The 56225-nt window shown below is 72.0% G+C and carries 53 protein-coding genes and 1 tRNA gene (1 of these 54 running past the window's edge); 25 read left to right on the forward strand and 29 right to left on the reverse strand.

Features of this window, described 5'->3' with window-relative positions:
- Positions 1 to 114: 114 nt before the first annotated feature.
- From ACZ56V_RS25410 to ACZ56V_RS25430, 5 genes are all read right to left on the reverse strand, one after another.
- Positions 115 to 1116 (reverse strand): TerC/Alx family metal homeostasis membrane protein, encoded by a 1002-nt coding sequence (locus tag ACZ56V_RS25410; protein WP_398912593.1) that lies wholly within the window; start codon positions 1114 to 1116, stop codon positions 115 to 117.
- A gap of 261 nt (positions 1117 to 1377) precedes the next feature.
- Complete coding sequence (locus tag ACZ56V_RS25415) at positions 1378 to 3384, reverse strand: TerD family protein (protein ID WP_468945443.1); 2007 nt, start codon at positions 3382 to 3384, stop codon at positions 1378 to 1380.
- 135 nt (positions 3385 to 3519) lie between these two features.
- Complete coding sequence (locus ACZ56V_RS25420) at positions 3520 to 4098, reverse strand: TerD family protein (RefSeq protein WP_104634914.1); 579 nt, start codon at positions 4096 to 4098, stop codon at positions 3520 to 3522.
- A gap of 142 nt (positions 4099 to 4240) precedes the next feature.
- Entirely contained in the window at positions 4241 to 6379 is a 2139-nt protein-coding gene (gene uvrB, locus ACZ56V_RS25425; RefSeq protein WP_398912597.1) for an excinuclease ABC subunit UvrB, read from the reverse strand.
- Between the two features lie 40 nt (positions 6380 to 6419).
- Positions 6420 to 7298, reverse strand: coding sequence for an MHYT domain-containing protein (locus ACZ56V_RS25430; protein WP_398912599.1), 879 nt, complete (start codon positions 7296 to 7298; stop codon positions 6420 to 6422).
- 290 nt (positions 7299 to 7588) lie between these two features.
- On the opposite strand from ACZ56V_RS25430, the gene ACZ56V_RS25435 reads away from it, so the two are divergent.
- Both ACZ56V_RS25435 and ACZ56V_RS25440 read left to right on the forward strand, forming a co-directional pair.
- A complete protein-coding gene (locus tag ACZ56V_RS25435; RefSeq protein WP_468945447.1) occupies positions 7589 to 8458 on the forward strand; it encodes a glycerophosphodiester phosphodiesterase in 870 nt (289 codons plus the stop codon).
- 36 nt (positions 8459 to 8494) lie between these two features.
- Complete coding sequence (locus tag ACZ56V_RS25440) at positions 8495 to 9049, forward strand: methylated-DNA--[protein]-cysteine S-methyltransferase (protein ID WP_468945450.1); 555 nt, start codon at positions 8495 to 8497, stop codon at positions 9047 to 9049.
- Positions 9050 to 9069: 20 nt separating this feature from the next.
- Here ACZ56V_RS25440 and ACZ56V_RS25445 read toward each other — a convergent pair whose 3' ends face one another.
- The gene (locus ACZ56V_RS25445; RefSeq protein ID WP_467382947.1) at positions 9070 to 9498 is read right to left on the reverse strand and encodes a VOC family protein; all 429 of its coding nucleotides are present in this window, start codon (positions 9496 to 9498) and stop codon (positions 9070 to 9072) included.
- Positions 9499 to 9637: 139 nt separating this feature from the next.
- Between ACZ56V_RS25445 and ACZ56V_RS25450 the strand changes: the two genes are divergently transcribed.
- Together ACZ56V_RS25450 and ACZ56V_RS25455 are read left to right on the forward strand one after the other, a co-directional pair.
- Positions 9638 to 10543 (forward strand): pseudouridine-5'-phosphate glycosidase, encoded by a 906-nt coding sequence (locus ACZ56V_RS25450; RefSeq protein ID WP_398912605.1) that lies wholly within the window; start codon positions 9638 to 9640, stop codon positions 10541 to 10543.
- The gene (locus ACZ56V_RS25455) at positions 10540 to 11475 is read left to right on the forward strand and encodes a carbohydrate kinase family protein (protein ID WP_468945453.1); all 936 of its coding nucleotides are present in this window, start codon (positions 10540 to 10542) and stop codon (positions 11473 to 11475) included. Before ACZ56V_RS25450 ends, ACZ56V_RS25455 begins: the two co-directional genes overlap by 4 nt.
- A 6-nt stretch (positions 11476 to 11481) precedes the next feature.
- Here ACZ56V_RS25455 and ACZ56V_RS25460 read toward each other — a convergent pair whose 3' ends face one another.
- The gene (locus ACZ56V_RS25460) at positions 11482 to 12276 is read right to left on the reverse strand and encodes a methyltransferase domain-containing protein (protein ID WP_468945455.1); all 795 of its coding nucleotides are present in this window, start codon (positions 12274 to 12276) and stop codon (positions 11482 to 11484) included.
- 244 nt (positions 12277 to 12520) lie between these two features.
- Between ACZ56V_RS25460 and ACZ56V_RS25465 the strand changes: the two genes are divergently transcribed.
- Entirely contained in the window at positions 12521 to 13648 is a 1128-nt protein-coding gene (locus ACZ56V_RS25465; RefSeq protein WP_467382951.1) for a magnesium and cobalt transport protein CorA, read from the forward strand.
- Positions 13649 to 13670: 22 nt separating this feature from the next.
- Here the strand turns inward: ACZ56V_RS25465 and ACZ56V_RS25470 are convergent, their stop codons facing one another.
- Positions 13671 to 14303, reverse strand: coding sequence for a nucleoside/nucleotide kinase family protein (locus ACZ56V_RS25470; protein ID WP_468945458.1), 633 nt, complete (start codon positions 14301 to 14303; stop codon positions 13671 to 13673).
- A gap of 243 nt (positions 14304 to 14546) precedes the next feature.
- On the opposite strand from ACZ56V_RS25470, the gene ACZ56V_RS25475 reads away from it, so the two are divergent.
- Both ACZ56V_RS25475 and ACZ56V_RS25480 read left to right on the forward strand, forming a co-directional pair.
- The gene (locus ACZ56V_RS25475) at positions 14547 to 15026 is read left to right on the forward strand and encodes an anthrone oxygenase family protein (RefSeq protein ID WP_468945460.1); all 480 of its coding nucleotides are present in this window, start codon (positions 14547 to 14549) and stop codon (positions 15024 to 15026) included.
- Positions 15027 to 15207: 181 nt separating this feature from the next.
- Complete coding sequence (locus tag ACZ56V_RS25480) at positions 15208 to 16698, forward strand: glutamate synthase subunit beta (RefSeq protein WP_468945463.1); 1491 nt, start codon at positions 15208 to 15210, stop codon at positions 16696 to 16698.
- Positions 16699 to 16724: 26 nt separating this feature from the next.
- Here the strand turns inward: ACZ56V_RS25480 and ACZ56V_RS25485 are convergent, their stop codons facing one another.
- The 3 genes from ACZ56V_RS25485 to ACZ56V_RS25495 all read right to left on the reverse strand — a co-directional run bounded on the left by ACZ56V_RS25485 (position 16725) and on the right by ACZ56V_RS25495 (position 18760).
- Positions 16725 to 17531, reverse strand: a complete 807-nt coding sequence (locus tag ACZ56V_RS25485; protein WP_468945465.1) for an SAM-dependent methyltransferase — start codon at positions 17529 to 17531, stop codon at positions 16725 to 16727.
- Positions 17532 to 17623: 92 nt separating this feature from the next.
- Entirely contained in the window at positions 17624 to 17899 is a 276-nt protein-coding gene (locus tag ACZ56V_RS25490; protein ID WP_104634900.1) for a DUF397 domain-containing protein, read from the reverse strand.
- Positions 17900 to 18760, reverse strand: a complete 861-nt coding sequence (locus ACZ56V_RS25495) for a helix-turn-helix domain-containing protein (protein ID WP_356362879.1) — start codon at positions 18758 to 18760, stop codon at positions 17900 to 17902.
- Positions 18761 to 19027: 267 nt separating this feature from the next.
- Between ACZ56V_RS25495 and ACZ56V_RS25500 the strand changes: the two genes are divergently transcribed.
- On the forward strand, positions 19028 to 19687 hold the full coding sequence (locus ACZ56V_RS25500) for an ATP-binding protein (RefSeq protein ID WP_398912620.1): 660 nt from the start codon (positions 19028 to 19030) through the stop codon (positions 19685 to 19687).
- The gene (locus ACZ56V_RS25505) at positions 19678 to 20118 is read left to right on the forward strand and encodes a hypothetical protein (RefSeq protein WP_398912622.1); all 441 of its coding nucleotides are present in this window, start codon (positions 19678 to 19680) and stop codon (positions 20116 to 20118) included. Before ACZ56V_RS25500 ends, ACZ56V_RS25505 begins: the two co-directional genes overlap by 10 nt.
- Before the next feature lie 33 nt (positions 20119 to 20151).
- Here ACZ56V_RS25505 and ACZ56V_RS25510 read toward each other — a convergent pair whose 3' ends face one another.
- The 5 genes from ACZ56V_RS25510 to ACZ56V_RS25530 all read right to left on the reverse strand — a co-directional run bounded on the left by ACZ56V_RS25510 (position 20152) and on the right by ACZ56V_RS25530 (position 25515).
- A complete protein-coding gene (locus tag ACZ56V_RS25510) occupies positions 20152 to 20337 on the reverse strand; it encodes a hypothetical protein (protein ID WP_356362885.1) in 186 nt (61 codons plus the stop codon).
- 155 nt (positions 20338 to 20492) lie between these two features.
- Positions 20493 to 21182 carry a DUF899 domain-containing protein gene (locus tag ACZ56V_RS25515; RefSeq protein ID WP_398912625.1) on the reverse strand — a complete coding sequence of 230 codons (690 nt, stop codon included), beginning with the start codon at positions 21180 to 21182 and terminating at the stop codon, positions 20493 to 20495.
- Between the two features lie 161 nt (positions 21183 to 21343).
- Positions 21344 to 22702 (reverse strand): amidohydrolase, encoded by a 1359-nt coding sequence (locus ACZ56V_RS25520; protein ID WP_468945470.1) that lies wholly within the window; start codon positions 22700 to 22702, stop codon positions 21344 to 21346.
- Positions 22702 to 24558 carry an FUSC family protein gene (locus ACZ56V_RS25525; RefSeq protein ID WP_468945473.1) on the reverse strand — a complete coding sequence of 619 codons (1857 nt, stop codon included), beginning with the start codon at positions 24556 to 24558 and terminating at the stop codon, positions 22702 to 22704. The genes ACZ56V_RS25520 and ACZ56V_RS25525 overlap by 1 nt, the downstream gene beginning before the upstream one ends.
- A gap of 174 nt (positions 24559 to 24732) precedes the next feature.
- Positions 24733 to 25515, reverse strand: a complete 783-nt coding sequence (locus ACZ56V_RS25530) for a nucleotidyltransferase family protein (RefSeq protein WP_468945476.1) — start codon at positions 25513 to 25515, stop codon at positions 24733 to 24735.
- 149 nt (positions 25516 to 25664) lie between these two features.
- Between ACZ56V_RS25530 and ACZ56V_RS25535 the strand changes: the two genes are divergently transcribed.
- Both ACZ56V_RS25535 and ACZ56V_RS25540 read left to right on the forward strand, forming a co-directional pair.
- On the forward strand, positions 25665 to 26078 hold the full coding sequence (locus ACZ56V_RS25535; RefSeq protein ID WP_467382965.1) for a RidA family protein: 414 nt from the start codon (positions 25665 to 25667) through the stop codon (positions 26076 to 26078).
- Positions 26075 to 26566: a GNAT family N-acetyltransferase gene (locus ACZ56V_RS25540; protein WP_468945479.1), complete on the forward strand. Its 492-nt coding sequence runs from the start codon at positions 26075 to 26077 to the stop codon at positions 26564 to 26566. Before ACZ56V_RS25535 ends, ACZ56V_RS25540 begins: the two co-directional genes overlap by 4 nt.
- A 10-nt stretch (positions 26567 to 26576) precedes the next feature.
- On the opposite strand, the gene pip is transcribed toward ACZ56V_RS25540, so the two are convergent.
- Positions 26577 to 27548 (reverse strand): prolyl aminopeptidase, encoded by a 972-nt coding sequence (gene pip / locus ACZ56V_RS25545; protein WP_468945669.1) that lies wholly within the window; start codon positions 27546 to 27548, stop codon positions 26577 to 26579.
- A gap of 55 nt (positions 27549 to 27603) precedes the next feature.
- Positions 27604 to 28317 (reverse strand): uracil-DNA glycosylase, encoded by a 714-nt coding sequence (locus ACZ56V_RS25550; protein ID WP_468945481.1) that lies wholly within the window; start codon positions 28315 to 28317, stop codon positions 27604 to 27606.
- 106 nt (positions 28318 to 28423) lie between these two features.
- Between ACZ56V_RS25550 and ACZ56V_RS25555 the strand changes: the two genes are divergently transcribed.
- Positions 28424 to 28963 carry an RNA-binding S4 domain-containing protein gene (locus tag ACZ56V_RS25555; protein ID WP_398912636.1) on the forward strand — a complete coding sequence of 180 codons (540 nt, stop codon included), beginning with the start codon at positions 28424 to 28426 and terminating at the stop codon, positions 28961 to 28963.
- A gap of 34 nt (positions 28964 to 28997) precedes the next feature.
- Here ACZ56V_RS25555 and ACZ56V_RS25560 read toward each other — a convergent pair whose 3' ends face one another.
- Together ACZ56V_RS25560 and ACZ56V_RS25565 are read right to left on the reverse strand one after the other, a co-directional pair.
- Positions 28998 to 29435, reverse strand: a complete 438-nt coding sequence (locus ACZ56V_RS25560; RefSeq protein WP_468945484.1) for a DoxX family protein — start codon at positions 29433 to 29435, stop codon at positions 28998 to 29000.
- 91 nt (positions 29436 to 29526) lie between these two features.
- Entirely contained in the window at positions 29527 to 30258 is a 732-nt protein-coding gene (locus ACZ56V_RS25565) for a class I SAM-dependent methyltransferase (RefSeq protein ID WP_468945487.1), read from the reverse strand.
- A 173-nt stretch (positions 30259 to 30431) separates the two neighbouring features.
- On the opposite strand from ACZ56V_RS25565, the gene ACZ56V_RS25570 reads away from it, so the two are divergent.
- Positions 30432 to 30689 (forward strand): DUF6343 family protein, encoded by a 258-nt coding sequence (locus tag ACZ56V_RS25570; protein ID WP_356362908.1) that lies wholly within the window; start codon positions 30432 to 30434, stop codon positions 30687 to 30689.
- A gap of 3 nt (positions 30690 to 30692) precedes the next feature.
- Here ACZ56V_RS25570 and ACZ56V_RS25575 read toward each other — a convergent pair whose 3' ends face one another.
- The 4 genes from ACZ56V_RS25575 to rpsA all read right to left on the reverse strand — a co-directional run bounded on the left by ACZ56V_RS25575 (position 30693) and on the right by rpsA (position 34363).
- Complete coding sequence (locus ACZ56V_RS25575; protein WP_076973850.1) at positions 30693 to 31073, reverse strand: tetratricopeptide repeat protein; 381 nt, start codon at positions 31071 to 31073, stop codon at positions 30693 to 30695.
- 49 nt (positions 31074 to 31122) lie between these two features.
- Positions 31123 to 31725: a dephospho-CoA kinase gene (coaE, locus tag ACZ56V_RS25580; RefSeq protein WP_467382976.1), complete on the reverse strand. Its 603-nt coding sequence runs from the start codon at positions 31723 to 31725 to the stop codon at positions 31123 to 31125.
- Positions 31726 to 31757: 32 nt separating this feature from the next.
- Entirely contained in the window at positions 31758 to 32696 is a 939-nt protein-coding gene (locus ACZ56V_RS25585) for a PAC2 family protein (RefSeq protein WP_356362913.1), read from the reverse strand.
- A 158-nt stretch (positions 32697 to 32854) separates the two neighbouring features.
- The gene (rpsA, locus tag ACZ56V_RS25590) at positions 32855 to 34363 is read right to left on the reverse strand and encodes a 30S ribosomal protein S1 (protein ID WP_059299143.1); all 1509 of its coding nucleotides are present in this window, start codon (positions 34361 to 34363) and stop codon (positions 32855 to 32857) included.
- 375 nt (positions 34364 to 34738) lie between these two features.
- Between rpsA and ACZ56V_RS25595 the strand changes: the two genes are divergently transcribed.
- The gene (locus ACZ56V_RS25595; protein WP_198601800.1) at positions 34739 to 35572 is read left to right on the forward strand and encodes a class I SAM-dependent methyltransferase; all 834 of its coding nucleotides are present in this window, start codon (positions 34739 to 34741) and stop codon (positions 35570 to 35572) included.
- Between the two features lie 65 nt (positions 35573 to 35637).
- Complete coding sequence (gene hrpB / locus ACZ56V_RS25600) at positions 35638 to 38223, forward strand: ATP-dependent helicase HrpB (protein WP_468945493.1); 2586 nt, start codon at positions 35638 to 35640, stop codon at positions 38221 to 38223.
- A 39-nt stretch (positions 38224 to 38262) separates the two neighbouring features.
- Here the strand turns inward: hrpB and ACZ56V_RS25605 are convergent, their stop codons facing one another.
- The 3 genes from ACZ56V_RS25605 to polA all read right to left on the reverse strand — a co-directional run bounded on the left by ACZ56V_RS25605 (position 38263) and on the right by polA (position 43590).
- Positions 38263 to 40032, reverse strand: a complete 1770-nt coding sequence (locus tag ACZ56V_RS25605) for a lytic transglycosylase domain-containing protein (RefSeq protein WP_468945495.1) — start codon at positions 40030 to 40032, stop codon at positions 38263 to 38265.
- A gap of 258 nt (positions 40033 to 40290) precedes the next feature.
- Entirely contained in the window at positions 40291 to 40659 is a 369-nt protein-coding gene (locus ACZ56V_RS25610) for a hypothetical protein (RefSeq protein WP_467382983.1), read from the reverse strand.
- A 207-nt stretch (positions 40660 to 40866) separates the two neighbouring features.
- Positions 40867 to 43590, reverse strand: a complete 2724-nt coding sequence (polA, locus tag ACZ56V_RS25615; protein ID WP_467382985.1) for a DNA polymerase I — start codon at positions 43588 to 43590, stop codon at positions 40867 to 40869.
- A gap of 269 nt (positions 43591 to 43859) precedes the next feature.
- On the opposite strand from polA, the gene ACZ56V_RS25620 reads away from it, so the two are divergent.
- The 9 genes from ACZ56V_RS25620 to ACZ56V_RS25660 all read left to right on the forward strand — a co-directional run bounded on the left by ACZ56V_RS25620 (position 43860) and on the right by ACZ56V_RS25660 (position 53905).
- Positions 43860 to 46139, forward strand: a complete 2280-nt coding sequence (locus ACZ56V_RS25620; RefSeq protein WP_398912655.1) for an FdhF/YdeP family oxidoreductase — start codon at positions 43860 to 43862, stop codon at positions 46137 to 46139.
- A 90-nt stretch (positions 46140 to 46229) separates the two neighbouring features.
- Positions 46230 to 46709: a PaaI family thioesterase gene (locus tag ACZ56V_RS25625; RefSeq protein WP_468945499.1), complete on the forward strand. Its 480-nt coding sequence runs from the start codon at positions 46230 to 46232 to the stop codon at positions 46707 to 46709.
- Positions 46710 to 46812: 103 nt separating this feature from the next.
- Positions 46813 to 47253, forward strand: a complete 441-nt coding sequence (locus ACZ56V_RS25630) for a hypothetical protein (protein ID WP_468945502.1) — start codon at positions 46813 to 46815, stop codon at positions 47251 to 47253.
- Positions 47250 to 47852, forward strand: coding sequence for a Tat pathway signal sequence domain protein (locus ACZ56V_RS25635; protein WP_398912887.1), 603 nt, complete (start codon positions 47250 to 47252; stop codon positions 47850 to 47852). The genes ACZ56V_RS25630 and ACZ56V_RS25635 overlap by 4 nt, the downstream gene beginning before the upstream one ends.
- 287 nt (positions 47853 to 48139) lie before the next feature.
- Positions 48140 to 49375, forward strand: coding sequence for a branched-chain amino acid ABC transporter substrate-binding protein (locus tag ACZ56V_RS25640; RefSeq protein WP_468945504.1), 1236 nt, complete (start codon positions 48140 to 48142; stop codon positions 49373 to 49375).
- 123 nt (positions 49376 to 49498) lie between these two features.
- The gene (locus ACZ56V_RS25645; protein WP_030185939.1) at positions 49499 to 50431 is read left to right on the forward strand and encodes a branched-chain amino acid ABC transporter permease; all 933 of its coding nucleotides are present in this window, start codon (positions 49499 to 49501) and stop codon (positions 50429 to 50431) included.
- A gap of 5 nt (positions 50432 to 50436) precedes the next feature.
- Positions 50437 to 52263 carry a branched-chain amino acid ABC transporter permease gene (locus ACZ56V_RS25650; protein WP_398912661.1) on the forward strand — a complete coding sequence of 609 codons (1827 nt, stop codon included), beginning with the start codon at positions 50437 to 50439 and terminating at the stop codon, positions 52261 to 52263.
- A gap of 5 nt (positions 52264 to 52268) precedes the next feature.
- A complete protein-coding gene (locus ACZ56V_RS25655) occupies positions 52269 to 53192 on the forward strand; it encodes an ABC transporter ATP-binding protein (protein WP_398912663.1) in 924 nt (307 codons plus the stop codon).
- Entirely contained in the window at positions 53189 to 53905 is a 717-nt protein-coding gene (locus ACZ56V_RS25660) for an ABC transporter ATP-binding protein (protein WP_109031890.1), read from the forward strand. Before ACZ56V_RS25655 ends, ACZ56V_RS25660 begins: the two co-directional genes overlap by 4 nt.
- Positions 53906 to 53984: 79 nt before the next feature.
- On the opposite strand, the gene ACZ56V_RS25665 is transcribed toward ACZ56V_RS25660, so the two are convergent.
- Entirely contained in the window at positions 53985 to 54641 is a 657-nt protein-coding gene (locus ACZ56V_RS25665) for an ANTAR domain-containing response regulator (protein ID WP_104635570.1), read from the reverse strand.
- 101 nt (positions 54642 to 54742) lie between these two features.
- On the opposite strand from ACZ56V_RS25665, the gene ACZ56V_RS25670 reads away from it, so the two are divergent.
- Positions 54743 to 54816: transfer RNA gene (locus tag ACZ56V_RS25670), tRNA-Leu, on the forward strand.
- A gap of 50 nt (positions 54817 to 54866) precedes the next feature.
- On the opposite strand, the gene pyk is transcribed toward ACZ56V_RS25670, so the two are convergent.
- A protein-coding gene (gene pyk / locus ACZ56V_RS25675; RefSeq protein WP_356362939.1) for a pyruvate kinase crosses the window boundary here: on the reverse strand, positions 54867 to 56225 show its 3' portion. The gene runs 72 nt beyond the window's last position; 1359 of the gene's 1431 nt are visible here — the last part of the coding sequence; its start codon lies off the right edge, out of view; its stop codon occupies positions 54867 to 54869.

Consider the following 56225-nt stretch of genomic DNA (forward strand, 5'->3'; position numbering starts at 1 on the left):
CCCCCTAGGGGAGGATGTTCGCATCCGACAGAAAAAACTCAAAAAGAACCAAGGAAGGGGGGGGGCCGCCTCCCCCCTCTTCCACCCCCCCCCCCCCCCCGGGCCCGGGTGGGATCAGGCCTCGACGCTGTCCTTCGACGCCTCGCCGCTCCCGGCGGCCGCCGCTTCCGCCTCGGCCTGCTTCTTCGAGGCACGGAGGCTGGTGATCGTGGTGACGATCAGGACGGAGCAGATCACGCCGAGGGAGACCGGGATGCTGATCTCCGGGACGTGGACGCCGGACTCGTGCAGGGCGTGCAGCACCAGCTTGACGCCGATGAAGCCCAGGATCACGGACAGGCCGTAGGACAGGTGGACCAGCTTCTTCAGCAGACCGCCGATGAGGAAGTACAGCTGTCGCAGGCCCATCAGGGCGAACGCGTTGGCCGTGAACACGATGTACGGGTCCTGCGTCAGACCGAAGATCGCCGGGATGGAGTCGAGCGCGAAGAGCACATCGGTGGTGCCGATGGCGAGCATCACGACCAGCATCGGGGTCATGATCCGCTTGCCGTTCTCCTCGATCCACAGCTTGGTGCCGTGGTATCGGTCGGCGACCCCGAAGCGTCGCTCGGCGGCCTTGAGGAGCTTGTTCTCCTCGAACTCCTCGTCCTCCTCGTCGGCCCGGGCCTCCTGGATGAGCTTCCAGGCGGTGTAGATGAGGAAGGCACCGAAGATGTAGAAGACCCAGGCGAAGCTGGCGAGGATCGCGGCGCCCGCGGCGATGAAGATGGCCCTCAGGACCAGGGCTATGAGGACACCGATGAGCAGAACCCGCTGCTGGTACTGCGAGGGCACCGCGAACTTCGCCATGATCAGGACGAAGACGAAGAGGTTGTCCACGCTCAGCGACTTCTCGGTGATGAAGCCCGCGAAGAACTCGCCCGCGGGTTCACCGCCCCCGAAGAGGAGCAGGCCGAGCCCGAAGAGGCCCGCCAAGGCGATCCAGACGCCGGTCCAGATACCGGCTTCCTTGATCGATACGTCGTGCGGTTTGCGGCCGATGAAGAAATCGACCGCGATAAGGGCGGCAAGGCCCACGATGGTCAGGACCCACAGGGTCACCGAAACTTCCACTACGCCTCCGGCAGTACGTCACACGGCAGATGTCAGCGTCGTCGCTGCCGGAGGTCTCTTCCACCCAGGAGTCCGGGACGCGCGATGCGCCCGGAACCACGGGCCGACGCCCCGGGATCTGGCCTGATCCGTATTGACGGGTACGCCGCACAGACAGGGAGTACTCCCCTCCGTACGGACGACAGTACCCCAATACCCAAGGGAAGGTAAAGAGATTTGCAAATAAAGCTCAAAAGGCCAGTTCGGAAGTGGTCACCGGTCTCATGAGCGGCGGGCGGCGGCGACCTGGGCGAGCACCTGCTGGAGCACCTGGCTGCCAGATGGCACGAGCGGGGGCTCGTACGTCCAGGCATGCCCGACCCACGGGTCGGCGAGGTGGTCGTCGGCCACCGGCGTCAGCCGCAGCAGCGAGCGCCACAGCGGGTCGAGCAGCGGTCCGAACCCGGCGGACTCCTCGCGGTCGGCGACCATCATCAGGTGCACGCCGACGGCCGGCCCCTCGTCGGCGAGGTAGCGCAGCTGGTTGACGGCCCGGTCGTCGAAGCCGTGGGGGAAGTCGTTGACGACCAGCAGCTGCTGCGAGGTGTCGAGGCCGGGCGGGAGCGCGTCCGGAGCACCTCCGCGCAACGCCATCTGGACCAGGTCGACGCGCTGGGTGAGACGGGCCAGCACGTCCGCCGCCCCCGCGGCGCCCTGGGCGGGCGGCGCGGCGAGCACCCCGCTCCGCACCAGCGGCGCCAGGGCCTGGGCCCCGGATCCGGCCGGGTCGATGACGTGCACGGTGAACTCGCCCGCCGGGTAGACGGCGAGCAGCCGGGCCGCGTGGGCGACGGCGGTCTCCAGGCCCAGGCGCCGCATCTCGTGGGAGTCGGCGAACGAACCGTCGAGCGAGGCGGAGCGCCCGCTGTCGATCCACAGACCGCGCTCGAGCGGCAGCCGGATCAGCATCGGGATGCGTATGCGGTCGGCCTCCGGCAGATGGAGATCGCCCAGCCGCAGGGCCATCGGGATCTCCATGGGGACGCGGTAGGCGTGCCAGACGGGGTTGTCCCAGCGTGCGAAGGCCGCCGGCAGGGCGGGCTCGACGACCTCGGCCTCGGCGACGAGCTGGGCGACGTCCCGGTCCAGGACCTCCCGGGCCTGGGACACCAGCTCGCCGTGCCGGGAGCGCGCCGCCTCCCGGGCGGCGTCGCCCTGCCCGCCGATCCGGCTGCGGGGATCGGACAGCACCTGGTCGAGTTCCTTCTCCATGCGGGATTCGGCGAAGTCGACGGCGCTGCGGTAGGCGGCCGTGGTGCGGGCCAGGTCCTCGAACATGCCCCACACCTGGTTGTACAGCCGTTCCTCCATGGACCAGCCGGTGGCGTCACCCGCGACGGGCCGGGCCGGCTGACCGGGTTCGGCCGGGGGCGCGGCCGGCGGGGGCGGGGGCGGCGCCGCGTTCTGCCGGCGCGGGTGGCTGTAGTCGATCGGGCCGCCTGCGCCGGGCGCGGACGGCCGGCCGGTGGTGGCGGGCTCCCCCGGCCCGCCCGGGTACGGCTGCGGTGCCCCGGTCCGTCCCGGCGCCCCGGGTGTCTGCGGGCCGGGAGCGGAAGCGCCCTGGGGGTCGTACGGAGACGCCGGCGGAACGGGAGCACCGGGGCCGGTCCGCGGCGCGGTGCCGTGATCCGGGTGGTGTGCCGGGGCGGCGGCCGGAGGGGCCGGTATGGAACGGGCCAGCCCGCTCGCCACCGCCTCATGGATGCTCGCCGCGAGCTGGTGGGCCTGGGACAGCTTCTGGTCGGCGAGTAGCTCGGCGAGCCCGCCCGCGTAGCCCTGGCCGACGGCCCGGACCTTCCAGGCGCCCTGGCGCCGGTAGAGCTCCAGGGCGACGAGGGCGGTCTCGGCCTCCAGGCCGGCGATGGTGTAGCTGGCGACCTCGTCGCCGTCGAGGTCGGTGACGGCGACGAAGGGGGCGGCGACGGCCCCGAACCGGGCCGGGCCGCTCCCGCCGACGGGCAGGGCGAGCAGCACACTGACGCGGTGCACCGCGTCGGGCACGGCGTCCAGATCCACCGCGAGGCGGTGGTCGGCGGCGGCCTGCCGGGAGACCTCGAGGCCCGGCAGGGTGGGCGCGCCCGGGTGGACCACCCGTTCGACGCCGTGAATGGTGCCGTTCTCGTCGCCGAGCGTGGCCCCGGCCACGACCGGCGTGCCGGCCGAGATCCGGATCTCGAGACGAGCCCGGGGCAGCGGGTGGTTCTGTCCCCGCGTCAGCTCGGCCGTCATCGCCTTTCCCCCTGTGTCATTCGTGTGGCACCCGCGAGACGTCATGCGGGCCCGGCCGGTCCCGCCAGCGGGACCGGCCGTTGGTGTCGGACGGCTGCGGGCCGGATTCCCGCAGGTCGGCTGCTGCTGCGGCTGCTACAGGACCGGCAGGATCGCCGGCATCAGGTCCTGGAAGGTGCGGCCGTTGGCCGGGGTGCCGATGGCGGTCATCGCCCAGCCCTGGCCCACCCGGTTCACCTTGGCCATGATCTGGGCGGTGAAGGCACCGCCGCCGGCCAGCGTGTAGCGGGCGAGTTCCTGGCCGTTGGTCTCGTCGACCAGGCGGCAGAAGGCGTTCTGCACTTCCTGGAAGGTCTGGCCGGTGAAGGAGTTCACCGTGAAGACGATCTGGTCGATGTGGACCGGAACGCGCTGCAGGTCGACGAGGATCGCCTCGTCGTCGCCGCCCTGGCCGACACCGCCGACGAGGTTGTCCCCGGTGTGGCGCACGGAGCCGTCGTCGCTCACCAGGTGGCGGAAGAAGACGACGTCGACCGGCTGCTTGTCCGCGAAGAGGACCGCGGAGGCGTCCAGGTCGATCTCCCGGGTGCGCGAACCGAACAGGCCGCGCCGGGGAGCCGCCTGCCAGCCGAGACCCATGCGCACCGACGTCAGGCTCGCGCCGTCGCTCTTCTGCAGACTGATGGCCTGACCCTTGGTCATGTTGACGGTCACGCGCTGATCCCCTCTCGAACTGTCCCCTGTTGCCGCGGTCTGCGCGGTTGACCAGAACCCTACGCAGGGGCACTGACAGCGCCCCACCCCGGTCCGTGCTTTGTGTCGGTCTTGCAACACAGCGCGTGCCCCGGACGGGCCGTCAGGCCAGGCCCGCCTCCTTCATCTGACGCAGTTCCTTCTTCATCTCGGAGACCTCGTCGCGCAGCCGGGCCGCGATCTCGAACTGGAGGTCGGCCGCGGCCGCCCGCATACGGGTGGTGAGGTCCTCGATCTGCTCGGCCAGCTCCGCCGCGGGACGGTCGGTCACGGCCGTCTCCTTGGCCTTGCCCTTGGCCGCCTTGGCTCCGCCCTTCGCCTGGCCGCCCAGCGCGGGCACGGGAGCCTTGGCGCCCTTGCCCTCCTTCACCTGCCGGTAGCCCGAGCCGAGGAGCTGCTCGGTGTCGACGTCCTCGCGGGCGATCTGCGCGACGATGTCGTTGATCTTCTTGCGGAGCGGCTGCGGGTCGATGCCGTTGGCCTTGTTGAAGGCGACCTGCTTCTCGCGCCGGCGGTTGGTCTCGTCGATGGCCTTCGCCATCGCCGGCGTGATCTTGTCCGCGTACATGTGGACCTGGCCGGAGACGTTGCGCGCCGCGCGGCCGATGGTCTGGATCAGGGAGGTGCCGGAGCGCAGGAAGCCCTCCTTGTCGGCGTCGAGGATCGCCACCAGGGACACCTCGGGCAGGTCGAGGCCCTCGCGCAGCAGGTTGATGCCGACCAGGACGTCGTACTCGCCGGCGCGCAGCTCGCGCAGCAGCTCGACGCGGCGCAGCGTGTCGACGTCGCTGTGGAGGTAGCGGACCTGGATGCCGAGCTCCAGGAAGTAGTCGGTGAGGTCCTCGGCCATCTTCTTGGTGAGGGTGGTGACCAGGACGCGCTCGTCCTTCTCGGTCCGCTTGCGGATCTCGTGCACCAGGTCGTCGATCTGGCCCTCGGTGGGCTTGACGACGACCTCCGGGTCGACCAGGCCGGTGGGGCGGATGATCTGCTCGACGGCGCCGTCCGAGCGGGAGAGCTCGTAGGTACCCGGGGTGGCCGACAGGTACACGGTCTGCCCGATGCGCTCCTGGAACTCCTCCCACTTCAGCGGGCGGTTGTCGAGCGCGGAGGGCAGCCGGAAGCCGTGGTCGACCAGGGTCCGCTTGCGGGACGCGTCGCCCTCGTACATGGCACCGATCTGGGGGACGGTGACGTGCGACTCGTCGATGACGAGCAGGAAGTCGTCCGGGAAGTAGTCCAGCAGCGTGTTCGGAGGGGAGCCGGGCGAGCGGCCGTCGAAGTGCATCGAGTAGTTCTCCACGCCGGAGCAGGAGCCGATCTGGCGGAGCATCTCGATGTCGTAGGTGGTGCGCATCCGCAGCCGCTGGGCCTCCAGGAGCTTGCCCTGCTTCTCCAGCTCGGTCAGGCGCTCGGCCAGCTCCTTCTCGATGTCGTTGACCGCCCGCTCCAGGCGCTCGGGTCCGGCGACGTAGTGGGAGGCCGGGAAGACGTACAGCTGCTGGTCGTCGCTGATGATCTCGCCCGTGACCGGGTGGAGCGTGGACAGGGCCTCGATCTCGTCGCCGAACATCTCGATGCGGACGGCCAGCTCCTCGTAGACCGGGAAGATCTCGATGGTGTCGCCGCGCACCCGGAAGGTGCCGCGGGCGAAGGCCACGTCGTTGCGCGTGTACTGGATGTCGACGAAGCGGCGCAGCAGCTCGTCCCGGTCGTGCTCCTCGCCGACCCGCAGCGGGACCATGCGGTCGACGTACTCCTGCGGAGTGCCGAGGCCGTAGATGCAGGACACGGAGGCGACCACGACGACGTCACGGCGGGTGAGCAGCGAGTTGGTGGCGGAGTGGCGCAGTCGCTCCACCTCCTCGTTGATCGAGGAGTCCTTCTCGATGTAGGTGTCCGACTGGGGGACGTAGGCCTCGGGCTGGTAGTAGTCGTAGTACGAGACGAAGTACTCGACGGCGTTGTTGGGCAGCAGCTCGCGGAACTCGTTCGCCAGCTGGGCGGCGAGGGTCTTGTTCGGCGCCATCACCAGGGTGGGGCGCTGGAGCTTCTCGATCATCCACGCGGTGGTGGCGGACTTGCCGGTGCCGGTCGCACCGAGCAGGACGACGTCCTTCTCGCCTGCCTGGACGCGCCGGGCCAGCTCGGCGATGGCCGCCGGCTGGTCACCGTTGGGCTGGTACGGGCTGACGACCTCGAAGGGCGCCACCGTGCGTTCGATCTGGGAAACGGGCCGCATGGGTTCCACCGTACGACCCCGCACTGACAACGGGTCCCGGTCAGCGGTTCTGCGGGGTGCGGGGGCGCCGGTGGACGAGGGGGCGGCGGGTGCGGCGCGCGGGGTGGTGCGCCGGGCGGCGGATCGTGCGGGCGCCCTCGGTGTGGGCGGGGATGCCCGGCTTCCGCTCGACGGGGGCCGCGGCGGGCTTCCCCATGACCATCAGCGGGTCGAGCACGACGACGACGCCGGCGAGGAGGAGGAAGGCGAGGGGACCGATCAGCATGGGGGCGAGCAGTTCGGCGGGCGAGCCGCCGGTGGCGGGCTCGGCCGTGCCGCTGACGTGGACCTCGACGGCGGCCATCCCCGTGTAGTGCATGCCGGTGACGGCCAGCCCCATGATCAGGGCGGCGCCCACGCTCCACAGGAATCCCCGGACCTGTCCGGCCGCCCACAGGGCGGCGGTGGCGGCGGCCATGGCTATGACGACGGACACGGCGACGGTGAAGGTGTTGTACGTCAGCTGTCCGTCCAGGTGCATCCCGGCCATTCCCAGGTAGTGCATCGAGGCGATGCCCAGACCGGTGACGGTGCCGCCGGTGAACAGGGCCGTCCCGCTCGCGCCCCGGTAGCCGACGATGAAGATCCCGACCCCCACCATGACGACGGCGACGGCCAGGCTGGCGAAGGTCATCAGCCAGTCGTAGCGGATCGGCGTGTGTTCGATCGTGAAGCCCATCATCGCGATGAAGTGCATGGTCCAGATGCCGGAGCCGATCGCCGCCGAGCCCAGGGCGAGCCATCCGGGACGCCAGGAGCGGGTGACCAGCATGGCCCTGGCCGTGCAGCGCAGACCGAGGGCGCCGCCGAGGCACGCCATGAGGTAGGCGGCCAGGGGTGTGACGAGTCCGTAGCCGAATCCGTGGACCGTGGTGTGCATGTGCGGCTGCCCTTCCGCCTTCTTACGCCCCGGTGGTGTCCCGGATTCTCCTGATGTGCGCCCCCTCCCGGGATCGCGCGAACGATCAGGGTCGAGGCAGAGAGTATGACTTCCACCGGAATGGACGAACGATTCTCCGGCAAAGAATCACGGCCTCGCCCCAGTTGTGCCGTCCCCGTGAGCGTAGTTGAGCAACTCCATTCAGCCTGTGGCCACTCCGCACCCCTCTCTTGTTGACTCTCCGGTGTCACAGTGGTGCTGTCCGTGATCGTTCGACGCGAGGAGTACGCATGCACGTGCGCGCAGTAGCCGTCACGACCACCGCCCTTCTTGGAGTCGCCCTCACGGCTCCCCTCTCGCACGCCCGGGCCGACGAGGCCGGCGACGACGGCCCCACGGTCGTCGCCCACCGGGGCGCTTCCGGGTACGCGCCGGAGAACACGCTGGCCGCCGTCGACCGGGCGGCCGAGCTGGGCATCCGTTGGGTGGAGAACGACGTCCAGCGCACCCGGGACGGCGAACTCGTCGTCCTGCACGACGAGACCCTGAACCGTACGACCGACGTGGAGGAGGTCTTCCCGGACCGGTCGCCCTGGAAGGTGAAGGACTTCACGGCCGCCGAGATCGCGCGGCTGGACGCGGGGAGCTGGTTCGGGCCCGAGTACGCGGGCGCGCGCGTGCCGACGCTGGAGCAGTACGTGGACCGGGTGGAGCACAATCACCAGAAGCTGCTCCTGGAGCTGAAGAGCCCCGGGCTGTACCCGGGCATCGAGCGGCAGACCCTCAAGGCCCTCGCCAACGAGGGCTGGCTCGACCGGCGGCACGTGGCCGGGCGGCTGGTCGTGCAGAGCTTCGACGCCGACAGCATCCGGACGGTCCACGACCTCAAGCCCGCCGTCAAGACCGGGTTCCTCGGCACCCCGGCCGTCTCGGAGCTGCCGGTGTACGCGGAGTTCGCCGACCAGATCAACCCCTCGTACAGCTCGCTCTCCATGAGCTACGTGTCCGCGGTCCACGCGTTCACCGGGCCGCACGGCAGGCCGCTGGAGGTGCTCACCTGGACGGTGAACGACGCGGACACCGCGCGCCGGGTCGCCGGGTACGACGTCGACGGCATCATCACCAACAAGCCCGACGTGGTGCGGGACGCCGTGGACTGACCCGGCGTTGTCAGTGGCGGGCCGTACGGTGGGCGCATGGACAGCCCTGGGCAGTACGAGCAGCAGGTCGTGTGGACCGTCGTCGGGACCGACGTCGGTCCGCTGCTGCTGGCCGCCACCCGCGACGGTCTGGTCAACGTGGTGTTCCACGCCACCGACGCCACGCGCGACCGGGCGCTCGAGAGGCTCGCGGCCCGGCTGGGCACGGAGCCCGTCGAGGCGCCCGGTTCCCCGCTGCTGGCCGAGGCGACAGACCAGGTGGAGGCCTACTTCGCGGGCCGGAGGCGCGACTTCGACGTGCCGTTGGACTGGTCGCTGATCTCGGGCTTCAACCGCCAGGTGCTGCGCGAGCTGGCGTCCGGCGTCCCCTACGGCCAGGTCGTCGGCTACGGCGACCTGGCCGGCCGGGTGGGGCAGCCGGGCGCCGCGCAGGCGGTGGGCATGGCCATGGGGGCCAATCCGCTGCCGGTCGTCGTGCCGTGCCACCGGGTCGTGGAGAGCGACGGCGGCATAGGCGGGTTCGGCGGCGGTGTGGACACCAAGCGGCGGCTGCTCGCGCTGGAGGGCGTGCTGCCCGAGCCGCTGTTCTGAGGGGCGGACGCGGCCGGGGGCTACTCGTAGTGCCGGGCCTCGATGATGTTGCCGTCCGGGTCGCCGAAGTAGAAGCTCCGCCTGGCCGGGCCGCGGGCGCCGTAGGAATCGTGCGAGAGGTCCGAGACGGGGATGGACTGCTCCTGCAGGCGGGCGCGCAGGGCGTCGAAGTCGTGTGCGGGCAGGGACACGCAGATGTGGTTGACGGGATGCCCGGCACTGGCGTCGGCGCCGGGGACCACGCGCATGCGGTCCGCCATGGCGTGCGGTGCGAGGTCGAGGATGGTCTCGTCGTTGATACGCACCGAGGGGAAGCTCACGGTCCCCGCGGCGTACTCGGTGACCCGCAGTGGGGCGAGGCCCAGGTTCTTCTCGTAGAAGCCGGCCGCGGCGACCGGGTCGCGCACCCAGAGGACGACGTGGTCGAGACGTGTCGTGTTGTCCGTCATGACTCCCAGGCTCGTGGCCGGTCCCCGGCGCCGCAAGGGGTCCGTCGCGGCACCGGCGGGGTTTGGCGACATCCCCCGCCCGCCAGGGATGAGGGAGACCGGAGCTGAGGGAGAACCGTCGGCGGGAGGCAGGCTCGTGATGCTGGTGGTGTCGGAAGAGGTACGGGAGACGTTGGACGCCCATCGCCCCGTGGTGGCCCTGGAGTCCACGATCATCGCGCACGGCTTGCCGCGCCCGCGCAATCTGCTGGTGGCGCGGGAGCTGGAGGACGCGGTGCGGCGGGAGGGCGCCGTACCGGCGACGATCGCCGTGCTGGACGGCCGGCCGCACGTCGGCCTGGACAAGGAGCAACTGGAGCGGGTCGCCAACGAGGACGGCATCCGCAAGCTGGGGCACCGGGACCTGCCGCTCGCGGTGGCCTCCGGCGCGAGCGGGGCGACCACCGTGTCGGCGACCGCTCTGCTGGCCGGCCTCGCTGGCGTACGGGTGTTCGCGACCGGAGGGCTGGGCGGCGTCCACCGGGAGTGGACGGTGACGCAGGACGAGTCGGCCGACCTGGGGCTGCTGGCCCGCACCCGGATCACGGTGGTCTGCGCGGGCGTGAAGTCCATCCTGGACGTACCGGCGACCCTGCAACGGCTGGAGACGCTGGGGGTCGCCGTGGCCGGGTACGGGACGGACCGCTTCCCCGGCTTCTACCTCTCCGACTCGGGACATCCGGTGGACTGGACGCTGCACGACCCGGAGCAGGTGGCGGCGGTCATGCGGGCGCAGGACGCGCTGGGCGGGCCGCGGTCCGCGCTCGTGGTCGCCAACCCCGTGCCCGAGGAGGAGCAGCTTGATCCGGCGCTCCACGCGCGCGTGCTCGCCGACGCGCTGCACGCCTGCGAGGCGGAAGGGATTACGGGCCAGGCGGTCACGCCGTTCCTCCTGGAGCGCCTGGTACGGCTCACCGACGGCGCCTCGCTGAGCGCCAACCTGGCGGCCGTGCGGGGGAACGTCCGGCTGGCGGCCCGGATCGCCGCGGCCTGGACCGGGGCGTGAGCGTGGCGCCGGGCGGTGCGCTGCTGGTCGTCGGGGACGTGGTCACGGACGTCGTCGCCCGGCACCGGGGACCGCTGGCCGCCGGCACGGACACCGCCGCCTCGGTCCGGCGGCTGCCCGGCGGTGCGGGGGCCAACGTGGCCTGCTGGGCCGCGCACGAAGGGTGCCCGGAGGTACGGCTGCTGGGGCGGGTGGGCACCGACGCCTGCGCATGGCACGAACGGGAGCTGGCGGCGTGCGGGGTGCGGCCGCTCCTCGTCGTCGACGCGGCGGCGCCCACGGGGACGGTGATCTGCCTGGTCGACACCGCAGACTCGGCCGAGCGGACGTTCCTCACCGACAGCGGGGCGTCGCTGCGGCTCGGGCCGGACGACTGGTCGGACGCGCTGCTCGACGGTGTGGGCCGGCTGCACCTCTCGGGCTACCTCCTGTTCTCGGAGCCGAGCCGCGCCCTGGTGTCGGTCGCCCTGTCGGCGGCCCGCGCGCGTGGGGTGCCGGTCAGCCTGGACCCGGCGTCGACCGGGTTCCTCACCGAGCTGGGTGTCGACCGTTTCCTCGGTCTCGTCGAGGGCGTGGACGTACTGCTGCCCAGTCGTGACGAGGCGTGTCTGCTCACCGGCCTGCTCGACGCGGCGGACGCGGCAGCCAAGCTCAGCCGGCACGTTCCGCTGGTGATCGTCAAGCAGGGCGGGGAAGGGGCCCTGGTGGCCCGGTCCGGCAGCGTGAGCGCACGGGTCCCCGCGGTCACGGCGTCGCCCCGGGACAGCACGGGGGCCGGTGACGCCTTCACCGGCGCGTTCCTCGCCGCACTGCTCGCGGGCGCGGAGCCCGGGGAGGCGGCGGCCGCCGGGTGCCGGGCAGGGGCACGGGCGGTCGAGCGGGTGGGCGGGAGACCGCCGCGAACGGCCGACCGGCGAGCGGCCGACGGGTAGCCGGGGTTATGCCTTGCGCCCCCACGCCGAGATCATCGGCGCGGTCGCCAGGTCCATGCCGCCGGACGCGACGTTCGCGAGGTGGCGGTCGATGTCGTCGTGGGTGGCGACCCCGGCGGCGACCAACTGGTCGCGGAGCTGTCGTACCGTCGCGGACTCCAGGGCGGTGCAGGCGGGAGAGGTGACCGGGAAGTAGGCGTCGGCCTCCACTCGGCGCAGCCCCGCCTCCCGCAGCAGCCGGGGCAGCCGGCGGCCGTAGGAGAGGTCGGCGCCACGCTGGGACAGCAGTTGGCGGAAGCCGTGCCGGAGCCTGTTCGCCAGCTGCTGCTCGGGTCCGTGCTCGTCGGGGCAGAGCAGGGGCTGGAGCGCAGGGTCGGCGTCCTCGACCAGGAGGCGGCCACCGGGGCGCAAGGCCCTGATCATCGACCGCAACGCCCTGTCCCGGTCGGGGACATGGACGAGGACGAGCCGTGCGTGCACCAGGTCGAAGCCCTCCCCCGGCGGTTCCTCCGCGCCCACGTCGTGCACGCGCACCTCGACCGGTGGCCGGCCGGCCGGGGCGACCCGTGAGGTGTCGATGTCCGTCGCGAGGACCTTGCCGGTCGGTCCGACCCGCTTGGCCAGCCACGACACCACGGAGATACCTCCGGCCCCGACCTCCCAGCAGCGCCAGCCGGGGCCGACGCCGAGTGCCTCCAGGTGCCGGAACGTCGTGGGGTCGAAGAGCGTGGCGAAGGCGTCGAAGCGCTCCGCCGCCTCGGACTGGCCGTTGTCGAGGAGGTATCCGTCGGTTCGCGTCATGCTGCGATCATCCCAGTTGTCCCGCTTGTACGAAGGGGACGACGCTCCGGCGCGAGAGCCTCCTCCGGGCGGCCGGGACCGTGGGGGCGGGGCGTGCGCGGTCCCCGAGCGGCCTGTCCACAGGCGGGAACAAAGCGGAACCCGCCGTTTCCACAGGCTCGTTCGCCGTGCCCGCCGGCCTGGCAGACTGGCGTGCCAAGGCGCGGGAAGCACGGCGCGAGGGGACCCACGCGAGGAGATTCGGATGACCATGGCGGGGAATCTGCGGAAGGTCACGGGGCTGGGAAGGACCGGCGGCCTCCGGAAGGTGGCACGGCTGGCCCGCCGACGGCCGCGGGTGGACCTGAGCCACCACGCCCGTTCCCCGCTGGGTTCCTCCGTGGTGAACTGCGTGACCTACCGGGACGGTGTCCGCACCCCCGAGGGCGGCGATCCGGTCGAGGCCGTGGCGCGGATGCGCGGGCGCGGGGCGGGCTTCGTCTGGCTCGGCCTGCACGAGCCGACGGACGAGGAGTTCGCGGGTGTGGCGGAGCTCTTCGAACTGCATCCGCTGGCGGTCGAGGACGCGATCGAGGCCCACCAGCGGCCCAAGGTGGAGCGGTACGGAGAGACGCTCTTCGCCGTGTTCAAGACGGTCTGCTACGTGGAGCACGAGGAACTGACGGCCACCAGCGAGGTGGTGAGCACCGGCGAGATCATGGTGTTCACCGGGCAGGACTTCGTGATCACCGTGCGGCACGGGCGGCACGGCTCGCTGGGTCCGCTGCGGGAAGGGCTGGAGTCCGATCCGGCGCAGCTCGCCAAGGGACCGTCGGCGGTGCTGCACGCGATCGCGGACCATGTGGTGGACGACTTCCTGAGCGTCATCGAGTCGGTCCAGGAGGACGTCGACCACGTCGAGACGGAGGTGTTCGCGGAGAACGGCGCGCGGGTCGACCCCGGGCGCATCTACCAGCTCAAGCGTGAACTCCTGGAGCTGCGGCGGGCCGTGGTGCCGCTCGGCCGGCCGCTGGAGGAGCTGGCCACGCGGCCGTTCCGTGTGGTCGAGCCGGAGATACGGGCCTACTTCCGCGACGTCGCCGACCACCTGCTGCGGGCCACCGAACAGATCGCGGCGTTCGACGAACTCCTCAACTCGATCCTCCAGGCGCACCTCGCCCGTGTGACCGTCGCGCAGAACGAGGACATGCGGAAGATCACGGCGTGGGCCGCCATCGTCGCGGTGCCCACGATGGTCTGCGGGGTGTACGGGATGAACTTCGACCACATGCCGGAGCTGGGCTGGCGGTACGGCTACGGCCTGGTCATAGGCGTGATAGCCGTCGCCTGCCTGGCGCTGCACCGGGGATTCAGGCGCAACGGCTGGCTCTGAGGGAGGGGCCAGCCGCTCCGGGTCAGCCGTTCCAGGCGGGATGCCGCGGGTCGTCGGCACGCACCAGGACGTCGGCGGTGCCCGACGGGTCGGTCTCCTCGTCGTAGCGCTCGAAGGCGGGCAGGGTCCACTGCTCGCTCTCGGGAGTACGGCGACGCAGGGCGCCCGGGGTGAGGGCGAGATGGACGCTCAGATCGAGGGGGAACCAGTGACGGAGCAGAAAGGGGCCGTGGAGCAGCAGCGCACCGCCGGGAGGGAGTAGGACGTGGGGGCTGCGGGTGGCCCGGTCGGTGACCGGGTCCCACAGGTCGGGCAGGACCCGCCCGTCGCCGCCGGGGCCGAGGGGATCGAAGACCTCGCGCCACAGTGCGCCGGTGTCGTACCAGCCGTTGTAGTAGGACTCGACGTCCTGGTGTCCGTACTCCAGACGGAGCGAGGCGGGTCGCAGGAAGCCCTCCGTTCCGGCGACGAGGGAGGGGCGGCCGCGGACGCGCAGGGCCTCACCGATCCGTTCGGCGAGGTCGCCGGGGCACGCGGCCGGGGCGCCGTCGAGGGCGACGCGGGTCCAGGCGCTGCCGTCGGTGGGCTTCAGGTCGAGCAGTCGCTCGGCAAGCCGGTCGCCGAGCCGGTCCCAGGTGATCGCTTCCAGTCGCACCCGCCCATGATGCGTCAGTTCCCGCGTCGGTCGACACGACGGTCGCCCCGCCCGTCGCCGCCTCGCCCGCGTGGACGCTCGCGCATGGGCCCGCGGCGCTCGGCCATGGTCACCGTGCCGGTACGGAGGTTGACTTGAGGTGATCGACGGGCGAAGGCACCGGGACGGCGTCCACGGACCGGCGGTTGCTCGACGAGTGAGCTGAGACGGGTGGGAGCTGAGACGGGTGGGAGTTGACAGGACATGATCGACGGACCGTACCTGGCGCTGACGGTGCTGGGCGTGCTCGGGACCGGTGTGACGGCCGGTGTCTTCTGCGCCTTCTCCACCTTCGTCATGCGGGGGCTGGCCGCGCTGCCGCCCGCACAGGGGGTCGCCGCGATGAACGCGATCAACAAGGCCGCGGTACGGCCGGCCTTCATGTCCGTGTTCCTCGGGACGGCGGTGCTGGCCGTGGTGATCGCCGTGGTCACGTTGGTGGTGTGGCCGAAGGACGCGGCGGTGAAGCTGCTGCTGGGCAGCGGGCTGTACCTGGTCGGGTCGTTCGGAGTCACCGTGGCGGCCAACGTGCCGCGCAACGACGCGCTGCTCCGGCTGGAGCCGGGTTCCGCGGAGGCGGCCGGCCGCTGGACCGCGTACGTGCGCGAGTGGACGGCCTGGAACCACGTGCGTACGGGTGCCGCGGCCGCCGCGGCGGTGGCGTACGCGCTGGCCCTCGCCTGAGTCGGGCGAGGCGGGGGGGACCCGGGCCGAGGGAGCACCCCACGCCGCCCGGTGGCGGGCGGCACCGGGGGCCAGGGGCCGTCCGGCGTTCTGCGCGTCGGGCGGGCCGGTCGTATCGTGGAGCGCGAGAGCGCCGCCCCACGGCGCCCGGCCAGCCACCCCGCACGCAAGGAAGACGGCCATGGCCGATCCCAAGGGTTTCCTGACGACGCCCCGCGAGGAGTGGCCCCGCAGGCCGGCCGGGCAGCGGGTCGGGGACTGGGACGAGGTGTACGTCCCGGGGGCGCTGCTGCCGATCGTCAGCCGGCAGGCCGACCGGTGCATGGACTGCGGCGTCCCGTTCTGCCACGAGGCCTGTCCCCTGGGCAATCTGATCCCGGAGTGGAACGACCTGGTCTCCCGGTCGGACTGGCGGGCGGCGAGCGAGCGGCTGCACGCCACCAACAACTTCCCTGAGTTCACCGGCCGGTTGTGTCCGGCACCGTGCGAGGCGGGCTGTGTGCTCGCCATCAACCAGCCCGCCGTCACCATCAAGAACGTCGAGTGCGCGATCGCCGACATGGCCTGGGAGGAGGGCTTCGCCCCGCCGCGACCACCGGAGCGGCTGTCCGGGCGGACGGTGGCGGTGATCGGCTCGGGGCCCACGGGCCTCGCGGCGGCGCAGCAGCTGACCCGGGCGGGGCACACGGTCGCCGTGTACGAGCGGGACGACCGGATCGGAGGGCTGCTGCGGTACGGGATCCCCGAGTTCAAGATGGAGAAGCGGCATCTGGAGCGGCGCATCGGCCAGATGCGGGCGGAGGGGACGCGGTTCCGTACATCGACGGCGGTCGGACGGGATGTGGACGCCGCCGGGCTGCGGGCCCGCTACGACGCAGTGGTGATCGCGACCGGGGCGACCGTGTGGCGCGAGCTGACCGTGCCCGGCCGGGAGCTGGCGGGGGTTCATCAGGCGATGGAGTACCTGCCGCTGGCCAACCGGGTGTGCGAGGGCGACCTCGAGCGCTCCCCGCTGTCCGCCGCCGGGCGGCACGTCGTCATCGTCGGCGGCGGCGACACGGGCGCGGACTGTCTCGGTACGGCGGTGCGGGAACGGGCGGCGTCCGTGACGCAGCTGGACATCTACGCGCAGCCGGGTGCGGAACGCGACGAGGACTCGGAGCCCTGGCCGACGTATCCGCGCCTGTACCGGTTGTCGGCGGCGCACGAGGAAGCGGGCGAGCTGCGGTCCGCGCCGGCCGCGGACGCGGACGCCCGGCTGTTCGCGGCGTCCACGCTCCGCCTCACCGGTGACGAGCGGGGGCACGTGCGTGCGCTGCACCTGGTCGGGGTGGACGCCGGTCGCCGGCCGCTGCCCGGCACCGAGCGGTCGCTCCCCGCGGACCTGGTCCTCCTCGCCCTGGGCTTCTCGGGGCCGGACCGGCGGGACGGGCTCGTCGACGGTCTCGGGCTGGAGATGGAGCCCCGTGGCACGATCGCCCGGGACCAGGGCTTCGCGACCAACGTCCCGGGGGTGTTCGCCGCCGGGGACGCGGCACGCGGACAGTCCCTCGTCGTCTGGGCGATAGCGGAGGGGCGGGCGGTGGCGGCGGCCGTCGACCGCCACCTGTCCGGCGGCGCCACCCGGCTGCCGGCGCCGGTCGGCCCGTACGACCGGCCGATGACGGCCTGAGCGGCGTCACCGGCGGGCCCGCCCCGTCACGGCTTGCGGGCCACCGCCCCGTACCCGGGGATGATGCCGTCGTCCTGACCGGCGACCGGCTCGCCCAGCTCGGGGTGCCACCGGTGCGGCACCTCGATTCCGGGCTCCACCAGGTCCAGGCCGGTGAAGAAGCGGGTGAACTCCTCGCGCGAGCGCAGGGCCAGGGTGACCCCGGCCGCACGGAGCTTCTCGGTGGCCGCCCGTGACTCCTCGGGGGTGAAGTCGGCCGTCGCGTGGGTCATCACCAGATGGCTGCCCGGGGGCAGCGCGTCCAGCAGCCGGCGGACCAGGTCGTGCGCACCGTCCTCGTCCGGGACGAAGTGCAGCAGCGCGACCAGGGACAGCGCGACGGGCCGGTCGAAGTCCAGGATCTTCCTGGCCCCCTCCAGGACGGCGTCCGGGTCCCGGACGTCGGCCTGGAGGTACTCGGTCTCCCCCTCGGGCGTGCCGCGCAGCAGGGCCGCGGCGTGGGCCAGCACGACGGGGTCGTTGTCGCAGTAGACGACGCGGGCGTCGGGCGCGGTCTCCTGGGCGACCTGGTGCAGGTTGGGCTCGGTCGGTATACCGGTGCCGACGTCCAGGAACTGCCGTGTGCCGTGGCTCGCCAGCCATCGGGTGGCACGGTGCATGAAGGCGCGGTTGACCCGCGCCATCACCGGCACCCTCGGGTCGAGGGTGAGCATCTGCCGGCCCATCGCCTCGTCGACCGGGTAGTTGTCCTTTCCGCCGAGATACCAGTCGTACATCCGCGCGGGGTGCGGCTTGCTCGTGTCGATCCCGGCGGGGCCGTGCTGCCCGGTCATGACGCACTCCCAGGTGTCGAGTCCTCGTCGCGATGGGTGATCAACTCAGGTGCCAAACAGCTTAAAAAGAACATGCAACGGGGTGACGTGTTTCAGGACAGAAGGAAGTCCGCCTCCCCCGCCTTCGCTCCCTCGATGAACGCCGTCATCTCGGCCGAGGTGTAGATGAGCGCCGGCCCGTCCGGGTCGGTGGACTGCCGCACCGCGATCCGGCCGTCGGCGAGCTTCATGGCCTCCAGGCAGTTGCCTCCGTTGCCGCCGCTCCACGGCTTGTGCCAGCCCTCGCTGCCCAGTTCACGGGCGGGCATGCCGTTGTAGATCCGCGCACCGCGGGTCAGTGGCGAGCGCTGGGGCTTGATGCGGTTCATTCACAGCTCCTTGCGGAGATCCCGGAGGATCTCCTTCGTGCGATGTGCCGTGGCGGCCTGCGCCGCCATGCGGTCCATGACCTCGAGGTGGGTCGCCACCTCGGCACGCGCGTCGAGGTAGACGGCGCCGGTCAGGTACTCGCTGTAGACCATGTCCGGGAGTTCCGGCATGGCGAATCGGAACAGCACGAAGGGCCCGTACGTGCCGGGGTGCGGCCCGCTGGAGAACGGCGCGATCTGCAGCGTCACGTTGGGCAGCTTCGTGGCCTCGAGCAGCCGGTCGATCTGGGCACGCATCACCTCCGGGCCCCCGACGGGGCGGCGCAGCGCGGTTTCGTCCATCACGACCCACAGCCGGGGTGCGTCCTTACGGGTGAGCAGTTCCTGGCGTTGCATGCGCAGGTCGACGTGGCGCTCGATGTCGTCGGGGCGGGTCTGCCCGATGGCACCCGAGCGCAGCACGCCACGCGCGTAGTCCTCGGTCTGCAGCACTCCGGGGACGAAGTGGGGCTCGTAGGCGCGGATCAGGGAGGCCGCACCCTCCAGGCTGACGTACAGCGAGAACCAGCCGGGGAGGATGTCGTGGAAGCGCTGCCACCACCCCGGCTTGTTGGCGTCCTCGGCCAGCTGGACGAAGGCCTCGGCCTCCTCGTCGCCGACGCCGTAGGCCTTCAGCAGGAGCTGAAGGTACGGGATCTTGAGGGCGACCTCGGCCATCTCCATGCGGCGGACCGTGGCGGGGGCGACGCGCAGGATGCGGGCGGCTTCCTCGCGCTTGAGACCGGCACGTTCCCGCAGGTCCAGCAGGCGCCGGCCGAGTACGACCTGGCCGACCGTCGGCGCGGACCGCGGCTCGCTCACCGCCCACCTCCTGAAGAGTCCCGAAAGAGTCCTTGCGTCCCTGTTCCCTTGCACGGACAGCCTCGGCGAGCCCCGGCGTGTCCTGGTGCGGACAGCCCGGCGGCGCCATTCGAAGATCTGTTCGAAAACCCGGAGGGGCCTTCGACGACCTGAAGTGGCGCCGCTCGACGTGCTGTTGCGAGCAGTGTGCCACGGCCGTCCAGAACGTCACACAGCACTCTGCATTTTTCAGAGTGACACTTGCCAAGTGTTCACGGCGGGGCGATAGTGGCAAGCGTGATTCCGTCCGCGCCCTTAGGAACAGACGCCACCGCGGGCTCCCTGGGCCTCGGTGCCGCCATGGGAGCCGGCTCCTCGGGAGCCGCCGCCGCCGAGCGCCGGTTCCGTTTCGAGCTGGCCGCTCATCCGGGCTCTCCCTCGCAGGCCAGACGCCTGACACGGGCCCGGTTGAGCGGCTGGGCGGTGTGCGAGGACACCTGTGACACCGCGGCCCTGGTGGTCTCCGAGCTGGTGACCAACGCGATCGTGCACACGGCGAGCAGACACATAGTGTGCGAGCTGCACGACGCCGCCGACCTGGTCCGCATAGCCGTGCGCGACGAGGGCTGCGCCCCGGGCCAGCCCCACCCCTCGGCCGATCAGCAGCCCGAGGACGAGCACGGCAGGGGCCTGCTTCTCGTCGACGCCCTGTGCGACGCGTGGGGCGCCCATGAGCACGGTCCCGGCCTGCTGGTCTGGGCCGAGCTGCCACGCAAGGCCGAAGGACCGCTCGACCCCTCGGAGCCCCACAACGACCTGGGCTGGGGCGCCCGGCCGAAGCCCGCCCCCGCGGACGACACGGGGGACGAGGACGAGGTCGAGTCCCGTCGCAGGGAAGGCCGGGAAGCCCGGGAGACACTCCGCGGAACGGGGACCGAATGGCTATGAGGGCCGCGTCCGGCGTCCGACCCCTCGGTCTGGACACGATGGTCCGCCTCCAGCGCGGACGACACACCGCCGGGACACCTCGGAGGCTGCCCGTGCCGGACGGCATGACGGCGCCGCTGGGCTGCGACGCGGTGGCGGTGCCCGCCCTCCTCGGCCAGCAGGTGCTGCCCCGGCTGCCGCGCGTGGGGTGCGTCTACGCCGATGAGACGCACTGGTGGTGGATCGTTCCGTCCGACTCCGACTACGCCCTGGAATGGCCGGCGCCCGCGCGCTACGCCACCGGTGCGGTCGTACCCGGCGCCTCGGACCTGCCGGCCCTCCTCCACCGCTCGGACGGCACGGTTCCCTACACGCCGCCCATCCCGCTGTATCTGGCCCTGTGCCGGCTGACGAACACGACGCCGACCTGGTCGCGGACGGTCAGCGCGTAGGCGCAGGACAGTCGGCAAGCAGGCGGCGGCGTGTCAGGCCGCCGCGTCACCCGCGGCGTCGCCGCCTCGCACGACGACCAGGAACATGTCCGTGGCGAGGTCCATCACGACCTCGGCGGCCAGACCCTCCAGGCGCCGCGCCTGGGCGAACTCCTCCGCGGGCCAGGATCCTCGTGGTCCACCGGCGGGAAAGCGTTCGAGCACCGTTCGCCCGTTCACTCCGCACCTCCATGTAGCGCTGTACTCGTAGAGTCAAACGCCAACCATGGGGTGAACGCCTCGCCCGGTGATGGTACTGAGACACAGTTGACACCCGTTCACCGCAAAGGGTGAACGGCGCCTCGGCCGTCCGGCCGTTTTCGCCACCGAGCGTGTCAGTCCTCGTACTCGTCGTGATAGCGCACTCGCCCACTGCCCGCGGGTGCGCCGAGAGCCGACGCGCGCCCCTCGGGCTTCTCCCACGGCTCCTGCCGGCCGAGCGCGGTCAGGTCGAGCAGGCTGGTGGTCGAGCCGAGCCCGTCCAGGCCGCGCTCGTACGTCGAGTAGGTGTGGAAGACCCGTTCGCGGTCCCGCAGGAAGCAGCTGAGCCCCGGCCGCTCGACCAGCTCGCCCTCGTGCTCCAGGGTCACCTCGAAGTCGGTGTTGAAGTCGCTGACGTACGACGAGTACCAGGGCAGTGTCCAGCCCATCCGCGCCTTGAACGGCAGGATCCTGGGATACGGCGCCCGGGAGACGGCCGCGAACGACGTGCCGCGGGCCCTGAGGTGCGCGAGGTGCCCGATCTGGTCCAGGAACGCCGAGCAGCTGCGGCAGCCGGCCTCCCACTCGGGCGCGAACATGAAGTGGTAGACGACGAGCTGCTCGCGGCCCTCGAAGAGGTCGAGCAGGGTGGCCTTGCCGTCGCCGCCCTCGAACACGTACTCCTTGTCGACCTCCACCATGGGCAGCCGGCGCCGCTCGGCGTTGAGGGCGTCACGCGCGCGGGTGGCCGCCTTCTCCTTGGCCAGTAAGGCCTCGCGCGCCGCGCGCCAGTCCGCGCGGGTGACGATCTCGGGCAGCGACATGACTCCAGCCTCCTGTGCGACGTGCGTCGTGCTTCGGTCCGACGGCCGACGGTCCGAAGCGGTCGGGCCGTCCGGGTGGTGACCGAAGGACGGAGCGGAACTCATCGCCGCCCGGCAAGATTCTTTTCAGCAGGTCACTGAACAGGCTCTGAACGGGCCTTTCAGGTGTCGTACTCCTGGACGCGCCGACCGTGTCCGCGGTCGGTCAGGGCGGGCAGCCGCTCCGCCAGCTCCCGCGCCGTCGCGGGCACGTCCACGGTGAGCAGTTCGCGGTCCCGCATGAGGACGCGCCCGTCCACGATCGTGGTGCGCACGTCGGCGGAGCGCGCGCTGTGCACCAGCGTGGCGGCGAGGTCGTGCACGGGCTGGGTGTGCGGACCGGTGAGATCGACGAGGATCAGGTCCGCCCGCCGCCCCGGTGCGATGCGGCCCACGGCGTCCCCGAGGCCGACCGCGTGGGCGCTCTGCACGGTGGCGTGGTGGAGGGCCTGGCGGGAGGTCAGCCAGCGCGGGTCGCCCTCGGTGGACTTCTGGATCAGGGACGTGAGCGCCATCGACTCCCACACGTCGAGGGAGTTGTTGGACGCGGCCCCGTCGGTGGCGAGCCCCACGGCCACGCCGATGTCCCGCAGCGCGCGCACGGGTGTGGTGCCGGGCCAGGCGAACTTGAGGTAGCCGCGGGGAGCGGTCGCCACCGCCGTACGGCCGCCCGCGCGCGCGAGGAGCGGCAGGTCGCCCTCGGTGATGCCGGTGCCGTGGGCGATGAGCACGTCGGTGTCGAGGACGCCGGTGCGTTCGAGGACCTCGATGGGGGTGACCCCGTGCCGGGCGAGGCTGGTGTCGGTCTGGTCGCGGTTCTCGGCGGCGTGCAGGTGCACGGGCAGACCGTGGTCGCGGGCGAGTTCCGCGGTCGCGGCCAGGTCGGCGTCGGTCACCGTGTAGGGGGCGTGCGGCGCGAGGGCGGTGGTGATCCGGCCTCCGGCCCCGTCACGGCGTCGGAGCGCGAACTCCAGTGACGCCTCCCGGCCTTCGGGCCCCTGGGAGGAGAAGTACGCCTGCCCCAGCTGGGCCCGCATCCCGCACTGGTCGACGACCGCGGCCACGGCGTCCATGTGGAAGTAGCTGTCCGCGAACGTCGTGACCCCCGCGCGGATCATCTCGGCGCAGGCCAGCCGGGCGCCCAGGATCACGTCCCGCGCGGTGAGGTTGGACTCGACGGGCCAGACGACGTCGTTGAACCACTCCTCCGTGGGCAGGTCCTCGGCGAGGCCGCGCAGGGCGACCATGGGGGCGTGCGTGTGGCAGTTGATCAGCCCCGGGAGGGCGACCTGACCGCGTGCGTCGATGCGCTCGGCGGCGGGCACCGCGGCCCCGGCGGCGGCGGTCACGGAGTCGACGACCCCGTCGCGCACGACGACGGCCGCGTCCTGCTCGAAACCGATCCGCTCACGGTCGTCGTGCACCAGGACGGTGCAGCCGGTGATGACGAGATCGGCGGGTTCGGGGGAGGAAGGCGTCATCACGCCAACGTACGGTGCCGTCCCACGCGTCCGCGCCGCTCGGCGAGTTCGTCCCGCAGCGCGGCGAGCCGTTCGGTGTGGCGGGGGGTGAGCCGCCCGGTGTCGTCGAGGTGCACGGCGCACGCGGTGGTGGTGTCGACGAGCCGTTCGAGGACCGCGGCGACCTCGTCGGTGCCCTCGGAGTGCCGGGCGAGGGCGGGCAGTTCGGCGGCGGCGCGGGCACTGGCGGCGCGGGCCTCGGCGAGGGTGCGGTAGGCCTCCCGGCGCAGCGTCCACCGGGTGGCGCGGTCGTCGGACTCGCCCAGTACGTGCGTGAGGTAGGCCTGTGCGGCGGCGTCGGCGGCGTCGATGCCCGCCCGGATGCCGGCGCCCCGCTGCCCCGGCATCGGCAGGTGCCCGACCACCAGCACGATCGCACAGGCCAGCAGCGTCTCCCCGATACGGCCCGCGGATGCCTGCGGTTCGCCGCCCGCCATGACCAGGGCCAGGACGAGGACGGTGACGACGGTGGTCTGGGCTGCGAAGTGCCGCGCTGCGACCGGCACCAGGGCACCGCAGACGGCGACGAGGACGACGAGCCCCTCGGGCCGGGGCAGTACGGCCGCGAACCCGGCGAACAGCAGCGCCCCGAGCACCGTTCCGGCGGCCCGGCACAGCACCCGGGACACGAGCGGGCCGAGGTCGGGTTTGACGAGGAAGACGGCGGTGGCGGGCAGCCAGTACCAGTGCTGGTGGGAGCCGTACCAGTGACCGTGGTGCAGCGCCTGGGCGACGGCGGCACTGGTGCCGAAGCACAGCCCGGCCCGCAGCCCGTACTCCCGCCCGCCCGGGCCGAGCACGGCGCGCGCCACGGAGCGGGGCGATCGCCTCCGGACGTGCAGGTCGGAGCCCCTGCCCCGGTCGAAGGCCTCCGCCGCGTGCAGCAGGGCGTCGTCCAGGGCGCGCAGGGCGGGGTCGGTCCGGCTGGGCGCGGGCAGCGGCCCGGCGTGGGTGTTGCCGCGGACGGCCGCCGCGAGCCGCCGGGGCCCTTCGGCGGCCCGCGCGGGCACGGCCTGCTCCGCCCACGCGAGCGCGGTCGCGGCCTCACCGAGGGGCAGCGCGGCGGCGTACTGGGCGCGCAGCCGGCGTTCGGCCGCGGTCGAGGCACGGCGCCGCAGCCGGGGTCCGGCGAGCGCGTCCTGCGCGTGGTCGAGGGCGGCGGTGAGCGCGGCCCGGCGAGCCACGGCGTGCTCCGTGCCGACGGCGTCGAGCAGCGCGGCGACGGCCTCGTAGACGTCGGCGACGGCCGCCCGTTCCCCGTCGAAACGGAAGTCGAGACGGAGGTCGCCGGCGAGAGAGGTCGGCGTGGGCAGGGCCAGTCGCAGCAGGAGCAGCCATCCGGCACCGGCGAGGAAGGCGAGCACGCTCTGCCATCCGGGGTCGGGCAACGGCATCCCGGCGCCCACGGCCGCGGTGACCAGCAGCTGCGTCCCCGTCCCGGACGCCACGGGCCCGACGGCGCTGACGCACCCGGCGACCAGTCCGAGCCCGGTCAGCACCAGGGTCAGCGCCACGGCCCCGAGGTGCTGCCCGGCGTACGTCCCGACGAGCAGCCCGGCGGCCCCCGCGAGCGCGGGTACGCCGATCCTGCGCACGGAGGTGCGGCGGCTGCCCGGCCGGTCGTTGATGCCGGCCAGCATGGCGGCGATCGCGGCGACGACCCCGAGGGAGGCCCGCCCGGCGACCAGGGCCGCGGTCAGCAGCGGCCCGCCCGCCAGGGCTCCCCGGGCCACCGCGTTCCAGGGCACGGGGCCGCGCTGGGCGTTCAGGGCATGTGCGAGCCAGGGTGGGAGCGCTTGGGCTGCGGTGCGGAACACGGGGTGCGGGGCTCCTGTCGTCCGGTCGAGGGCGGTGGTGAGCCTTCGGGCGACGGTGGCCGGGCTGTGCGATGCGCTGTCAAGCGTACGACGGGTTTTCGAAGGCGCGGAAACGGGCCTGTTTCGGGAGGATGACGGCCGTCGAGCGCCAGGGGGCACCGCGGTGCCGTGCGCTCAGGAGCGGGCGGCCTCCAGGGTCTCGCACAGCAGTGTTTCGGCCCGCGTCACCGCGTCGGCCAGGGCCCGCGGCTCCGGCGTCAGTCCGGCGAGCAGCGCGTCCATGGCCCCGAGCCCGGCCCGGCCGACCACCCCCTTCTCGTTCGTCACCCACTCCCCGCGCGCCGCCAGTACCGCGTGTGCCGTCTGGGTCGTGGCGAGGGCGACCGCGCCGGCGACCTGGGTGAGGGCGCCCTTGGGGGCGTGGCCGGCCTTGGCGTAGGCGAGGGTGGCGGTGGCCGCGCCGTACCAGTGTTCGGGCGCGGTGGTGCGCAGGGCCTCCGGGTAGCCGTCGGGGCGGGGCAGGTCGCCGCGCAGCACCTTGTTGATCGCCAGCTCGGCCACCACGAGGTACGTCGGGATGCCGGCCAGGTGGAACATCAGCGGCTCGACGCCGAAACGGCCTCCCTGAGCCTCCTTCATGACGTGCTCGACCACGTCGAGGTCGCGGTAGTGCACGTCGACCCGGCGCTCGTCGATCGTCAGCCAGGCGCCCCCGTTGAAGACGCCGCCGCCCCAGGCGCCGGTCTCCGACACCTCGCCCGCCCAGCCGACGGCACGCAGGTCCGCCGGGTCGAAGGCGCCCCGGTAGTAGACCGCCAGGTCCCAGTCGCTGTCCGGTCCGTGCGTGCCCTGTGCCCGGGAGCCGCCGAGGGTCACCGCGCGGACCGCGGGCAGGGCGGCGAGCCGGTCGGCCGTGGTGTCGAGGAATGCCTGGTCCGTGAGTGTGGGCGTGGGCACTGGTGCGGGCTCCTGACCGTGCGGGCGGGGTGTGGCCGACGCCGGGAGCCTAGGCGGCCGGGGTGCGGGCCGCGAGCGAAATTCGGGTGCGCGGCGCGGGCGGAGAACGGACGATCGGGAGATTGCCCGCCCGTCTTCCAGGAGCCCTCGTGATCCAGCGCGTCACCGTGCCCGGCCTCTTCCCGCCGCCCGTCTACTCCCACGCCTCCGTCGTCGAGGCCGGGACCAGGATCGCGTTCCTCGCCGGTTCCGTCCCGCTCGACGCGGAGGGGAAGCTGGTCGGCGAGGGCGATCCGGTCCGTCAGGCCGAGCAGGTGATCGCGAACCTCACCGAGCAGCTGCGCGCCGTCGGGAGCGGCCTGGAGCACGTGCTGTCCACCGATGTGTACGTCGTGAGCACCGAGACCGCCCCGCTGTCCGCCGTCTGGGACGTCGTCGAGGCGTCCGGGCTCAGCACCGGTCCGCACTCCTCGACGCTGCTCGGGGTGAGCTGCCTCGGCTACCCGGGACAGCTGGTGGAGATCACCGCGACCGCGGTCGTGCCGGAGACCGGCCGCCCGTGAACCGGGAGGCGGGGGCCGGATCCGGTACCGAGGCGGTCGTCCTGCGGCGCGCCCACGCCGCCGACGCGCGGGCGGCGGCCGACGTCTGGCTGCGCTCCTTCGCGGCGGCGCTGCCGACCGTGGTCCGGCCCCGCTCCGACACCGAGGTCCGCGCGTACTTCCGGCACCTGGTGGTGGAGCGGTACGAGACCTGGCTGGCGGAGGGAGCCGGTGGCGCGGTCGCCGGTGTGATGGTGCTGGAGGGCGAGGAGCTGTCGCAGCTCTACCTCGCCCCCGAGCGGCGCGGGTGCGGGCTCGGGGACCGGTTCGTCGCCCTGGCCAAGGAGCGCCGGGCGGACGGGCTGTCGCTGTGGACCTTCCAGGTCAACGCGCCCGCGCGGCGCTTCTACGAACGGCACGGTTTCACGCCCGTGGAGTGGACGGACGGCGACCGGAACGAGGAGCGGGAACCGGACGTGCGCTACGTGTGGCGGCCCCGGCGGCCCTAGGGCCGGTCGTTCATCCGCCGGTGTCACCGCGCGCGTACTTGTCCGTCGCCGCCAGCAGGGCCTCGTCACCGGTCGCCCCGGCGTCGTGCCCGGCCTCGTCGACGATCACCAGCTCGCTGTCCGGCCAGGCGTGGTGGAGCCGCCAGACGATGCCGAGGAGGTTGCCGAAGTCGAGGCTGCCCTGGACCAGGGTGCCGGGGATGCCCTTCAGCAGGTGCGCGTCCCTGAGGACCACGCCCTCGTCGTTGCCGTCGCCGAGGAAGTGGTCGTTGCCCCAGTAGTGCGTGACGGTACGGGCGAAGCCCATGCGGAACTCGGGGTCCTGGAACCGGGCGACCGAGCCGGGCGGTGCCGGGATCGTCGCCGTCTCCCAGTCGGTCCAGGCCCGCGCGGCCCGCTCGCGCACCGCCACGTCCGGCGATTCCAGCAGCCGGTTGTACGCGGCGGCCAGGTTTCCGTCGCGTTCGTCCGGGGGCAGCTCGGCGAGGAACCGCTCGTGCGCCTCCGGGAAGACGTTCCCCAGCCCGCGCGTCAGGAGGGCCACTTCGGCGTCGGAGCCGGTGGCGACGCCGGTCAGCACCAGCTCGGTCACCACGCCGGGGTGCGTCTGCGCGTACCGCAGGCCCAGGACCGAGCCCCAGGACACGCCCCACACCAGCCACCGCTCGATGCCCAGGTGGGCACGCAGCCGCTCCAGGTCCGCCATGAGGTGGGCGGTCGTGTTGACGCTCATGTCGGTGTCGTAGGCGCTCGCTCGGGGCCGCGACCGTCCGGCGCCCCGCTGGTCGAGGAGGACGATCCGGTAGGCGGCGGGGTCGAAGTAGCGGCGGAGACCCGGGCTCGCGCGGCCGCCGGGTCCGCCGTGCAGCACGAGCACGGGCTTGCCGTGCGGGTTGCCGCAGGTTTCCCAGTACAAGTGGTTGCCGTCGCCGACGTCGAGCATGCCGTGGTCGTACGGTTCGATCTCCGGATAGCGGCCCATCGGAGCACCGTAGCCGCGGCGGTCCCGGGCGCTCATCCCCTTTAGATTGCGGGCCTCACTCGGCGGGCAGCCCCGCCGTGTCCGCCGCCGTGCGCAGCACGTCCCGCAGCATCTCGGGGGTGAGCCGGCCGGTGAAGGTGTTGCGCTGGCTGACGTGGAAGCAGCCGAAGAGGTGCAGGCCCGGACCGTCGGCGGCGTCCAGCCGCACATGCCCGCCGTGCGCGAAGGCAGGACGGGGGCGGGGCACGGTCCAGCCCGCCCCGGCGAACGCGGGCAGCGCGGCCTGCCAGCCGAAGGCACCGAGGACGACCACCGCCCGCAGCGTCGGCCGCAGCAGCCCCAGCTCCTGGACGAGCCAGGAACGGCAGGTGTCCCGTTCGGCGGGGGTCGGCTTGTTCTCGGGCGGGGCGCAGTGCACCGGCGAGGTGATGCGCACTCCGTACAGCTCCAGACCGTCGTCGACCCGGACCGCGGTGGGCTGCGAGGCGAGGCCGACGTCGTACAGCGCCTGGTAGAGGACGTCTCCGGAACGGTCGCCGGTGAACATCCGGCCGGTGCGGTTGCCGCCGTGGGCGGCGGGGGCCAGCCCGACGATCATCAGCCGGGCGTCCGGCGGGCCGAAGCCGGGCACCGGCCGGCCCCAGTACGTCCAGTCGGTGAAGGCGGCCCGCTTGGTACGGGCGACCTCCTCGCGCCACTCGACCAGCCTCGGACAGGCCCGGCACCCCGCGATGCGCTGGTCGAGTACGGAGAGGGCGCCGGTGTCCATGCGTCCACCGTAAGACCTCGGCCGGTACGTGCGGACACGGGAGGCCCGCCGGTCGGCCACCGAAATTGCGGCCCGTTCCGCCGCGCCGGTTGGTTAGGGTCGGAGCATGGCTTCCGAGCATGACGAAGGCGGTAGCGGCCGGGTGGCCGCCGCGCAGGACGACGCCGCTGCCACGGCCGGGGCACCCGACCCGAAGACGGCGGCGGCGATCGCCGCCGCCGAAGCGGCCGGGCCGCAGAACGGCGAGAGCGTCCGCGTGGACAGCTGGATCTGGGCCGTCCGCCTGATCAAGACGCGCTCCCTGGGGGCGACCGCCTGCCGCGGCGGCCACGTCCGGGTGAACGGCGAGCGGGTCAAGCCCGCCCACTCGCTCCGCGTCGGCGACGAGGTGCGCCTGCGGCAGGAGGGCCGGGAGCGGATCGTCGTCGTGAAGCGGCTGATCCGCAAGCGCGTCGGCGCCCCGGTCGCCGTCCAGTGCTACGTCGACAACTCCCCGCCGCCCCCGCCCCGGGAGGCGGTCGCCCCGGCCGGCATCCGCGACCGCGGCGCCGGACGCCCGACCAAGCGGGACCGCCGCGAGATGGACCGGCTGCGCGGCCTGGAGGGCCTGAGCAGCTCCCGGCGGGACGCCGCGAACCGGCCCTGAGCGGGGGCGGGCCCGGCGGGCGGCCCGGTCCTGATCAGCCGCGCCGGACGCGGGCTCGCACCAGCCGGCGCAGCTCCTCGTTGTGCCCGCGACGGGCCCGGGCGACGACCAGGAGCGGCACCATCAGGACGAGCGGCGTCGCCGCGTTCGCACCGTCGAAGTAGGTGAGCTGGACGACGAACGCGCCCACCATCAGCGCGCTCAGCGCCGCCGCGGCCACCGACTGAAGCACCGGGACGACCAGGGCGATCGCTCCCGCCAGCTCGAGGACACCGATCGCGTACATGCCCGCGTCGCCCCAGCCCATCTCCGCGAAGCTGTCGGCCGCCGAGGAGTGCCCGATCAGCTTGGGCAGGGCGCTCGCGAGGGCGAAGAACAGTGCGAGGAACACCTGCACCACGCGCAGGGCGACCCGGAGGCCACGCCCGCGGGCCGACACGCTGGGGGCGGAGGAAGCGGTGGTCTCGGACATGGCGGTCTCCTGGGCTGGGCGGTCCGTGCTGCTGTCGGGATACAGACCGCTCGCCGCTCCGGAAAACTCATCGCCGGACCGGCCCCTGCCGCTACGAAGGCGCCCGCGCCGGTGACCGTACCGCCGCGGTGTGCCGCTGTCCCTGCCGCGCGGGCACGGCCCTCACCCACGTCTCGTCCTCGGTGAGATACCGGTCCACCGCCAGTCCCGCCTCCCCCAGTGCCTCCTCGAACTGCTCCCTGGTCAGCGGGCGGGCCCGGAAGGTCTGGGTCCAGACGGCGTCCGGGAACTCGTACTCCGCCCGGACCGAGTTGACGCCGTCGCCCACCGGGTCCGCCGACAGGATCCGGACGGTGAAGCCGCTGGGGTCCACCCGCTCCCGCGGCAGGTTCGTGTGGTAGTCCGCCCCCTCCCGCTGGATCAGCACACATCCGGCCTCCTCGACATGCCGGGCACAGGTGCGCAGCAGACCGCGCCGCACCTCCACGTCCCCGGTGTGCACGAGGAACGACGCCAGCATCACCGCGTCGAAACGCTCGCCGAGGTCGAGGTCCTCGATCGGGCTGCATATGGTGCGCGCGCCACGCACGTGCTCCAGCATCTCGGCGGACTCGTCCACCGCGGTGACCGTGAACCCGCGCTCCAGCAGGGGGTGGGTCATGCGCCCCACCCCGCTGCCCAACTCCAGTATCCGCGCACCCTCGGGCACGGCGGCGGCGACGATGTCCGGCTCGGCTCCGGCGGGCAGCCGCGAGTAGAGCTCGACCGCGCAGCCGTCCGGGGTGATGGCTCCGGGTCCCGTCCCCTGGTGTCCCTCTCGCATTCGCAGTTCCATATCCGTCCAACGGCCCGCGCCCGCACACCCGTTCCCCCTCGGCGTCGGTTCACCCGACCGAGTGAACGCGCCCGGCCCCGGGGTCCCGCCGGTCCGGCGGTACGGCTCCGCTTCCCCCTCCCGGCCTGCCGCAGTACGTTCGATACAGGAGTGGTGAACCGATGCGTACGGGCAGTGAACCGGCGACCGCGCGCAGTGCCCTGCGGGCGCGGTTCTGGCTGAGCCTGTGGGGGCTGGTCTGGGCCGTCTTCGGCACGGCCGCCTTCGCGCTCACGGGGCGGTTCGGCTGGGCGCTGGCCTGCGGAGTGCTGTGGCTCGTCGTCACGGTCGACCTGACCGTGATCCTCCGGCACATCCGCCAGGGCCCGCACTACCAGCCGGGCCGGAACATCCCGCCGTACCCGCCGCCGAGACGCTGACCGTCAGGAGTCGAAGCGCGCCTGCTGCAGGTACTCCGGGTTCGGGTCCAGCGCCGCCGCCAGCCGGAAGTGACGGCGGGCCTGGTCGGGACAGCCCCGGCGCTCGTAGGTGCGGGCGAGGGCGAAGTGCGCGAACGCGTTGTCCGGCTCGCGCTCCAGGACGATGGTGAACTCCAGCTCGGCCGGTCGCAGTTGCGCCGCCGCGAAGAAGGCACGCGCGCGCAGCAGCCGCGCGGCGGTGTTCTCGGGATGGGCGCCGATGACTCCGTCGAGCAGTTTCACCGCGCCGCGCGGGTCCCGCGCCGCGAGCAACTGCTCGGCGGCACGGAAGTCGATGACATCCGTCTCCGGAGTACGTCCGGTGGGACTGCTGGTCTCGGGCACGGCTGAGTCCTTCCCTCGCTGGAAGGGATCAACGCACGCGCGGGGGCCGCTATTCCGTGTGCGTCCTGCGCACCAGTTCGTCCCAGACTTCCTTGACGCGGCGCCGCAGTACCTCCAGTGGTACGTCGTTGTCGACGACCAGGTCCGCGATCTCCCGGCGCTGCTCGCGCGTCGCCTGGGCGGCCATGCGGGCCCGTGCGTCCTGCTCGGTCATGCCCCGCAGCCGGACCAGCCGGTCGAGCTGGGTGGCCGGGTCGGCGTCCACGACGACCACGAGGTCGTACAGCGGCGCCAGGCCGTTCTCCGTGAGCAGGGGGACGTCGTGGACGACGACGGCGTCCTCGGCGGCGGCCTCCTCCAGGGCACGCGAGCGCTCGCCGACGAGGGGATGGACGATGCCGTTCAGGACGGCCAGCTTCTCCGGGTCGGCGAACACGATCGCGCCCAGTTTCGGCCGGTCCAGGCTGCCGTCCTCGGCGAGGACGTCCTCGCCGAACGCCTCCACGACCGCGGCGAGCCCGGGTGTTCCGGGGGCGACGACCTCGCGCGCGATCCGGTCGGCGTCGATCAGTACGGCGCCGTGCTCGACGAGCAGCCGGGACACCTCGCTCTTGCCGGCGCCGATCCCGCCGGTCAGGCCCACCTTCAGCATGGGCGGAAGCTTAGAGGGTGCCGGTCACGGCGTCAGTTGTCGCCCTCCCGCTCCGCGAGGAACCGTTCGAACTCGCGGCCGATCTCGTCCGCTGAGGGGATCTCGACGGGTTCGGCGAGCATGTTGCCCCTGGTCTCGGCGCCCGCCGCGGCGTCGTACTGGTGCTCAAGGCCCTGGACGAGGGCGGTGAGCTCCTCGTCGCCCTCCTGGATCTGCCGGTCGATCTCCGTCTGCGTGCGGTGGGCCTCCGTGCGCAGGGAGTGCGCGATCCCCGGGAGGACCAGACCGGTCGCCGCGGTGATCGCCTCCAGGACGGTCAGCGCCGCGTCCGGGTACCCGGAGCGGGCGATGTAGTGCGGGACGTGCGCGGCGACGCCGAGCACGTCGTGGCCGGCCTGCGCGAGCCGGTACTCGACGAGTGCCTCCGCGCTGCCGGGGACCTGCGCCTCCTCGAAGGGGCTGCGATGGCCCGGCACGAGGTCGGTGCGGTTGCCGTGCGGGGTGATGCCGACGGGGCGGGTGTGCGGGACGCCCATCGGGATGCCGTGGAAACTCACCGCCAGGCGGACGCCGAGCCGCTCCACGATCTGCCCTACGGCGGCGGCGAAGCGCTCCCACTCGACGTCCGGCTCGGGGCCCGACAGGAGCAGGAACGGCGCCCCGGTGGCGTCCTGGACGAGCCGCACCTCGATGGTGGGTTCCTCGTAGTCCGTGTAGGCGTCCCGCTTGAAGGTCAGCAGCGGCCGGCGCGCCCGGTAGTCCACGAGCCGGTCGTGGTCGAAGCGCGCGACGACCTGATGGGGCAGCGAGTCGAGCACCTGGTCGACGATCTGGTCGCCGGTCTCCCCGGCGTCGATGTATCCGTCGAAGTGGTAGAGCATGACCAGTCCGGCAGACTCCTGGGCGAGTGCCATGTCGACGACGGCAAGGCCCTTCGGCTCCCAGGCGTACAAATCCTGCGGATCAAGCACAGTGACCGCTCCCCTCCGTGTGTTCCTCTTTCACAACGCCCTTGCGGGGTGGGGCATTCCCGCGGGGACACACCGAAGGGGCCGCACCTCGGAAGGTGCGGCCCCTCGGCTACCGCTGTGCTTCAACCGCTGGGTGTCAGCGGCCGGTGTTCAGAGCTTCAGCTCTGGCCGCCGGCCAGCTTCTCGCGCAGCGCGGCCAGCGCCTCGTCCGACGCGAGGGCGCCGGAGTTGTCGCCACCCTCGGAGGAGTACGAGCCGCCGCCGCCACCACCGGACGCGGCCGGAGCCGCACCCGCGGTGTCGACGCCCTCGGCAGCGGCCTTCTCGTCCGCCTCGCGGGACTTGATGACCTGCGCCTGGTGCTGCTCGAAGCGCTGCTGGGCCTCGGCGTACTGCGTCTCCCAGGCCTCGCGCTGGGTCTCGTAGCCCTCGAGCCAGTCGTTGGTCTCGGGGTCGAAGCCCTCGGGGTAGATGTAGTTGCCCTGGTCGTCGTAGGACGCGGCCATGCCGTACAGGGTCGGGTCGAACTCGACCGTGGACGGGTCGGCACCGAAGGCCTCGTTGGCCTGCTTCAGCGAGAGGCTGATGCGGCGGCGCTCGAGGTCGATGTCGATGACCTTGACGAAGATCTCGTCGTTGACCTGGACGACCTGCTCCGGGATCTCCACGTGGCGCTCGGCCAGCTCGGAGATGTGGACCAGACCCTCGATGCCCTCGTCCACGCGGACGAACGCACCGAACGGAACCAGCTTCGTGACCTTGCCGGGCACGACCTGGCCGATCTGGTGGGTGCGGGCGAACTGCTGCCACGGGTCTTCCTGGGTCGCCTTCAGCGACAGGGAGACACGCTCGCGGTCCATGTCGACGTCGAGAACCTCGACGGTGACCTCCTGGCCGACCTCGACAACCTCGGACGGGTGGTCGATGTGCTTCCAGGACAGCTCGGAGACGTGGACCAGACCGTCGACGCCACCCAGGTCCACGAAGGCACCGAAGTTGACGATCGAGGAGACGACGCCGGAACGGACCTGACCCTTCTGGAGGGTGGTGAGGAACGTCTGGCGGACCTCGGACTGGGTCTGCTCCAGCCAGGCACGGCGGGACAGGACCACGTTGTTGCGGTTCTTGTCCAGCTCGATGATCTTGGCCTCGAGCTCCTTGCCCACGTAGGGCTGGAGGTCGCGGACGCGGCGCATCTCGACCAGGGAGGCCGGGAGGAAGCCACGGAGGCCGATGTCGAGGATGAGACCACCCTTGACGACCTCGATGACGGTACCGGTGACGATCCCGTCCTCTTCCTTGATCTTCTCGATGGTGCCCCAGGCACGCTCGTACTGGGCGCGCTTCTTCGAGAGGATCAGGCGGCCTTCCTTGTCCTCCTTCTGGAGAACAAGGGCCTCGATCTCGTCACCGACGGCGACGACCTCGTTGGGGTCGACGTCGTGCTTGATGGAGAGCTCGCGGCTCGGGATAACGCCTTCGGTCTTGTAACCGATGTCGAGCAGGACCTCGTCCCGGTCGACCTTCACGATGACGCCGTCGACGATGTCGCCGTCGTTGAAGTACTTGATCGTCTCGTCGATCGCGGCGAGGAAGGCTTCCTCGTTACCGATGTCGTTGACCGCTACCTGCGGGGTGGTGGCGGTGGTCTCGGTGCTGCTCGTCATGTGGGAAAGGGCTCCGGTACGGACATTGAAGTCGTAGGTACTGCTTACGCCGGGAGCCCGTTTCGCTCTGAAGAAGCCGGACAGCCAAGGAAGCGTCACCGAAATCCACTGGTGACGCCTCGAGAACCGAGGGGACATACAACAGATGCGAGCGCGACCTGCTACGTCTGAGGTGCGCAGGCCCGCAGCGCAACTTGTAGCATACGGGGGCAGCCGGGCAGGGTCAATGCGCGAAGCCGCACACCCGGGGCGGATCGTCGCATACCCGGCACAAAAGCCGTCTCCCGAGGCCACACGGACCCCTGGATGCCCCTTGCGTGACACGCGGGGCGGGCGGCACGGAAGAGCCCGCAGACTAGTACGAGGGAGCCGGTCATCCAAGAGCCCGTAACGTCCGAGGCCGAAGGAACCGACGGACCAGAGCCCGAGGCCACCCGGCGTGCCGCCGGTGTGACGGAGAGTTCCCGCGCCAACCGCGGCTGGTGGGACCGGAACGCGGACGAGTACCAGACCGAGCACGGCACCTTCCTCGGCGACGACCGCTTCGTGTGGTGTCCCGAGGGCCTGGACGAGGTGGAGGCCGAGCTGCTCGGCCCGCCGGAGGAGCTGAAGGGCAAGGACGTCCTGGAGATCGGCGCCGGCGCCGCCCAGTGTTCGCGCTGGCTGACCGCCCAGGGGGCCCGTCCGGTGGCCCTGGACCTCTCCCACCGCCAGCTCCAGCACGCCCTGCGGATCGGCGTCTCGTTCCCGCTGGTGTGTGCCGACGCGTCGGTGCTGCCCTTCGCGGACGGTTCGTTCGACCTGGCGTGTTCGGCGTACGGGGCGCTGCCGTTCGTCGCCGACCCGCGGCTGGTGCTGCGGGAGGTGCGCCGGGTGCTGCGGCCCGGCGGCCGCTTCGTCTTCTCCGTCACGCACCCGCTGCGCTGGGCGTTCCCGGACGAGCCGGGCCCCGAGGGGCTGTCGGTGTCCGCCTCGTACTTCGACCGGACGCCGTACGTCGAGCAGGACGACGAGGGCCTCGCGGTGTACGTCGAGCACCACAGGACGCTCGGTGACCGGGTGCGGGACGTGGTGACGTCGGGGTTCCGGCTGGTGGACCTCGTGGAGCCGGAGTGGCCGGACTGGAACACCTCGGAGTGGGGCGGCTGGTCGCCGCTGCGCGGGCACCTGATCCCGGGGACGGCGATCTTCGTCTGCGAGCGCGACTGAGCCGTACCCGGGGCGCGGTGGCCCGCGCGCGGAGGGCGGCTTCGCGGACGTACGACACTGGGGGCGTGATCCGTTACGACGCCCTGGACGCGCTGCCCGTGCGCGGTGCCCTGCCCGCGCTGCACGACGCCCTGGAGGGGCACGGCACGGCGGTGCTGGTCGCGCCGCCCGGCACCGGCAAGACGACGCTGGTGCCGCTGGCCCTGGCGGGGTTGCTGGACGGGGACGGGACTCCCGCGCGGCGTGTGGTCGTGGCCGAGCCGCGGCGGATCGCGGCGCGGGCGGCGGCCCGGCGGATGGCGTGGCTGCTGGGTGAGAAACCGGGCGCGAGCGTCGGGTACACCGTGCGCGGGGAGCGGGTCGTCGGGCGCCACGCGCGCGTGGAGGTCGTCACGACCGGGGTGCTGCTGCAGCGGCTCCAGCGGGACCAGGAGCTGTCGGGCGTCGACGCGGTACTGCTGGACGAGTGCCACGAGCGGCATCTGGACGCGGACACGTCGGCGGCGTTCCTGTGGGACGTGCGGCAGGCCCTGCGGCCCGAGCTGCGGCTGGTGGCCGCGTCGGCCACGACCGACGCGGAGGGCTGGTCGCGGCTGCTGGGGGACGCGCCGGTCGTCGAGGCGCGGGGGGTGTCGTACCCGGTCGAGGTCGTGTGGGCGCCGCCGGCGCGTCCGGTGCGGCCGCCGCACGGGATGCGGGTGGACCCGGCGCTGCTCGCGCACGTGGCCGCCGTGGTACGCCGGGCGCTGGCCGAACGGGACGGGGACGTCCTGTGCTTCCTGCCGGGAGTCGGGGAGATCTCCCGCGTGGCGGGGCAGTTGGCGGGCCTCGGGGACGTGGACGTGCTCCAGGTGCACGGGCGGGCGCCCGCGGCCGTGCAGGACGCGGTGCTGGCGCCCGGGGCGCGGCGCCGGGTGGTGCTGGCGACCTCGGTGGCCGAGTCGTCGCTGACGGTCCCGGGCGTCCGGGTGGTCGTGGACGCGGGGCTGGCACGGGAACCGCGGGTGGACCACGCGCGCGGACTCAGCGCGCTGACGACGGTACGGGCCTCGCGGGCGGCGGCGCGGCAGCGGGCGGGCCGGGCCGGCCGCGAGGCGCCGGGGGTGGTGTACCGCTGCTGGGCGGAGGCGGAGGACGCCCGTCTGCCGCGCTTCCCGGCGCCGGAGATCAAGGTGGCCGACCTGACGGCGTTCGCGTTGCAGGCGGCCTGCTGGGGCGATCCGGACGCGTCCGGTCTGGCGCTGCTCGATCCGCCGCCGGGCGGGGCGATGGCGGCCGCCCGGTCGGTGCTGGAGGCGGTCGGCGCGGTGGACCCCGCCGGCCGGGCGACGGACCGAGGCGCACGCCTGGCCCGTCTCGGTCTGCACCCCCGGCTGGGGCGCGCCCTCCTGGACGCGGCGGACCTGAGTGCGGACCTTCCGCCCCGGGCCACCTCGGCAGCGGCGGCACCCGCGGGCCCGCGCCCTGCCGACGCCGGCGCCGCACGACCCGCTGCGGACGAGTTGGTGGCTGAGGTGGTGGGGCTGTTGAGCGAGGAGGCGCCGCGGGAGTACGGGGACGATCTCGTGTCCGTGCTGCGGGCGGCTCGGCGGGGTGGCGACGCCTACGGGGCGCGGTGGCGGGCCGAGGTGCGGCGGTTGCGGGCCGCCGTGGAGGACGGGCGAGGACTGCCGGCCGGCGACGAGGTCCTCGCCGGGCTGGTGGCCGCTCTGGCGTTTCCCGAGCGGGTGGCCAGGAAGGACGGCGGTTCGTACCTGATGGTCTCCGGGACCCGGGCGGAACTGCCTCGGGCGTCGGCGCTGCGCGGGGCGCCGTGGATCGCCGTCGCCGTGGCCGACCGGCCCGTGGGCCGGGGGCACGCGCGCGTGCAGCTCGGCGCGGCCGTCGACGAGGAGATCGCCCGGCTCGCGGCGGGAGCACTGCTGACCGAGCGGGACGAGGTGCGCTGGGCCGACGGTGACGTGGTGGCCCGGCGGGTCGAGCGGCTCGGGGCGGTGGAACTGGCGGTGCGGCCCCTCGCCGGCCCCGACCCCTCCCTCGTGCGGGGCGCGCTGCTGGAGGGGCTGCGGCAAGAAGGGCTCGGGCTGCTGCGCCGCTGGGCCGACGCCGACCTGCTGCGCCGGCGGCTCGCGTTCCTGCGGCGGCACCTCGGTGAGCCCTGGCCGGACGTCACCGACGAGGCGCTGCTCGCGCGCGCGGACGAGTGGCTGGAACCCGAGCTGAGCCGGGCCCGGCGGCGGGCCGACCTGGGCCGGATCGACGCCGGGCAGGCGCTGACGCGGCTGCTGCCCTGGGCGTCCGGGGAAGCGGCGCGGCTGGACGAGCTGGCCCCCGAGCGGATCCTCGTCCCCAGTGGGTCCAGGATCCGGATCGACTACGGCGACCCCGAACAGCCCGTCCTCGCCGTGAAGTTGCAGGAGATGTTCGGGCTCCAGCGGTCACCCGAGATCGCCGGGGTGCCGCTCCTCGTCCACCTGCTCTCCCCCGCCGGCCGCCCCGCCGCGGTCACCGCCGACCTGGCCTCGTTCTGGAAGGACGGCTACCAGGGCGTACGGGCGGAACTGCGCGGCCGGTACCCGAAGCACCCGTGGCCGGAGGACCCGGCCGCGGCGGAGCCGACGCGGTACACGAAGGCGCGGCTCGGCAAGTGACCGGGTCCCGGCGGGGAGCACCCCGCCGGGCGGCGGTGCCTACGCCTCCGGTGCCGTCGACGGCTCGGTCGACGGGTCCGGCGTCGGTTCGGCCGCCTTGGCCACCTTCAGGGTGAGGTCGAGCCGGGCGCCGCCCGCCGTGGTGAGGCGGAGGACGTAGGAGCCCTCGGCGTCGTCCGCGTACAGTTTCGGCAGCTGCAGCAGGCCCTTGGCGTCGGTCTTCAGGCCGGTCAGCGTACGGACGGTCTTGCCGTCGGCGTCCTTGAAGTAGGGACCCTTGTCGTTCTCGGTCGGGTCGGCCGCGGACTTGACGAGCGTGGCGGTGACGGCGACCTTGTCCGCGACGGCGCCCTTGAGCGTGGCCTTCACCTCGACCGGGTCGGCGAACTCGCCGCCCGGCGTGCAGGTCAGCTCGGTCGCGGTGGTGCGGGTGAGGGCGTCGGCGACGCGCTCGGTGACGGTGGCCCGGTAGTCGAGGCCCGGCACGGAACGGCCGATCACGACGGCGCGGACGGTGAACTCGCCGGTCTGCTCGCCGGCCACCAGCGCGGGCGCGACGGCCACGCCGGAGGCGTTGGTGGTGACCGCGGCGACCTTGTCGCCGCCGGTGAAGGTGGCGTCCGTGTCGCCCAGGACGGTGAATCGGATGCGCACCTTGCCGACGGCCTTTCCGGCCCTGGTCTCGGCGCGGGCGCTGATCTGCTTGGCGAACGTGTCGCCCGCGACCGCGGTGAGCCCCGTGGTGCCTGCGTTCTCCAGGTGGTGAACCGTGTCGGTGGGCGTGGGGCTGGGGGTGGGGTTCTCGGTGGGCGGCGCCGGGTCCGTGGGCGGCTTGGTGCTCGGGCCGGGGTTGTCGGGCTTGCCCGAGGCCGGCGGCTTGCTCGGGGACGGGTCCGGGCTGGGCGTCGCCGTACCCGGGGCCCTGGGTCCCGTGGTCGCGCCCGTGCGGCCCGGTGAGGGACTGACGCCCGCGCCGGTGTCGTCGCTGCGGCCGACCGGGAGGCTGCCGGTGCCGTCCGGGATCTCGTGGGTGCCCCTGCGGTAGTGCTCCAGCCACGACAGGACCGTGTTCAGGTAGTCCTGCGAGTTGTTGTAGCTGAGGATCGCGCGGTCGAGGTCGGCCTGGACGGACAGGTCCCAGCCGTTGCGGCACAGGTAGTGGCCGGCGGCGAGGGCGGCGTCGTAGACGTTGTTGGGGTCTTCCCTGCCGTCGCCGTTGCCGTCGCGGCCCGCCCACGCCCAGGTGGACGGGATGAACTGCATGGGGCCGACGGCGTTGTCGTAGCTGCTGTTGCCGTCGTAGACGCCCTTGTCGGTGTCCTTGATGAGCGCGAAGCCGTTGCCGTCGAGCTGCGGGCCGATGATCCGGCCGATCGTCGTGCCGCCCGCGTCGACGCGGCCGCCGCGGGCCTGGCCGGACTCCACCTTGCCGATGGCGGCCAGCAGTTGCCACGGCAGGTTGCAGCCGGGCTTGGACCGGCGCAGCTCCGACTCGGCCTGCTTGTAGGCGTCGAGGACGGTGGCGGGAATGCCGGCCTCGGACGGCCCCCGGGAGGACGGGGTACCCGTGGTCGGCGAGGGAAGGGGACTGTTGAGGGGCGGCAGGTCGGTGTAGTAGGGCGAGTTGCCGGTGGCGCTGTCCTCGGACGACGTGTCGGACGTCGGCGCGTTGTCGGCGGTGGTCTGTCTGCCGTTGCCGTCGGCCGTCACGTCGGGGGCCTGGGACGCGGACAGGGCCGCGACCACGACCGCAGCCACGGTGGTGGTGACCGCCGCCTTGCGGAGCCTCCTGTCGAAATGCGCCACCATAGAGTGAACCCCTCCCCTGGACGCCCGCGCGTCCGTCTCCGTCCGTCTTCTGCTGTCGTACTCGCCCGTCGTACCGGCTGTGCCCGCCCTGTTGTGACGATCGACCGGCGCAGACGGTTGCACGGCGATCCTCCGAGCACCATGGTCGTCTGTTCGACGAGTACGGTGCCGCAGGCGACCCTACGACAACTTGCTTTGCACGGGCACCCGTTCCTGCCCGATATTCACCACTTGGCCATATGGGCCCCGGGGCTGTACTCAGTGCGGAGCCGGACCGCCGGGCCGCGCGCCGAGGGTGTCGGCGGTCGCGACGAAGACGGTGAAGGTGTGGGCGGGCCGGGGGCGCGGCAGCAGGGTGAGGGCCAGCGCGAGGTAGCCGCGGGCCAGGTCGGCCCACAACCGCCAGGCGGGTGTCTCCTGCGGGGCGGTGGTCGCGGGGACTCGGCGGGCGAGGCCGCGGCGGAGGTCGGTCGCGGTGCGGCGCAGGACCGTCGTGAGGGTGGCGGGGGTGCGGCCGGTACTTGCGCCCGGGGCGCAGACCGGGACCGGGAGGAGTGGCACGCGGGCGGGTGCGTCGGTGCGTGCCCGTGCCGGTGTCGTCCGGTGGTGGAGCATGCGTATACCCATGCCCGCATCCTCACGGGAGACCGGGGGCGGGGCGTTTCCTCGGGGGCCACCGGAGTGACGGGGCGGGCGGCGTGGGCGGGGGCCGGGGGGCGCGGCCCGGCGTTGCGGGGTCCCCCTGCGCCCACCCGTGCCGCCTGGGGGTACCTCCCAGGCCGTTCAGGCACTGGGGGAGGCACGGGTGGGTGCGGCTGGAACGGCAGCCCGCGGCTAGTGTGCCGCCGATTCCCAGTCCGGGCCCGCGCCCACGGAGACGCCCAGGGGGACCCTGAGCTGCACCGCGTTCGCCATCTCGCGGCGGACGAGTTCCTCCGCCGCCGCGCGCTCCCCCGGGGCGATCTCCAGGACGATTTCGTCGTGGACCTGGAGGAGCATGCGGGACTCGAGGCCGGCCTCGCGCAGCGCCCTGTCCACGTTGAGCATGGCGATCTTGACGATGTCGGCCGCCGTGCCCTGGATCGGCGCGTTCAGGGCCATCCGCTCGGCCGCCTCGCGGCGCTGGCGGTTGTCGCTGTTGAGGTCGGGCAGATAGCGGCGGCGGCCGAAGAGGGTCGCCGTGTATCCGGTGGCCCGTGCCTCGTCGACGACCCGGCGCAAATAGTCCCGTACGCCGCCGAAGCGCTCGAAGTAGGCGTCCATCAGGCCCCGTGCCTCGGCCGCCTCGATGTTCAGCTGCTGGGAGAGGCCGAAGGCGGACAGTCCGTACGCCAGGCCGTAGGACATGGCCTTGATCTTGCGGCGCATCTCGGCGTCCACGGCGGACTGCTCGACGGAGAAGACCTGGGCGGCGGCGGTGGTGTGCAGGTCCTCGCCGGACGTGAACGCCTCGGTCAGGCCCGCGTCCTCGGAGAGGTGGGCCATCACCCGCAGCTCGATCTGGCTGTAGTCGGCCGTCATCAGGGACTCGAAGCCCTCGCCGACCACGAAGCCGCGGCGGATCGCCCGGCCCTCGTCGGTGCGGACCGGGATGTTCTGCAGGTTCGGGTCGGTGGACGAGAGGCGGCCGGTCGCGGCGACCGTCTGGTTGAACGTGGTGTGGATGCGGCCGTCCGCGGCGATCGTCTTGATCAGGCCCTCCACCGTGACGCGCAGCTTGGCCTGCTCGCGGTGGCGGAGCATGATCACCGGCAGTTCGTTGTCCGTCTGGGCCGCGAGCCAGGCCAGGGCGTCGGCGTCGGTGGTGTAGCCGGTCTTGGTCTTCTTGGTCTTCGGCAGGTTCAGCTCGCCGAAGAGGACCTCCTGGAGCTGCTTGGGCGAGCCGAGGTTGAACTCCCGGCCGGCCGCCGCGTGGGCCTCCTTCACGGCCTGCTGGACGGCGCCCGCGAACATCTGCTCCATGGCCTGGAGGTGCTCGCGGTCGGCCGCGATGCCGTGCCGCTCCATGCGGGCGAGCAGCGCGGAGGTGGGCAGCTCCATGTCGCGCAGCAGGTCGGCCGCGCCGACGTCCGCCAGGCGGCTCTCGAAGGTATCGCCCAGGTCTAGGATGGCGCGGGCCTGCACCATCAGCACCTCGGCCTCGGCGCCCTCGTCCGCGCCGAAGGCGAGCTGTCCGTCGGCCGCGGCGGCGGGGGCCAGCTCGCGGTGCAGGTACTCCAGGGACAGCGCGTCCAGGTCGAAGGAGCGGCGCCCCGGCTTGACCAGGTAGGCGGCGAGGGCGGTGTCCATGCCCACGCCGGCGACACTCCAGCCGTGCTCGGCGAAGACGCGCATCGCGCCCTTGGCGTTGTGGAAGACCTTCGGCCGCTCCGGGTCGGAGAGCCAGGAGCGGAACGCCGTCTCGTCGGCCTCGTCGATCTCCGTCGGGTCGAACCAGGCGGCCTTCCCGTCGGACGCGGCGAGCGCGACCTCGGTCACCGAGCCGGTGCCCAGGGCCCAGGTGTCGACCGTGGCCACGCCGAGCGGCTGTGTGCCGTGCTCGGCGAGCCAGCCGGCCAGCTCACCGGTGCCCAGCACGGTGCCGTCCAGCTCCACGCCGTCCGCCACCACCGGGGTGGCCTCGGCCTCCTCGGCGCCGGGGTCGACGGCGTAGAGCCGCTCGCGCAGGGAGGGGTTGCGGATCTCCAGGGTGTCCAGGATCACCGCGACGCCCTTGCGGTCGTAGGCCGTCCGCTCCAGGTCGGTGACGGTCCGCGGCAGCTCGACCCGACGCTCCAGCTCGGTGAGCCGGCGGTTGAGCTTCACGGACTCCAGGTGGTCGCGCAGGTTCTGCCCGGCCTTGCCCTTGACCTCGTCGACGCGCTCGACCAGCTCCGCGAACGACCCGAACTGGTTGATCCACTTCGCGGCGGTCTTCTCGCCGACGCCCGGGATGCCGGGCAGGTTGTCGGACGGGTCGCCGCGCAGCGCGGCGAAGTCGGGGTACTGGGCGGGGGTCAGCCCGTACTTCTCGAAGACCTTCTCCGGGGTGAAGCGGGTCAGTTCGGACACGCCCTTGGTCGGGTACAGGACCGTGGTGTGCTCGCTGACCAGCTGGAAGGAGTCCCGGTCGCCGGTGACGATCAGCACGTCGAAGCCCTCGGCCTCGGCCTGGGTGGCGAGGGTGGCGATGACGTCGTCGGCCTCGAAGCCCTCGACGGCGAAGCGGGGTACGTGCATGGAGTCGAGCAGCTCGCCGATCAGCTCCACCTGTCCCTTGAACTCGTCCGGGGTCTTGGAGCGGTTCGCCTTGTACTCGGTGAACTCCTCGGAGCGCCAGGTCTTGCGGGAGACGTCGAACGCCACCGCGAAGTGTGTGGGCGCCTCGTCACGCAGGGTGTTGGCCAGCATCGACGCGAAGCCGTAGATCGCGTTGGTCGGCTGGCCCGTCGCGGTCGTGAAGTTCTCCGCGGGCAGCGCGAAGAACGCGCGGTACGCCAGCGAGTGCCCGTCCATGAGCATCAGCCGCGGTCGGTCGCCGGAGGTGCTGTCGGTCTTCTTCGATGCTGTCTTCGCCACGACTCCGATCCTGCCATGTGCCACTGACAGTCGGTGCCGCGATCGCCTGTGGCACGGGCGCGGTTTGATGCCGCGGGTGCATCGTGGCTGGTCGCGCAGTTCCCCGCGCCCCTTCAGGGCGTGGCTCTCGCCCGGCGCTGGTAGCCGCCCTCGTTCCGGCGGCGCAACCACTGCCCGCCGGACTTGCCCCGCCCCGAGCGGCCTCCGTGTCACAGCGGCGTGCGAGGATCGGAGACGTACTTCACAACGCGTAAGCGAAGGAGCGCGCGATGGCGAGCAAGCCGCCCAAGGGTGATCCGGTTCAGGACGCGCCGCAGGTCTCGGAGCCCCAGCACGCGGCGGCGGGCATCCCCGCCATCGGCCACACCCTGCGGATCGCGCAGCGGCAGATGGGCGTGCGGCGGACGGCGCTGACGCTGCTGAGTGTCAACCAGAAGGACGGCTTCGACTGCCCGGGCTGCGCCTGGCCCGAGGGCGACCACCGGCACAAGGCGGAGTTCTGTGAGAACGGCGCCAAGGCGGTGGCCGAGGAGGCCACCCTGCGCCGCGTCACCCCGGAGTTCTTCGCCGCGCACTCCGTGGCCGACCTCGCCACCCGCAGCGGCTACTGGCTGGGCCAGCAGGGCCGGCTGACGCATCCGGTGTACCTCCCGGAGGGCGGCGAGCACTACGAGCCGGTCACCTGGGAGCGCGCCTTCGACATCGTCGCGGAGGAGATCGCCGCGCTGGACTCGCCCGACGAGGCGGTCTTCTACACCTCGGGGCGCACCAGCAACGAGGCGGCGTTCCTCTACCAGCTCTTCGCGCGCGAGCTGGGCACCAACAACCTGCCGGACTGCTCCAACATGTGCCACGAGTCGTCCGGCTCGGCCCTGTCGGAGACCATCGGCGTCGGCAAGGGCAGCGTCCTGCTGGAGGACCTGTACAAGTCCGACCTGATCATCGTGGCGGGCCAGAACCCGGGCACCAACCACCCGCGGATGCTCTCGGCGCTGGAGAAGGCCAAGGCGAACGGCGCGCGGATCATCAGCGTCAATCCGCTGCCCGAGGCCGGTCTGGAGCGCTTCAAGAACCCGCAGACCCCCAAGGGGCTCACCGCGGGGGCCTCCCTCACCGACCTCTTCCTGCAGATCCGGCTCGGCGGCGACCAGGCGCTGTTCCGGCTCCTCAACAAGCTGATCCTTCAGACCGAGGGCGCGGTCGACGAGGCCTTCGTCGAGGAACACACCCACGGCTTCGAGGAGTTCGCCGCGGCCGCCCGCGCCGCCGACTGGGACGAGACGCTCGCGGCGACCGGTCTCACGCGCGCGGAGATCGAGGCGGCGCTGCGCATGGTGCTCGCCTCCGAGCGCACCATCGTGTGCTGGGCGATGGGCCTGACCCAGCACAAGCACTCGGTGCCCACGATCCGCGAGGTGGTGAACTTCCTGCTGCTGCGCGGCAACATCGGCCGCCCCGGCGCGGGTGTGTGCCCGGTGCGCGGCCACTCCAACGTGCAGGGCGACCGCACGATGGGCATCTTCGAGCGGCCCGCGCCCGCCTTCCTGGACGCCCTGGAGAAGGAGTTCGGCTTCGCCCCGCCGCGCGAGCACGGCTACGACGTCGTACGGGCCATCCGCGCGCTGCGCGACGGCGACGCGAAGGTCTTCTTCGCCATGGGCGGCAACTTCGTCTCCGCCTCCCCCGACACGGAGGTCACCGAGGCGGCGATGCGCCGCGCCCGGCTCACCGTGCACGTGTCGACGAAGCTGAACCGCTCGCACGCGGTCACGGGCGCCCGGGCGCTCATCCTGCCGACGCTGGGCCGCACGGAGCGTGATCTCCAAGGCGGCGGCGAGCAGTTCGTGACCGTCGAGGACTCCATGGGCATGGTGCACGCCTCGCGCGGGCGGCTGGAGCCCGCGAGCCGGCAGTTGCTGTCCGAGCCCGCGATCGTGTGCCGGCTGGCGCGCCGGGTGCTGGGCGAGAAGAGCCGTACGCCGTGGGAGGAGTTCGAGAAGGACTACGCGACGATCCGCGACCGCATCGGGCGGGTCGTGCCGGGCTTCGAGGACTTCAACGCGCGGGTGGCGCACCCCGGGGGCTTCGCCCTCCCTCACGCCCCGCGCGACGAGCGCCGCTTCCCGACGGCCACCGGCAAGGCCAACTTCACCGCCGCGCCGGTCGAGTTCCCCGAGCTGCCCGAGGGGCGGCTGCTGCTCCAGACGCTGCGCTCGCACGACCAGTACAACACCACGATCTACGGCCTGGACGACCGCTACCGGGGGATCAGGAACGGCCGTCGCGTCGTCCTGGTGAACCCGGAGGACGCCCGGAAGCTGGACGTCGCGGACGGCTCGTACGTCGACCTGGTGAGCGAGTGGCGGGACGGGGTGGAGCGGCGGGCGCCCGGTTTCCGCGTCGTGCACTACCCGACGGCCCGGGGCTGCGCGGCGGCGTACTACCCGGAGACCAACGTCCTGGTGCCGCTGGACGCCACCGCGGACACCAGCAACACCCCGGCCAGCAAGTCCGTGGTGGTCCGTCTGGAACAATCGGCGACCGACTGAGCGTTTGCTCAGCGAAGCGAAGCGAGGCGGACGACCGGCCCCAGCGGCCGGCCGTCGGGCACAGACGGATCGACGAAACGGAGCCGGCCCATGGGCGAGCAGCAGCAGGTGCAGTTCCCGCAGGAGGTCATCGACGAGTACGCCGCGCTCGGCGTCGACCTGCCCGCGCTGTTCTCCGCCGGGCACCTGGGGACGCGCATGGGCGTCCAGATCGTCGAGGCGTCGGCGGACCGGGTCGTCGGCACGATGCCGGTGGAGGGAAACACCCAGCCGTACGGGCTGCTGCACGGCGGCGCCTCGGCCGTGCTCGCCGAGACGCTCGGGTCGGTCGGCTCGATGCTGCACGGCGGCGCCTCCAAGATCGCCGTCGGTGTCGACCTGAACTGCACCCATCACCGCGGGGCCCGCTCCGGCCTGGTCACCGGGGTGGCCACGCCGGTGCACCGGGGGCGGTCGACGGCGACGTACGAGGTCGTGATCAGTGACGAGCAGGACCGCCGTGTGTGCACGGCCCGGCTGACCTGCCTGCTGCGGGACGCGCACCCCGGCGACGGGGCCGCGGCGGGCTGAGACCCTCGCCGGACGCTCCGTGGTGCGGTGCGGGCCGGTACCGGCCCGCGGCACCCGTGACCGCGGCATTGCGGCCCGTCGTCCCGCGTCCTAGCGTCGGGGCATGGGGCGGGGAGGGGCACTCCGGCGGGGACGGGCGGCGCTGACGCTGGCGACGGCCGTCGTGGCCGTCGGCTGCGGCAACTCGGGCGACGGACCGGGCGGTTCCCCCGGCGCCGCGCACAGCGCGTCCGGGTCGTCCACGTCGTCGCCGTCAGCCGCGCCCTCCCAGCGCCCGTTGTCCGGCGCGGAGTTGTGCGTGAGCGCCGTCGGGTACTGGGCGCGCGAGATGCTGGACGGCGGCGAGCCCTACGGCGACTATCAGTCGATGGGACTGTCCAACCGGCAGTACGACGTCCTGCGGGAGGTCGTGGACGCGGCACGGGCCAGGGAGCGGCACCAGGGTGCCCCGGCCGCCGACGAGCTGATCGACCGCCAGGTGCGCCGGGCGTGTGCCGAGCGGTACCGCGACGGCGGTCCGAGCGTCGGCCCGTGGCAGCGATGAGCGGCATCGGGCCGGTCGAGCCGGGCGAGGACACCCGCGTCCGGGACGCCCCGCGGCCCCGGCCGCGCGGACGCCTCGCGCTGCGCCACGAGCGCCACCGCCGGACGGTCCTCGCCTCCGGCGCCGTCCTGGTCGTCCTGGCGGGCGGCGGCTACCTGTACGCGAGCCGTTCACAGCCCCGCCCCGCTTCCCCCGCCCCTCCGCCCTACCCGTCCCAGGCGGTCGACCTCGTCTACCTGGCCCCGGTGGCCGGTTCGCCGGGAGCCACGGCCGGCGGCTACCGCTTCACGGTGCTGCTGAGCGTGCGGTCGGGACCGCCCGTCACCGTGACCCGGCTGACCCAGCCCTACGACGGGCTGTCCGTGACGTCCTCCCCGGCGGCACCTTTCCTGACAAAATCGCATTCCACCCGCAAGATCATTGTCACGCTACGGGTGACGGAATGTGAAAAAGCGCCCCGGAATCCCGGACTCCCTTTCCTGGATGTAACACTGCGTAATGCGCGCGCAATAGAAGCCCACAGCTTCATCCTGGGCGCGCGCTATGCGCAGGACCTCTCCCAGGCCCTTGTGGTCGCCTGCAGCAACGATTCAAGGTAATCACCAAAACGCCCCAGACGCCTGAACCCGGGCGGTCCATCCTGCGGGTTCTCAGCATGCGGACAGGGCGAATCGGCCTGAATTCAGCCCTTCTTCCCAGCGAGTACCGCTCTGCAATACCCGATGTCATAACAAGAGAGTCACAGCCTCACCCAGACCCTCCTCCACCTTCCCCACACACGCTTAGAGTCACGGCCAGTCACCGCGCCGTCGGATTGTCATTTCGGCCTCGCGCTCGACTCGACCGCCTCCACGGGGAAGCGGCCGTGCCAGGGAAAGGACTGATCGTGCGTCAACGTTCGCTCATCGCCATCACCGCCGCTCTGGCGGCGGGAGCGCTCACCCTCACCGCCTGCGGCTCGCGCGACGACGACGGCGGCTCCGACTCCGGCAACGGCGGCGGGGGCACCACCGTCGTCATCGGCGTCGACGCCCCGCTGACCGGCGACCTGTCCGCGCTCGGCCTCGGCATCAAGAACTCGGTGGACCTCGCGGCCAAGACGGCCAACAAGGAGAAGACCGTCGACGGCATCACCTTCAAGGTCGAGGCCCTCGACGACCAGGGCCAGCCCTCCGTGGGCCAGCAGAACGCCACCAAGCTCGTCGCCAACGACGACGTCCTCGGTGTCGTCGGCCCGCTGAACTCCTCGGTCGGCGAGTCCATGCAGAAGGTCTTCGACACGGCCAAACTGGTCGAGGTCTCCCCGGCCAACACCAACCCCGCCCTCACCCAGGGTGTGGACTGGCAGAAGGAGAAGGTCCGGCCCTACAAGTCGTACTTCCGCACCGCGACCACGGACGCCGTCCAGGGCCCGTTCGCCGCGCAGTACATCTACAACGACGCCAAGAAGAAGAAGGTCTTCGTCATCGACGACAAGAAGACCTACGGCGCCGGTCTGGCCGCCACCTTCACCGAGGAGTTCAAGAAGCTCGGCGGCCAGGTCGCGGGCACCGAGCACATCAACCCGGACACCAAGGACTTCAACGCGGTCGCCACCAAGGTCAAGAACTCCGGCGCCGACGTCGTCTACTACGGCGGCGAATACCCGCAGGCCGGTCCGCTCAGCAAGCAGATCAAGGCCGCCGGTGCCAAGATCCCGGTGGTCGGCGGTGACGGCATCTACAGCGCCGACTTCATCAAGCTCGCCGGCGCCGGCGGCACCGGTGACCTCGCGACCTCCGTCGGCGCCCCGGTCGAGGAGCTGCCCTCCGCCAAGGAGTTCGTCGCCAACTACAAGGCCGCCGGTTACAAGGAGGCCTACGAGGCGTACGGCGGCTACTCCTACGACTCCGCCTGGGCGATCATCGAGGCTGTCAAGAAGGTCGTCGAGGACAACGACGGGAAGCTTCCCGACGACGCCCGCGCCAAGGTCACCGAGGCCATGCAGAACGTCTCCTTCGACGGTGTGACCGGAAAGGTCTCCTTCGACGAGTTCGGTGACGCGACGAACAAGCAGCTCACCGTGTACGCCGTCAAGAACGGTGCATGGGCGTCGGTGAAGTCCGGCACCTACACCGGCTGACCCACCTCCGCATCACTGCTCACGTGATCACGAGCCGCGCGGGGCGCTGTTCCACAGGCGCCCCGCGCGGACTCGCATCCGGCCACATCCGTCGAAATTTCCGAACGTCTCGGAGGACATGCGGTGAACGAACTGCCGCAGCAGCTGGTCAACGGCCTGCTACTGGGATCCATGTACGGGCTGGTCGCCATCGGCTACACGATGGTCTATGGCATCGTCCAGCTCATCAACTTCGCCCACGGCGAGATCTTCATGACCGGCGCCTTCGGCGCGCTCACGGTCTATCTGTACATCCTGCCCGACGGCACCTCCATGCTGATCGCCCTTCCCCTCATGCTCATCGGCGCGATGGTGGTCTCCGTCACCGTGGCCGTCGGGGCGGAACGGTTCGCCTATCGCCCGCTGCGCGGGGCCCCCCGCCTCGCCCCCCTCATCACCGCCATCGGCCTCTCCCTCGCCCTCCAGCAGGCGGTGTGGGCCTGGTACCCCGGCGCCAAGTCGAAGATCAGCTTCCCGCAGATCGAGGGCGGGCCGTTCCACATCGGCAGCGTCACCATCCAGACCGGCGACATCTTCCTGCTCGTCGCAGCCCCGGTCAGCATGGCCATCCTCGCCTACTTCGTGATGCGCACCCGCACCGGACGCGGCATGCAGGCCACCGCGCAGGACCCGGACACCGCCAAGCTGATGGGTGTCAACACGGACCGCATCATCGTGGTCGCCTTCGCCCTCGGTGCCGTCTTCGCCGCCGTCGGCGGAGTCGCCAACGGCCTGAAGTACGGCGACATCGACTTCCGGATGGGCTTCATCCTCGGCCTCAAGGCCTTCACCGCCGCCGTCCTCGGCGGCATCGGCAACATCTACGGCGCCATGATCGGCGGTGTCGTCCTCGGTGTCGCCGAGACCCTGGCCACCGCCTACATTGCCGACGTGCCCGGTCTGGACAAGCTCGGCAGCCAGTCCTGGGCGGACGTCTGGGCCTTCATCCTCCTCATCCTCGTGCTGCTGTTCAGGCCACAGGGCCTGCTCGGCGAACGCGTTGCGGACAGGGCGTGACACCGATGACCACACAGACCACCGCTCCGAAGACGGCCGGCGCCTCCGCCGCGGCCGACACCTCCAGCCTCATCGGCATACCCGCGCCCCTCGGCCGCGCCCTCGCCACCGGCGGCGGCGTCCTCACCGTCGTCTCGACCTTCCTGGCCTGGACGTGGACCGCCGCGTTCCCCGGCGACCTCACCGTCTACGGCTACCCGGGCGGCCTCCAGGTGCTGGTGCTGGTCGCCGGCGCCCTCACCATGCTGTTCGGCCTCGCCTCGTACGGCGTCAAGGGGCTGCGCTGGCTCGTGCCCGCCGGCGCCGACGCGGCGCTGAAGTTCGCCGCCCTCGCTGCCTTCGCGACCACCTGGTACACGATCGTCGCGATCAGCGCCCAGCTCGGCGGCCTGGTCAACCTGGAGCCCGGCGGTTACGTCGCCGCGGCCGCCACCCTGATCGCCCTCGTCGGTTCCCTCTCGCTCCCCTTCGAGCGCCCCGAACCGGACCCGATCGACCCCGACGACACCGGCTGGGAGCAGTTCAAGCACACCGCCTCCCACAACTGGCAGACCGTCAGGGCGGCCTTCGCCACCGGCACCCCGCGCCCCGTGCGCGCCCTGCCGTCCTACGCCGAGATCCTGATCATCGTCGCCGTCCTCGCGATCGCCCTGCTCGTCTTCACCTACGGCATCGGCACCGAGTACGACGAGCTCTTCGTCGGCTTCCTGATCGTCGCCGGGCTCGGCTTCGCCGCCGCGCACCGGGCCGGTCTGATCGCCCAGGCCACGGAGATCACCTCCCGGCACCAGAACATCACCGTCTGCGGCGCGTTCGTCGCGGCGGCCTGCTTCCCCTTCACGCAGTCCGACGACCAGTACGCCACGCTCGGCGTCTACATCCTCATCTTCGCCACGGTCGCCCTGGGCCTGAACATCGTCGTCGGCCTCGCGGGCCTGCTCGACCTCGGATACGTCGCCTTCCTCGGCGTCGGCGCCTACGCGGCCGCGCTGGTCTCCGGTTCACCCAGCTCGCCGTTCGACGTGCACTTCCCCTTCTGGGCCGCGGTCATCGTCGGTGCCCTCGCCTCGCTCGTTTTCGGTGTGCTCATCGGCGCCCCGACCCTGCGGCTGCGTGGCGACTACCTCGCCATCGTGACGCTCGGCTTCGGTGAGATCTTCCGCATCACCGCCAACAACCTGGACGGCACCTCGGGACCGGACCTCACCAACGGCTCCAACGGCGTCTCGTCCATCCCGGACCTCAAGATCCTCGGTCTGGACCTCGGCGTTCAGCACGACATCGGCGGCTTCGCGATCGGCCGCTTCGCCAACTACTTCTTCCTGATGCTGATCATCACGGCCGTCGTCGTCCTCGTCTTCCGACGCAGCGGCGACTCCCGTATCGGCCGGGCCTGGGTCGCCATCCGCGAGGACGAGACCGCCGCCCTGGCGATGGGCATCAACGGCTTCCGCGTCAAGCTCATCGCGTTCGCCGTCGGCGCCACCCTCGCGGGCCTGGCCGGCACCGTGCAGGCGCACGTGACCTACACGGTCACGCCCGAGCAGTACCTCTTCGCGGGCACCACCCCGCCCAACTCCGCCTTCCTGCTCGCCGCGGTCGTGCTCGGCGGCATGGGCACCATCGCGGGTCCGCTCATCGGCGCCTCGCTGCTCTTCCTGATCCCCAACAAGCTCCAGTTCCTCGGCGACTACCAACTCTTCGCCTTCGGACTCGCGCTCGTCCTGCTCATGCGCTTCCGTCCCGAAGGCCTCATCGCCAACAAGCGCCGCAAGCTGGAATTCCACGAAGAGGCCGAAGCGCCCACCACCCTGAGCAAGACAGGGGCCTGACCACCATGACCACCGACACCACCACCAAGGACACCGCACCGGGCGCCCCGGCCCCCGGCACCACCATCCTCGACGCGCGCGGTGTCACGATGCGCTTCGGCGGACTGACCGCCGTGAACGGCGTCGACCTCACCGTCAACAGCGGCGAGATCGTCGGCCTGATCGGCCCCAACGGCGCCGGCAAGACGACCTTCTTCAACTGCCTGACCGGCCTCTACATCCCGACCGAGGGCGAGGTCCGCTACAAGGGCCAGGTTCTGCCGGCCAAGTCCTTCAAGGTGACCGCCGCCGGCATCGCCCGTACCTTCCAGAACATCCGGCTGTTCGGCAACATGACCGTTCTGGAGAACGTCCTCGTCGGCCGGCACACGCGGACCAAGGAGGGCTTCTGGTCGGCCGTGCTGCGCGGTCCCGGCTTCCACCGCGCGGAGGCCGCCTCCCGCGAACGCGCCATGGAACTGCTGGAGTTCGTGGGCCTCTCCCCCAAGGCCGACCACCTCGCGCGCAACCTGCCCTACGGCGAGCAGCGCAAGCTGGAGATCGCCCGCGCGCTGGCCAGCGAGCCGGGGCTGCTGCTCCTGGACGAGCCGACGGCCGGCATGAACCCGCAGGAGACGCGGGCCACCGAGGAACTGGTCTTCGCCATCCGCGACCAGGGCATCGCCGTCCTCGTCATCGAGCACGACATGCGGTTCATCTTCAACCTCTGCGACCGCGTCGCCGTCCTCGTGCAGGGCGAGAAGCTCGTCGAGGGCGACAGCGCCACGGTGCAGGGCGACGAACGCGTGGTCGCCGCCTACCTCGGCGAGCCCCTCGCCGACGACCCCGGGGCCGCGGAGGCCGCCGAGGTGGAGGCCGCCGAGGCGGCCAAGGCCTCCGGGGCGGACACCACCACGGACACCGCGGCCGGCAAGGAGAACGACCGATGACCGCACTGCTCGAGGTCGAGGACCTCCGCGTCGCCTACGGCAAGATCGAGGCCGTCAAGGGCATCTCCTTCAAGGTGGACGCCGGTGAGGTGGTCACCCTCATCGGCACCAACGGCGCCGGCAAGACCACGACGCTGCGCACCCTGTCGGGGCTGCTGAAGCCGGTCGGCGGTCAGATCAAGTTCGGCGGCAAGTCGCTCAAGAAGGTCCCCGCGCACCAGATCGTCTCGCTGGGGCTCGCCCACTCCCCCGAGGGGCGGCACATCTTCCCGCGCATGACGATCGAGGACAATCTGCGCCTCGGCGCCTTCCTGCGCAGCGACCGGCCGGGCATCGAGAAGGACATCCAGCGCGCCTACGACCTCTTCCCGATCCTCGGTGAACGCCGCAAGCAGGCCGCGGGCACCCTGTCCGGCGGTGAGCAGCAGATGCTCGCCATGGGCCGTGCCCTGATGTCGCAGCCCAAGCTGCTCATGCTCGACGAGCCCTCCATGGGCCTCTCGCCGATCATGATGCAGAAGATCATGGCGACGATCGCGGAGCTGAAGTCGCAGGGCACCACGATCCTGCTCGTCGAGCAGAACGCCCAGGCCGCCCTGTCCCTGGCCGACCACGGCCACGTCATGGAGGTCGGCAACATCGTCCTGTCCGGCAGCGGCCAGGACCTGCTGCACGACGAGTCGGTCCGCAAGGCCTACCTCGGCGAGGACTGACGCCCCCGGGAAACCGTACGAGTGAGGCCCGCGCCCCCGATCGGGGACGCGGGCCTCACTCGTGCGTGCGCCGAAGGACTCAGCCCTTGGACGCCTTCTTCTCCTCGGCGTCCTGGATGACCGCCTCGGCCACCTGCTGCATCGACATCCGCCGGTCCATGGAGGTCTTCTGGATCCACCGGAAGGCGGCCGGCTCGGTCAGCCCGTACTCCGTCTGGAGCACCGACTTGGCGCGGTCCACCAGCTTGCGGGTCTCCAGGCGGAGGCTGAGGTCGGCGACCTCCTTCTCAAGCGCCTTCAGCTCCGTGAACCGCGAGACGGCCATCTCGATCGCCGGCACGACGTCGCTCTTGCTGAACGGCTTCACGAGGTACGCCATGGCTCCGGCGTCCCGGGCCCGCTCCACCAGGTCGCGCTGCGAGAAGGCGGTCAGCATCAGCACCGGCGCGATGCTCTCCTCGGCGATCTTCTCGGCCGCGGAGATGCCGTCGAGCTTGGGCATCTTGACGTCGAGGATCACCAGGTCGGGCCGGTGCTCGCGGGCCAGCTCCACGGCCTGCTCACCGTCACCGGCCTCACCGACGACGGAGTACCCCTCCTCCTCCAGCATCTCTTTGAGGTCCAGCCGGATGAGCGCCTCGTCCTCGGCGATGACGACACGGGTCGTCAGCGGAGGCACGTGCGACTGGTCGTCGTCGGGCACGTCTACGGGCTGGGGCGACTCGGGGGCGGTCACGTGGGCTCCTCGTTCGGGGCAGGGGTACTGCTGACAAGAGCCTACCTAGCTCCTGTATGTTTGAGTCACCGAGGGGCTACACTGACCTTCGGTTCGAAGAGGCTCCGGTAGTCCAATCGGCAGAGACGATGCCCTCAAAAGGCATTCAGTGTGGGTTCGAGTCCCACCCGGGGCACTTTACCTTCGTTTCGAAGGCATCCCGAAGTCCGCCGCGGGGACACCCGTTCAGCGGTCGTCCTCCCCGATGTGGTGCACCCGCACCAGGTTCGTCGTGCCGGACACCCCCGGCGGAGAACCGGCCGTGATGACCACGGTGTCCCCCTTCTCGCACCGCCCGTACCGGGTGAGCAGCTCGTCCACCTGGTCGACCATCGCGTCCGTGGAGTCCACGTGCGGGCCGAGGAACGTCTCCACGCCCCAGGTCAGGCTCAGTTGCGAGCGGGTCGCCGGTTCCGGGGTGAAGGCGAGCAGCGGAATGGGCGAGCGGTAGCGGGACAGGCGGCGGACGGTGTCGCCGGACTGGGTGAAGGCGACCAGGAACTTCGCGCCGAGGAAGTCGCCCATCTCGGCCGCCGCGCGGGCGACCGCTCCGCCCTGGGTGCGAGGCTTGTTGCGGTCGGTCAGCGGGGGCAGCCCCTTGGCCAGGATGTCCTCCTCCGCCGCTTCGACGATCCGGGCCATCGTGCGCACCGTGTCGGTCGCGTGCTTGCCCACGCTGGTCTCGCCGGAGAGCATCACCGCGTCCGTGCCGTCGATGACCGCGTTGGCGACGTCGGAGGCCTCCGCGCGGGTCGGGCGGGCGTTGTCGATCATCGAGTCGAGCATCTGGGTGGCGACGATGACCGGCTTGGCGTTGCGCTTGGCCAGCTTGATGGCGCGCTTCTGGACGATCGGCACCTGCTCCAGGGGCATCTCGACACCGAGGTCGCCCCGGGCGACCATGATCCCGTCGAAGGCCGCGACGATGTCCTCGATGTTCTCCACGGCCTGCGGCTTCTCGACCTTGGCGATCACGGGCAGGCGGCGGCCCTCCTCGTCCATGATGCGGTGCACCTCGAGGACGTCCCGCCCGCTGCGCACGAAGGACAGCGCCACGACGTCGAAGCCGCTGCGCAGCGCCCAGCGCAGGTCGTCCTCGTCCTTCTTCGACAGGGCGGGCACGGACACCGCGACGCCGGGCAGGTTGAGGCCCTTGTGGTCGGAGACCATGCCGCCCTCGACCACCCTGGTGCGCACGCGCGGCCCGTCGACGCCGGTCACCTCCAGGCAGACCCTGCCGTCGTCGACGAGGACGCGCTCACCGGGGGTGACGTCCTCGGCGAGGCCCGCGTACGTCGTGCCGCAGGTGTGGCGGTCGCCCTCGACGCCCTCCTCGACGGTGATGGTGAAGCTGTCGCCGCGTTCAAGGAGTACGGGCCCCTCACCGAAGTGGCCGAGGCGGATCTTCGGACCCTGAAGGTCCGCGAGGGTGCCGACGCTGCGGCCCGTCTCGTCGGACGCCTTGCGGACCCGGCGGTAGCGCTCCTCGTGCTCGGCGTGGGTGCCGTGGCTGAAATTGAAGCGGGCGATGTCCATACCGGCGTC

The sequence above is a fragment of the Streptomyces sp. NPDC034099 genome (assembly GCF_055575415.1).

Bases quoted from the DNA above. Each gene is read 5' to 3' on its own strand.
- ACZ56V_RS25550 (WP_468945481.1), bottom strand. From the start codon at position 28,317: ATGGACACCGGCGCCCTCTCCGTACTCGACCAGCGCATCGCGGGGTGC.
- ACZ56V_RS25605 (WP_468945495.1), bottom strand. From the start codon at position 40,032: ATGGTGGCGCATTTCGACAGGAGGCTCCGCAAGGCGGCGGTCACCACC.
- ACZ56V_RS25430 (WP_398912599.1), bottom strand. From the start codon at position 7,298: ATGCACACCACGGTCCACGGATTCGGCTACGGACTCGTCACACCCCTG.
- ACZ56V_RS25520 (WP_468945470.1), bottom strand. From the start codon at position 22,702: ATGACGCCTTCCTCCCCCGAACCCGCCGATCTCGTCATCACCGGCTGC.
- rpsA (WP_059299143.1), bottom strand. From the start codon at position 34,363: ATGACGAGCAGCACCGAGACCACCGCCACCACCCCGCAGGTAGCGGTC.
- ACZ56V_RS25450 (WP_398912605.1), top strand. From the start codon at position 9,638: ATGCTGGTGGTGTCGGAAGAGGTACGGGAGACGTTGGACGCCCATCGC.
- ACZ56V_RS25610 (WP_467382983.1), bottom strand. From the start codon at position 40,659: ATGGGTATACGCATGCTCCACCACCGGACGACACCGGCACGGGCACGC.
- ACZ56V_RS25635 (WP_398912887.1), top strand. From the start codon at position 47,250: ATGAGCGGCATCGGGCCGGTCGAGCCGGGCGAGGACACCCGCGTCCGG.
- ACZ56V_RS25415 (WP_468945443.1), bottom strand. From the start codon at position 3,384: ATGACGGCCGAGCTGACGCGGGGACAGAACCACCCGCTGCCCCGGGCT.
- ACZ56V_RS25440 (WP_468945450.1), top strand. From the start codon at position 8,495: ATGGACAGCCCTGGGCAGTACGAGCAGCAGGTCGTGTGGACCGTCGTC.
- ACZ56V_RS25630 (WP_468945502.1), top strand. From the start codon at position 46,813: ATGGGGCGGGGAGGGGCACTCCGGCGGGGACGGGCGGCGCTGACGCTG.
- ACZ56V_RS25565 (WP_468945487.1), bottom strand. From the start codon at position 30,258: ATGCGAGAGGGACACCAGGGGACGGGACCCGGAGCCATCACCCCGGAC.
- ACZ56V_RS25555 (WP_398912636.1), top strand. From the start codon at position 28,424: ATGGCTTCCGAGCATGACGAAGGCGGTAGCGGCCGGGTGGCCGCCGCG.
- ACZ56V_RS25465 (WP_467382951.1), top strand. From the start codon at position 12,521: ATGACCATGGCGGGGAATCTGCGGAAGGTCACGGGGCTGGGAAGGACC.
- ACZ56V_RS25650 (WP_398912661.1), top strand. From the start codon at position 50,437: ATGACCACACAGACCACCGCTCCGAAGACGGCCGGCGCCTCCGCCGCG.
- ACZ56V_RS25480 (WP_468945463.1), top strand. From the start codon at position 15,208: ATGGCCGATCCCAAGGGTTTCCTGACGACGCCCCGCGAGGAGTGGCCC.
- ACZ56V_RS25435 (WP_468945447.1), top strand. From the start codon at position 7,589: ATGCACGTGCGCGCAGTAGCCGTCACGACCACCGCCCTTCTTGGAGTC.
- ACZ56V_RS25490 (WP_104634900.1), bottom strand. From the start codon at position 17,899: ATGAACCGCATCAAGCCCCAGCGCTCGCCACTGACCCGCGGTGCGCGG.
- ACZ56V_RS25560 (WP_468945484.1), bottom strand. From the start codon at position 29,435: ATGTCCGAGACCACCGCTTCCTCCGCCCCCAGCGTGTCGGCCCGCGGG.
- ACZ56V_RS25460 (WP_468945455.1), bottom strand. From the start codon at position 12,276: ATGACGCGAACCGACGGATACCTCCTCGACAACGGCCAGTCCGAGGCG.
- ACZ56V_RS25625 (WP_468945499.1), top strand. From the start codon at position 46,230: ATGGGCGAGCAGCAGCAGGTGCAGTTCCCGCAGGAGGTCATCGACGAG.
- ACZ56V_RS25475 (WP_468945460.1), top strand. From the start codon at position 14,547: ATGATCGACGGACCGTACCTGGCGCTGACGGTGCTGGGCGTGCTCGGG.
- ACZ56V_RS25445 (WP_467382947.1), bottom strand. From the start codon at position 9,498: ATGACGGACAACACGACACGTCTCGACCACGTCGTCCTCTGGGTGCGC.
- coaE (WP_467382976.1), bottom strand. From the start codon at position 31,725: ATGCTGAAGGTGGGCCTGACCGGCGGGATCGGCGCCGGCAAGAGCGAG.
- ACZ56V_RS25505 (WP_398912622.1), top strand. From the start codon at position 19,678: ATGGCTATGAGGGCCGCGTCCGGCGTCCGACCCCTCGGTCTGGACACG.
- ACZ56V_RS25620 (WP_398912655.1), top strand. From the start codon at position 43,860: ATGGCGAGCAAGCCGCCCAAGGGTGATCCGGTTCAGGACGCGCCGCAG.
- pip (WP_468945669.1), bottom strand. From the start codon at position 27,548: ATGGGCCGCTATCCGGAGATCGAACCGTACGACCACGGCATGCTCGAC.
- ACZ56V_RS25570 (WP_356362908.1), top strand. From the start codon at position 30,432: ATGCGTACGGGCAGTGAACCGGCGACCGCGCGCAGTGCCCTGCGGGCG.
- ACZ56V_RS25655 (WP_398912663.1), top strand. From the start codon at position 52,269: ATGACCACCGACACCACCACCAAGGACACCGCACCGGGCGCCCCGGCC.
- uvrB (WP_398912597.1), bottom strand. From the start codon at position 6,379: ATGCGGCCCGTTTCCCAGATCGAACGCACGGTGGCGCCCTTCGAGGTC.
- ACZ56V_RS25485 (WP_468945465.1), bottom strand. From the start codon at position 17,531: ATGACCGGGCAGCACGGCCCCGCCGGGATCGACACGAGCAAGCCGCAC.
- ACZ56V_RS25660 (WP_109031890.1), top strand. From the start codon at position 53,189: ATGACCGCACTGCTCGAGGTCGAGGACCTCCGCGTCGCCTACGGCAAG.
- ACZ56V_RS25515 (WP_398912625.1), bottom strand. From the start codon at position 21,182: ATGTCGCTGCCCGAGATCGTCACCCGCGCGGACTGGCGCGCGGCGCGC.